Genomic DNA, 41,233 nt, shown 5'->3' on the forward strand with positions numbered 1-41,233 from the left:
GTTACTTACTGGCAAGGTTCTCTGAAATAGCACCTTTTTTGTTACTTATGCCGAGGTGTCGAATACGGGAAGGAGGGTGAAGCTGCTGTCTTCGTTGTCGGGTTCGAGCAGGATTTCGCCGCCATTTTCGGCTTGCAGCCTGGCTTTGAAGCGGGATGGGAACTGGATGCCGAGGGCTTGTTCGGCGGCTTGGATATATTGGGGCTCTACGGGGAAGGGCATGGATTTGCTCCAATGTGGTGACTGGAATATTGAGGTAGGTCGGACATAGATGCCACGTTGTTTTTCAGGTAGCCATTATCTACACTGGGGCTACCTGCAAATCCAGCGGGCTGTCGGATTTGGTAGCCTGAATTATCCTGTATTTCGGCAGGCTTGATGTTTCAGGTAGCCTCAAGCGGGATATAAGGCTACCTGAAACCGCTCAACGCTATTTGCGCCAATAGGCGGGAGTGAAGAGCATGAACACGGTAAAGATTTCCAGGCGGCCGAGCAGCATAACGGCGGCGCACAGCCATTTTTGCACAGCGGCTAGTTCGGCGTAGCTGCCGGCGGGACCGACGCTGCCGAGGCCGGGGCCGGCGTTGGTGATGCAGGCGGTGGCGGCGGTGAGGGCGGTAACGAAGTCGAGGCCGGTGGCCATGAGGGCGAAGGTGGCGAAGATGATGGTGAGGAAATAAACGGCGGTGAACACGAGCACGGTCATGGCGGTGCGCTCGGCGATGTGCATGCCGTTGATTTTTACGGTGTGCACGGCGTTGGGGTGCAGGAGCAGCATCATTTCGCGCAGGCTGAATTTAAACAATACGATGGCACGGATGGTTTTGAGTCCGCCGCCAGCACTGCCGGCGTTGGAGAGGATGTTGGCGAGGAAAAACATCCACAGGGACACGGGCAGCGGCCAGGCGGCGAAGTCGGTGTTGGCGTAGCCGTTGGCCAGGCCGATGGAGATGAAGTTGAAGCCGACAAAGCGCAGGGATTGCGACCAATCAGGGTAGAAATCTTTGTGCCACAAATAGAGGGCGCTCACGATGATGCTGACAATCAGGGCGGTAATCATCACGCGCACTTCGCTGTCGCGGCGGTAGACGTTGAGGCTGCGTTGGCGGAAGGCGTAGTAGTGGTTGGTGAAGCTGATGGCGGCGATGATGCTGCCGACGGACAAAATCATTTCGATGGGCACGGAATCGAAATAGGCGATGTTTTGATCGTGGGTGGAGAAACCGCCCAGGCCGAGGCAGGACATGGCGTGGCACACGGCATCAAGCCAGCTCATGCCGGCCAGGCGCAGGGCGAGGCAGACGGCGAGGGTGAAGAAAACGTAGATCAGCCAAAGGTTTTTGGCGGTTTGGGAAATGCGGGGGGCAAGTTTGCTGTCTTTGTGGATGCCGGGAATTTCGGCTTTGAACAGCTGGGTGCCGCCCACGCCGATCATGGGCAGGATGGCCACAGCTAAAACGATGATGCCCATGCCGCCCACCCAGTTGAGCAGGTGGCGCCAGAAGTTGAGCGAGGGAGGGAAGCTGTCGAGGTTGGTGAAAACGGTGGCGCCGGTGGTGGTGAGGCCGGAGATGGCTTCGAAGAAGGCGTCGGTGTAGCTGATGCCGGGCAGATACCAATAAAACGGCATGGAAGCAACCACGGCAAACCCCACCCACAGCAGGAAGACGAGAGTGAAGCCGTCACGGGTGCGCAGCTCGCGCTGGTGGCGTCGGGTGATGAGCCAGATGATGCCAGACACGCAAATGGTGGCAGCGGCGGTATCGGCAAACACCCAAAAGGCGGCATCTTGGTAGAGATACGACACGAGCGTGGGCGCCAAGAGCAGCAGCGAAAACACGAAGCCGAGGCGGGAGAGGACGTGGATGATGGGGGCGAGTTTGTAATACATGGCGTGTCGGTTTCAGGTAGCCTGTGCGGCGGGTATTTTACCTGTTTTAACGGGATGACGTAGCGGCGGCTGAGGCTACCTGAAAAATAGTGGTTGGGGTATTTCAGCTTATCCTAGGATTTGTTTTTATTCATATTCACGATAAAACGCCAAAGGCTACCTGAAAGCGGATACGGCGGTTTCAGGTAGCCTGCGGCATGGGCAAACGGGCGCGGCTTAAGCGCGTTTCGGATCGTTGGGGCGCAGTTCGGCCGCCAATTTATCCAAAATGCCGTTGACGAATTTGTGGCCGTCGATGCCGCCGAAGGTTTTGGTGACTTCAATCGCTTCGTTGATGATCACGGGGTAGGGCGTTTCCGGCATATCGCGCAGCTCAAAGGCGGCGGCCAGGAGCACGGCGCATTCGATGGGGCTGAGGTCTTTTTCGTCGCGGTCGAGCAGCGGGCGGATAATCTGCATCAGCTCGCGGCGTTTGGCCTGCACGCCGAAGAAAATGGTGGTGAAGAGTTCGTTGTCGGCCTTGGCGAAATGTTCGTTTTCACGGATATTTTTGGCCACTTCGGCATCGGGCAGCCGGTTGAGCGCGGCCTGATACAGTGCCTGCACGGCAAATTCGCGCGCGCGGCGGCGCGGGGTGCGGTTTTTCGGTTTCATTACTTGGCTTTCTGAAATCAAGGGCTACACGATGGCATCGGGCAGGCTGTTGCCGGCCGGATTGAGGCGGCGCAGCAGGTTGGCGCATTCCACCGCCACCACCGCGGCTTCGGCGGCTTTGTTTTGGATGCGCGCGTGGGCTTGTTCGTCGTTTTCGGTGGTGAGGATGGCGTTGGCAATAGGGATGTTGAAATCCAGCCCCACGCGGCTGATGCCGGCAGCGGACTCGTTCGACACCAATTCGAAATGATAAGTTTCGCCGCGAATTACCGCGCCCAAGGCCACCAGCGCATCAAAACTGTGCGACTGCGCCATATTTTGCAGCGCCAGCGGCACTTCCAGCGCGCCGGGCACGGTGGCCACGGTGATGTTGCCGTCGGGCACGCCCATTTCCACCAGTTTTTCGGCGCACACTTCAAGCATGGCGCTGCCGATTTCGTTGGAAAAACGGGCTTGTACAATGCCGATATTCAGGCCTGCGCCTTCGTGGTTGGGGGGGATGATGGTCATGTCCGCTGCTCCGTTGTAGGGAAATAAGCAAAAGCGGCATGCGCCGCAAAGAAAGCGGATTTTACACCAAAGCGCACGTTTTGGGGCTGTGAAGGAAGAAGGCTTGCGTTACAATGGCGGCGTTTTGCCTCTTCCGTTTTCAGGTAGCCTCCCATGCAAACCATCACCCTTATCGCCGCCGTGGCGGATAACCGCTGCATCGGCAGTGGTAACGCCATGCCCTGGCATATTGCCGAAGATTTCGCCTTTTTCAAACGCTACACCTTGGGCAAACCTGTGGTGATGGGGCGCAAAACCTGGGATTCGCTGCCCAAGAAACCCTTGCCCGGCCGCCGCAATATCGTGATTACCCGCCAGCCGCTCTGGCAGGCCGAGGGTGCAGAACGTGCCGATAGCTTAGATGACGCGCTGTCCGTGCTGGCCGACGTGTCCGAAATCATCATCATGGGCGGCGCGCAGATTTACGCCCAAGCCCTGCCGCTGGCTACCGATTTGCGCCTCACCGAAGTGCGTTTGGATATCGACGGCGACGCCTTTTTCCCCGCCTTTGCCCCCGCCGAATGGCAGGAGGTTGAACGCAGCAGCCACACCGCTGCCGCCAACGGCATCCGCTTCGATTTCGTGCACTACCGCCGCACCCGGCAGGCTAGCTGAAAGATGAGGCTACCTGAAAAATGCTGCACCGCCTGATCGAGCGCCATTGGCAAACGCCCAACCCGCTGCTTACGCCGATTTTATGGCCGCTGGCACGGCTGTTCGGCCTATTGGCGGCGCGGCGGCGCGAAGGCTACCTGAAAGGCCGGCGGCATAGTGAAAAACTGCCTGTGCCGGTGGTGGTGGTGGGCAATGTGCAGGCAGGCGGCAGCGGTAAAACCCCCGTGGTGCAGGCCTTGGTGCGCGCCTTGCAGGAGCGCGGCATCCGCCCTGGCATCATTAGCCGGGGCTATGGCCGCAGCGGGCAGGGCGTGCATGTGTTAAACAACCAAAGCACTGTCGCGCAGGCCGGTGATGAACCGCTGCTGTTGCATCGCAGCACCGGCGCTCCTGCCGCCGTGGGCAACTGCCGTGCCGAAGTGGGCAGGGCGCTTTTGGCCGCGCATCCCGAAGTACAAATCATCATTGCCGACGACGGCTTGCAACACTACGCCCTGCAACGCGATTTCGAGCTGGCAGTATTCCCCGCCGCCGATGTAGGGCGGCCGCTGGATTTGCTGCCCAATGGCAATTTGCGCGAGCCTTTGGCGCGCTTGGAAAGCGTAAACGCCGTGCTGCTGGCCAATAGCATGCCCGATAGCCGCGAGCCGGATTGGGCTTTGCCGGATCAGGTTTTGCTCTGCCGCAGCCGCCTGCAATGCGGGCAGATCTACCGCCTGCACCGTCCGCACGAACGCTTGCCGGAAGGCTACCTGAAACAGCGCCGCGTTATCGCCGCCGCCGCCATCGCCAAGCCCGAGCGTTTCTTTGCCGAACTGGCGCGGCTAGGTATCGATACCGAACGGCAAATTGCCTTGCACGACCACGCCGCCTGGCAGATTGCCGATTTGCCCGCCGCCGACAGCTACATCGTCACCGAAAAAGACGCGGTGAAGCTCGCCGCCGACACCGCGCAGGAAGTATGGGTGTTGCCTGTGCGCGCCGAATTGCCGGAAGCTTTAGTGCAGGCCGTGATCCGCCGCTGCCTGCCGGATAAGTAACAGGCTACCTGAAAGCCTAAGCTTCAACCAAACCAACACCGGAGACCCCAAACCATGGATAAAAAATACCTCGACCTCCTCGTTTGCCCGCTCACCAAAGGCGCGCTCGAATACCATGCCGGCCGCCAAGAATTGTGGAGCCGCCAAGCCAAGCTGGCCTTCCCGATCCGCGACGGCATTCCCATCATGCTGGAAAACGAAGCCCGCCCCCTCACCGAAGAAGAGCTGCACGCATGAGCACCCCGTTTACCGTTATCATCCCCGCCCGCCTGGCTTCCAGCAGGCTACCTGAAAAAGCCTTGGCCGATATTGCCGGCAAACCCATGGTGGTGCGCGTGGCCGAGCGCGCCAAGTTGAGCGAAGCGCAGCGCATCGTCGTGGCCACCGACCACACCGCCATTGCCGCTGCCTGCTCCGAATACGGCATCGAAGCCGTGCTCACCGGCAAACAGCACACCAGCGGCACCGCCCGCCTGGCCGAAGCTGCGCTGCTGCTGGGCATGGCCGATAGCGATATTGCCGTGAACGTGCAGGGCGACGAGCCGCTGATTGATCCCGCCCTCATCAACCGTACTGCCGAATTGCTCGGCAGCAGCAGCGCCCAAATGGCCACCGCCGCCCACCCGATTGCCGACGTGGCCGAATTTCTCAATCCCAACTGCGTGAAAGTGGTGCTCGACCAACGGCGCAACGCCCTCTATTTCAGCCGCGCCCCCATCGCCTGGCCGCGCGATGCCTTCGCCGAAACGCAAGCCGTGCTGCCTGAAGGCTTTGCCCCGCTGCGCCACATCGGCCTATATGCCTACCGAGTGGGTTTCCTGCACCAATACGTCGGCCTGCCGCCCTCGCCGCTGGAGAGCATCGAATCGCTCGAGCAGCTGCGCGTGTTGTGGCACGGTGGCAAAATCGCCGTTACCGTGTGCGACAACGCCCCCGCCGCCGGGGTGGACACCGCGGAAGATTTGCAGCGCGTGCGCGATTGGTTTGACCAGCATCCAGAAGAGGCTAGCTGAAACACCATTTTCCAGTGTTGCTACAGTATTGCATTTCCTAATGCATTGCTTTGCCAATAATTTCAGGTAGCCTCCTCGCGCCAAGCAGGCTACCTGAAATCAAAATCTGCCTAACAAAGAAACGAATATGACCACACCCGACAACACTGTCCGCCTTTCCAAACGTATGGCCGAACTCGGTCTCTGTTCGCGCCGCGAAGCCGATGCCTATATTGAGCGCGGCTGGGTGAGAGTGAACGGCGAGAAAGCCGTGCTCGGCCAAAAGGTGGGCACGGGCGACCGCATCGAGCTGCACCGCGCCGCACATGAAGAGCAGGCCGGGCGGGTGACCATCCTGCTGCACAAGCCGGTGGGCTTCGTGAGCGGGCAGGCCGAAAAAGGCTATCGCAGCGTTGCCGAGTTGATTACCGAAACTAACCATTGGCCGGAAGACCGCAGCCCGCAAAAATTTAAAGCGGCACACCGCAACGGCCTCGCTCCTGCGGGCCGGCTGGATATCGATTCGGTCGGGCTGCTCGTGCTCACGCAAGACGGACGCGTGGCCAAAAGCCTGATCGGCGAAAACAGCGGTGTGGAAAAAGAATATCTGGTGCGCGTGAAGGGTAAACTTTCCGAAGAAGGCCTGCGCCTGCTGAACCACGGCCTAAAACTGGACGGCGAGGCGCTGCGGCCGGCCAAGGTATCGTGGCAAAACCAAGATCAGTTGCGCTTTGTGCTGAAACAGGGCAAAAAACGCCAAATCCGCCGCATGTGCGAGCTGGTGGGGCTGCGCGTGGTGGGGCTCAAGCGCATCCGCATCGGCAAGGTGAAACTCGGCGCGCTGCCGCCGGGGCAGTGGCGCTATCTGGCGCCGCACGAGCGGTTTTGATTGAAGATGATTGAATAAGGCTACCTGAAAAGCGTGTGTGGTTTGCGCTGTGTTTCAGGTAGCCTTTTGTTGTAGCCGGGCTGATTCATCAGCTTTTGGCTAATTCAAAATATTTCTGCATCACCAGCAGGCTGGTGATCAACTCTTGCCTGCTGTTGAAGAAGGGCTGCATATAGGCGTTGGCGTTACGGATGATGCGTTCGGCGGCATCGGGGTGTTGTTGATAGAAGGCGAGTTTTTCGTCGAAATCGCTGTAGTCGGGTTGGAGGTGGACGTAGTGGATTTCAGGCTGCAGCCGGCCTTCCAGCAGCCAGGTTTCGTAGACGGGGGTGGTCATGAAACAGAGGGAGCGGGAGGCGAGTATCCATTTGAGGTTGGTGGCGACGTCGTTGCCTTCGATGCTGAGGATGTATTTGTATTGCAGCTGTTGGCCTACACTCATGAAGCTGCGATGGTAGGGCTGGCCGATGGATTGTTTGTGTACGCAGCCGACGTCGCACTGGGGATGGTCGTGGTATTGGCGCAAGAAGCGCAGGCGTTGTTTTTGGAAGGCGGCGCCGCGCCAGACGAGTTGGTTGCGTTTGGTGGCAAAGGGGGTGCGGTCGGGGTAGATATAGAAATGGCGCACGCTGTCGAGCTTGAGCAGAACGGAGTGTTGGTTGTCACTCCGGATGGGGCGGCTTTTCACAAAGGCGGGTTGGGCGGGAATGTGGGTGACGTCGCCGAATTCGTAGGCGAAGCGGGCTTCTGCCGGGAAGTAGCGCAGGAGGGCAGCGAGGTCGTAGTAGTAGGCGGAGGTGTGGCTGCCGCGTTTGAAATTACCGACTTGGTCTACCGGGGTGAGGCTACCTGAAAGGGCAAATGGCTGATTTTGCCGGTTGCAGTAGTCCACTCGCTGCCGGATTTGCTGCTGAGTTTCGCTCGGTAGGCGGGCAAACTCGGCCAATACGGGCTCGATGGATTTGGCGAGCAGGCGGTGTGGCAACAGGCCGAATGGGCTGTGGCGGGCGTAGTAGGCGAGTTTGTGTAGGCGGCGGTGGTAAATGCCGAAGTCGATGGGCATAGCGGTTTAGCGGGGTTGCATCAGTTGTTTGGCTTCCTGGCGTTTGAGCTTCCAGCCGTGGGAGCAAATGGGGCAGGTGAGGTAGTATTTTGATTCCATGCGGAATAGGGGGATGAAGAAGAAGGTGAATTTGGTGTAGGCGTTGGTGATGTGCAAATTAACGCGGTTGTTGCAGTTGCTGCAGATGCAGCTCTCGCCGCTTTCGCCGAGGTCATCGAAATAGCCTTTGCTGCCCCAGATGAAGATCATGGTGTTTCCCCTTTGAGATGGTCAGATGTGAAAGCCGATCCGGCATGCTGCAGCCGGCCCGGCTGGTTTGTTTATACGATTTCGGCTTTGGTGATGACTACGGGCTCAACCGGCACGTCGTCGTGGTAGCCGTGGCGTTTGGTGGCCACGCCTTCGATGGCATCAACAACATCTTGGCCTTCCACCACTTTGCCGAATACGGCGTAGCCCCAGCCGTGCAGGCTTGGGGAGGTGTGGTTGAGGAAGTCGTTGTCTTTGGTGTTGATGAAGAATTGGGAAGAGGCACTGTGCGGAGCTTGGGTGCGCGCCATGGCGAGGGTGTATTTGTTGTTTTTCAGGCCGTTTTGCGCTTCGTTTTTAATCGGGGCGCGGGAGGGCTTTTCCTGCATGTTTTCGTCCATGCCGCCGCCTTGAATCATGAAGCCTTTAATCACACGGTGGAAAATAAGGCCGTCGTAGAAACCGTCTTTCACGTATTGTTCGAAGTTGGCGGTGGTTTCGGGGGCTTTTTCGTGGTCGAGCTCGATGCCGATGGTGCCGAAGTTGGTGTGGAGTTTAATCATGTTTACTGTCCTGTAATTGGGTTGGAGGAAAGGGAAGAGGCTACCTGAAAAACGGTTTGGGGTTTCAGGTAGCCTTTGATACGGGATTATTGTTTAACGGCTTCGATTTGGATGTTCAGCTTCACTTGATTGCTGATCACGCCCTGCAGGAAGTTCATGCCCCACTTGCTGCGGTCGATGGTGGTGCTGAAATCGCCGCCACACACTTGGGCGTTGACGCGCTGGCTGTGGTAGCAGTTGAAGCGGTCGGCGTTGAGGCGCACGGGATGGGTTTGGCCGAGCAGGGTAAGACGACCGTCCACGCTGGCGAGTTTGCCGTTGCGGAAGTTGAAGCGGGTGGATTCAAAGCGCATGCTGGGATATTGGGCGGCGTTGAATAGATCGGCGGAGGCGAGGTGGTGGTCGAACTGTTCGTTGCCGCTGCGCAAGTTGGCCACAGGGATGTCGATTTTCACACTGCCCGTTTTAGCCTGCGGGTTGTATTCCACCGTGCCGCTGAGGTTGTAGAAGCCGCCGGTGTTGGTACTGGTGTTGAAGTGGTCGATAGCAAAGCGGGCGTTAGCGTGGTGGCTGTCGATTTTATAGGTGTCGGCCTGAGCGCTGCCGAAGGCGGCGGCAAGAATAGCAAGGGTAAGGGCTTTTTTCATACGATCACACTCCTAATACGTTGGGATTATTGCGAAAGAATGCGCACTTGGCGGATAACAACGGGCGTGCGCGGCACGTCTTGATACATATCCACCGTGCCGGTGGGCACGCCGGCGATTTTGTCCACCACTTCCTGCCCGGCGGTTACTTTGCCGAACACAGCATAGCCGTAGCCGCGTGCGGTGGGGGCGGTGTGGTTGAGGAATTCGTTGTCTTTCAGGTTGATGAAGAACTGGCTGGTGGCGGAGTGCGGCTGGGCCGTGCGCGCCATGGCGACGGTGTAGCGGTTGTTTTTCAGGCCGTTGGCGGCTTCGTTGTCGAGGGCGCGGCGAATCGGGGCTTTTTCGGCCATTTGGGCGGTGAGGCCGCCGCCTTGGATCATGAAGCCAGGAATCACACGGTGGAAAATAGTGCCGTTATAAAAGCCGCTACGGGCGTAGGCGAGGAAGTTTTCCACGGTTTTCGGCGCACGGGTTTCATCCAAGGAAAGCTCAATATTGCCTTGGCTGGTTTCGAGCATCACGCGGGTTTCGGCGTGGGCGGCGAGGGCGGAGCAGCCGAGTGCGGCGGCCAGGATGAGTGTGCGGAATGGTTTGTTCATGATATTGGTTAAGATATGGAAATGAATAAGGGCGTTAGGGTAAAGGCTACCTGAAAATTTTGCAAGCACGGCTAAAGCACTTCTGCCTGCTGCGTCAGCTGGCGTTGCGGTATTACTCATGTTGTATGCAGCTCCTCGCCTGGCAAGAAGAAAGAACGGCTTCTGCTGCCATAGATGCCGGCTATGGTGAGAAGGGTTGTTTTCAATACAGAAAGCATTGATTGTGTTAAAATCGTCCGCTTTTTATATTCTAATTTTCCGCAAAGGCACACCCATGATTTCCACTTCCGGCATCACCATGCAGTTCGGCGCGAAGCCGCTGTTTGAAAACGTATCCGTCAAATTCGGCGAAGGCAACCGCTACGGCTTGATCGGCGCGAACGGTTCGGGCAAATCCACCTTCATGAAAATCCTCGGCGGCGATTTGGAACAGACTGCGGGCGAAGTCGCGATTGAAAACGGCGTACGCTTGGGTAAATTGCGTCAAGACCAATTTGCCTACGAAGACATGCGCGTGCTGGACGTGGTGATGATGGGGCACACCGAAATGTGGGCGGCGATGACCGAACGCGACGCGATTTACGCCAACCCTGAAGCCACCGAAGAAGACTATATGCACGCCGCCGAACTGGAAGCCAAGTTCGCCGAATACGACGGCTACACCGCCGAAGCGCGCGCTGCCGAATTATTGAGCGGCGTGGGCATTGCCGAAGAACTGCACAACGCCACCATGGCGGAAGTTGCCCCCGGCTTCAAACTGCGCGTGCTGCTGGCGCAAGCCCTGTTTTCCAAACCCGACGTGCTGCTCTTGGATGAGCCGACCAACAACTTGGACATCAACACCATCCGCTGGCTGGAAGGCGTGCTGAACCAATACGACAGCACCATGATTATCATCTCGCACGACCGCCACTTCCTGAACGAAGTCTGCACCCACATGGCCGATTTGGACTACAACACCATCACGGTTTACCCCGGCAATTACGACGGCTACATGCTCGCCTCCGCCCAATCCCGCGAACGCGCGCTGAAAGACAACGCCAAAGCCAAAGAAAAATTGCAGGAACTGCAAGAGTTTGTCGCCCGCTTCTCTGCCAACAAATCCAAAGCCCGCCAAGCCACCAGCCGCTTGAAACAGGCCGACAAAATCAAAGCCGAAATGGTGGAAGTGAAACCGTCCACCCGCCAAAACCCGTATATCCGCTTTGAAACCGACGAGAAAAACAAGCTGCACCGCCAAGCCGTGGAAGTGGAAAACCTGGCCAAATCATTTGATAAAACCCTGTTTGAAAAACTGTCTTACATTCTGGAAGCCGGACAACGCCTCGCCATCATCGGCCCAAACGGCGCAGGCAAATCCACCCTGCTGAAACTTCTGGCCGGCGCGTTTGACGAAAAACTTTCCGACATCAAACCCGATGCAGGCTGCATTAAATGGGCGGAAAAAGCCACCATCGGCTACTACCCGCAAGACCACGAAAACGATTTCGACGTGGATATGGACCTGACCGAATGGATGCGCCAATGGGGGCAGGAAGGCGACGACGAACAAGTGATCCGCGGCACGCTCGGCCGCCTGCTGTTCGGTAGCAACGACGTGGTGAAAAAAGTGAAAGTGCTCTCCGGCGGTGAAAAAGGCCGTATGCTCTACGGCAAACTGCTGCTGCTGAAACCCAACGTGTTGATTATGGACGAACCGACCAACCACATGGACATGGAAAGCATCGAATCGCTGAACATGGCGCTGGAAAAATACAAAGGCACGCTGATTTTCGTGTCGCACGACCGCCAGTTTGTGTCTTCACTTGCCACGCAGATTATCGAGCTGGATGGCAAAGGCGGATATGAATATTATCTGGGCGATTACGAGAGCTATTTGGCGAAAAAAGGGATTGAGTAAGACAAGTGCAGGCTGCCTGAAAAAAGCAGCCTGCACTTTTTCAAAACACATGGAGACCGATTGGATGGCATATTTGGAATACCGCGATGAACAATCCGAAAAATTCTGGCAAATCAACATAGAAGGATGCAGCCACACGGTTACCTTCGGACGCATAGGCACGAGAGGGCAAAGCAAAACCAAAACCTTTGCCAGCACGGAAGAATGCGAAAAAGATGCCGCCAAGCTCATCCAATCCAAAAAAGCCAAAGGCTATGCCGCGCCGGGTGAAACGCCGCAGCCCAAAGCCCCTGCGGAAAGCCTGCTGCAACAACGCTTTGCCTTGTCAGACGGATATGACGGTCTGGTTGCCGAGGCAACACTCTGGGGCAACGCCGTCCCTGTCGTGCTGGATGCCGATGAATTGTTAGACGAATACGACGGCGACGAAGACGCGCTTTACGAGCCCACCGCCGTGGAAAAGCTGTTCAAAAACAAAATTCCGTATAAAAAGATTGAAGCGGTACTGAAATGGATTGAAAAGAAACGCAAAAAGATTATCGATTTTGCACTGGATTACGAAAATTTTGTTGATGCATTCAACGATTGGGTCGCACAAGAAATCGCACAGAAAGGCAAAGCCGTCCTATATGACGGCACGGTTTTGACTGTCGAAACGGACAGGCAGGCCGTCATCGACAGCATCTGCCTATCTGGCATATCCCTATGGGTGGATTTTGACGACAAAACCGTCAGTGATTTCAGCATCGATTTATCCACCAAACAGCCCGATTATTTCGGTGGCCACACACTCACCATCGAAGTGGACGAAGACAAAGAAATGTCCTTCGGCGGCATGAACGGATGAGGCGGTAACGATATTTGAGGCTACCTGAAAATTGGCAAAGCGGTTTTCAGGTAGCCCATGGGTTAATCATTTAAACGCAAGAAAGAGAAAGTATGTTCACACTCAATGGGTTTGGCACCACGTTTGTCGGCGAATTCGATTACGAACCAGACGGCACGTACGTCACCACGGCGTGGATTGTGGCTTTATGGATACCGCTGATTCCGCTGTATAGCGCACGGGTTTTGTCGGTGGAGCCGACCATGCTCTCCGGCACGAATTATCAAATCATCAAGCAGCCGGCGCATTGGGGTCAGGCTCGGCGGATATGGGCATACACACTCGGCATACCCGCTCTGCTTGCCTTGTTTGTTTGGATGGTGGGCGTGTTAGATTCATTGTCACCGCTGGCAGGGCAAATCCTATCTTGGCTGGCGGTAGGCGCGATGTTTGCCTACGCCTTTTTGCCATTTTTCCTGCGTTACCGAGCCTGCAAGGCAATCGGTTTGCACTACAAAGAGCTGAAAATCTCGCCGATTACTTGGCTGGCAATCGTGTTGCTGTTGCTTGCCATCGGTTATGTGGCGTTTTTTGGAAACCAACTATAGCGCAGGCCTGGAATCGGCTCAAGCTTGAGGCTACCTGAAAATCGGTAAGGCGGTTTTCAGGTAGCCTTTAGCATTTGTCGTAGACAGCTTAAACCAAGTAAAAACGGTTTAATTTGAGTTAAACCATCTTTCTTATTTCGGCAGTAATTCTGGTGTCATTCGGCATCTCTGATCTGCTACTTCCTGATTACACTGTCAATACCTGGCTAAAGGACAAATATCCATAAACGAAAGGGTTGCCCGAACATTTTCAGGCAACCCTTTATCAAACCGTTTTTCAAAACGCCATCAATACCAACCGCGCAGCTTCATTGCTTTTTCAACACGGCGGATACTCATCATGTAAGACGCGGTACGCAGGTCCACATCATACTCTTGCGCCAAATTCCAAATATCGCGGAACGCACGGCGCAGGACAACGGTTTCTTTTTCCTGAACTTCGTCAAATTCCCAATAATAGCCTTGCAGGTTTTGCACCCATTCGAAATAGGAAACGACCACGCCGCCGCAGTTCGCCAGAATATCGGGCACGACCAATACGCCGTTTTGTCGCAGGATGGCATCGGCTTCGGGCGTAGTCGGGCCGTTTGCGCCTTCGACCACGATTTTGGCGCGGACTTTGCCGGCGTTTTCGGAAGTTAGTTGGTTTTCCAAAGCACATGGGGCAAGTACGTCCACATCCAGCGCCAAGAGTTCGGCATTGCTAATTTCCTTGCCGTAACCCGCTTGGTTGGTAATAAAGCCGTTGGCCTGATATTCTTTGAACAGGGCTTCCATATCCAAGCCGTTTTCATTGTAGATGGCGACATCGACAGTGGAAACGGCAACGACTTTCGCACCGGCTTTGTGCGCATAATAGCCCGTATGATAGCCCACATTGCCGAAACCTTGAATGGCGTAGGTCGCGCCTTTCACATCTTTGCCAAGCTTTTCCAAAGCTTGGACGGCGGCGAAATTCACGCCGTAACCCGTTGCTTCGGTGCGCGCCAAAGAGCCGCCGAATTCGACCGGTTTGCCGGTGAACACGCCCGGCGCGGATTTTTTAACGATATTTTCGTAAGCATCGACCATCCACGACATGATTTTGCCATTGGTGTTCACATCGGGGGCGGGAATATCGATTTTTTCGCCGATGAGCGGGGAAATGGCTTCGGCGTAAGCGCGGGAAATGCGTTCCAACTCTGCTTCTGAATAATCGCGCGGATCTAAAGTAATGCCGCCTTTGCCGCCGCCGTAAGGAATGCCTGCGACACAGCATTTGATGGTCATCCAAATCGACAGAGCTTTGACTTCGTCAAAATTTACATTGGGATGGAAACGCACGCCGCCTTTGTAGGGGCCGACGGCGTTGTTGTGTTGCGAACGGTAGCCGGTGAAGGTTTTGACGGTGCCGTTGTCGAGTTTGACGGGGAAGCTGACTTCCAAGGCGCGTTGCGGATTTTTCAGGATTTCATACACCGTAGGGTCGGCATTGAGCCGGTCGCAGGCGGTTTTTACCTGTTTGCGGGCGATTTCGAACGGATTCAGGGTTTCTTTTGCAGAAGATTGGGACATTTTTCCTCCTTCTCATGTTTGGTTGAGGTAAAAGGGCTTGCAGTTGTAACTATAACCAATTTCCAAACAAAATATAATAGAGTGTGGCCAATAATTGAAAAATATATTCATTTGTATAGGGTTTTATTTTCCCCAGTTTTTCAATATTTGTTTTCGGCGTCCAATGGGTATGTCGGAATGAGCGGATTTAATAGGGATGTTGATGGTACGAATCAGCGAAAATTTCAAACAAGCTATTTTTCAATGGCTGTATATGAAATGATAAATAGATAGTTGATAATGCTTAAAAATGGATGGTTCGCGGCGGTGGTAAGGCGGTGTGGCGATGTCGGCACATTACAAAACATGGAGCGTTGAAGAAAACTGCCCGTACGGAATGGGAGGTGGGTAGGGAGGGCTGAGGCGGTTATCAGGGTAGCGATACAAATCAAAACGGGACGGTTGTTCAAAACCGTCCTGCCATTTTTTGGCTGCCTGCCTGTTGTAGCTGCCTTTGCCTTTCTTTTTGCGTTCCGTTTTGTGCCGGAACAGATTGGAATGCACCAGCGCTTTGAGTGCGTTATCGCGGATTTTGCCTTTATTGAGTTGGTGTGTCATAGGGCTTTCCTTTTGTTTTGTATTAAAACGGGCGCGGATTGTAGCCTGCCGGTTAGGATGGGGCAAGAGGGGGCAGGCTACCTGAAAATTGATGTTGTTAAGCAGAGGGGATATGATGCTGCAAGGTTTTGCATTATTGCTTTACGGTACTTTCAGATAGCTTTATTGAGGAAATAACACAATGGAAAATCATGATTATCTTTCCTGTCGTAAAGAGATACGGGAGTGGGAGTTTGGCAGAGGCTTGTTGAACGGGTGGGCTACTGTGTTTGGTGCCGCGGCGTTGCTCACTATTCTTGGACGGATAGTTTTGCTATCTGGGCAATATCGAATAACGGTATTGCACTTGGGTATCTTGCTGCTTGCCTTAGCGGTATGCAGGCTGGTGTGGTGGCGGTGGCATGGCAAACGTACCGGACCACGCGAGTTTGTGCGTTTGGAGGAAGAGGGTATCCGTTATTGTTTATCGGGTGCGGGCGAAGGTTTTGTGGCTTATGAATGGTTGCAATTTGTGAATTTGCGGGGCGGAAACTTTCCCAGCAAATTGTTATTGCAATACCGTATGCCGGAACAGGCCGGCGTAGTGCCGCAAACGCTCAGTTTGAATTTGAATCGGATTAAGCCGTCGTCTGCAGCCGGAAACCAGGTGTGGCTTAACAGCGCGGGGAATGCTTTGGAATTGGCGGAGGAAATCAGAAATCGCTGCCGGCCGGGGCAGCTGTATGGCAAATTAGTGTATTGATTGCCGGTTTGGCGTGGTGCTGTGTTTTTCAGGTAGCCTTTACATGGAACAGGCTACCTGAAACTTAAATGCTTAAGCGCTTTCTTGCTCCAGCACAAATCTTGCACCTCCGTCTTGCGCCAAGAGTTCGGCGAGGGCAGGCAGGTTGGCGGCGAGCTGTTCGGCCAGTAGATAGGGCGGATTGATAACGAACATGCCGCTGCCGTGCATGCCGAAGCCGTCGCTGCGCGGGGCATGGGCATGCAGTTCGGTTTGCAGCCAATGGGTAACGGGCAGTTTGCACAGTTCGGCAGGCAGTTGGCGGCTTTCTTCGCGTGAAAGGCAGGGATACCACAGCAAATAGCAGCCGGTGGCGAAGCGGCGCAGGGCGGCCTGCAGGGTTTTGACTACTTGGCGGTAGTCTTGTTTTTGTTCGTAGGGTGGGTCGATGAGGATTAGGGCGCGGCGCGTCGGGGGCGGCAGGAGGGAAATCAGGCCTTGATAGCCGTCGCTTTGTTTGGCGATGATGCGGCGGTCGGCGCGGGTGTTTTCCTGCAGCAGGGCGAAGTCGGCGGAGTGCAGCTCAAACAGGCGAATTTTGTCGCTGTCGCGCAGCAGGCTTTGGGCGAGGCGGGGCGAGCCGCAATAGAAATCGGGCGCGGGCAGGATGTGGCGCAGGTGTTGGCGGAATTGTTCCAACTCGGCAGGCAGGGCGGGCGCGGCGAGCAGGCGGCCGATGCCTTGTTGGTGTTCGCCGGTTTTTTGCGCGGTATCGTCTGTCAGACGATATAAGCCGGCACCGCTATGGGTGTCGATATACCAATAGGGCTTGTCTTTACGGTTGAAGTAGCTGAGGGTGAGAAACAGGATAAAATGTTTGAGCATGTCGGCATGGTTACCGGCATGGAAGGCGTGGCGGTAGCTGAGCATAGGCGGCGGAGTGTGGGGAAAGGCGGCATTTTATAGCGGGTTGGGCGGCTTCCGCTACTTTGGCTGAATATTGCAGATAAAAAAAGGTGTGGCAGTCGGCCACACCTAAACACACACACATCAAGAGGAAAATGAATCCAATGTTGCAAGAAACAGGAGCATCTCTATTTCAACCAACCGGCTTTGCTTGCCAGCCGGGCACTAAGTCCTTTCAACTTGGAGGGAATTATAAAGATAATAGTTGGGAGAAATATTGACCAAAATCAAATGAACGACAATTCATAGCCCGAAAGTTTGGCAATTTATGCGTAAAAGAGGCTCTGTTAGCAAATTATCGGTGTGTTCCGGCTTTTCAGGTAGCCTCAAATAGCTTAAACGGGCTGCCACAGGGTATGCCGGCATGCTAAAATGTCTGTATATTAACAAGATGCCGTGCAACAGAACAGTTAGCGGGCAAGGGAAAACCCTTGCCAACCGGCCTGAACTAGGGAGGGGTGGCATGCAGCCTAGCCGCAATAGCCGCCGAAAGAAAGATTTAAATACGGTTGGAACGAATGATTAAATTTGCACTCGGGCGCAAAGCCGTTAAGCTGGTGAAAACAAATCGGATGGAGCAGGATAATCTGCCCGATGCCGAAGCCTACTACCGCCGCGCCCAACAGCTGCTGGAAGCAGAAGACACCCGCGAAAAAGCCGCGGCCGATATGCTCCAAGCCGCCGAAATGGGGCATCAGCAGGCACAATACGAGCTGGGCGAATGGAACCGCCAAGGCCAAAATGTGCCGCAAAACTATGCCACCGCACTATATTGGCTGGAGCGTGCCGCTGCTTCAGGCTACCTGAAAGCCGCCTACAGCCTGGCTTTGATGCAGGCCAACGGCGAAGGCATGCAGCAAGACGTATTGGCCGCCAGCCAGGTGATGCAACATCTGGCCGCGCAAAAATTCCCGCCGGCCATCGTGTGGCTGATGGAAAACGCGGCCGCCCACGGCCAGCACCAAAAAGCCTTCGCCTGGGCCTCCCATGCTGCCGCGTTGGGCGAGCCGCAGGCGCAATACCATATGGCCTATGCCCTCCTGCACGGTTTGGGCACCAAAACCGACGTGCGCCAAGGCATCAGCTGGCTCAAACGCGCCGCCGAACACGACTATGGCGATGCGCAATGGCAGCTCGCCCGTCTGTATGAAACCGGCCGCTTCGGCGGCATGGACAAAGCCAAAGCCCTGCATTGGTATGAGCGCGTGGCCGCCAAAGGCGTGGTGGCTGCCCAAAGCAAGGCCGGCCATATGCGGCTCAACGGCATCGGCTGCGCGGCCGACCCCAAGGCCGCCGTGCAATGGATTATCCAGGCGGCCAATGCCAACGATTCCGAAGCGCTGAACCTGCTGGCCAAACAACTGCTCACCGGGCAGGGTATCCAGCAAAACTTCGATGCCGCCGTGCGCTGCTTGGAGCAGGCCGTACGCTTGGGTAATGCCGATGCCATGTATCAAATGGGCGATGTGTACCGCTACGGCTTGGGTGTATCCAAAGACGACAAACTGGCGCGGCAATGGTATGAACAAGCCGTGCTCAACGGGCACGAAGAAGCCAAAGAAAAGCTGGCCGAGCCGGTGAAACCCCAGCGCCGTGAGTCCGACCCGGTGTGCCACCTGCCCGACCCAGAAGAGCAACTGGCTGAAGAACACTACCGCCAAGCCTTCGTTTGTCATTTCGGCCTCAACGGCGCCACCCAAGACATCGGCCAAGCCTTCGCGCTCTATAAAGCCGCCGCCGAATACGGCCTGCCTCGTGCGCAAACCAACCTCGGCATGATGTTTTTCCTTGGCGAATTTGTGGGCAAAGACTACGAAAAAGCCGCCGCTTGGTTTAAAAAAGCCGCCCTCCGGCACGACCCCGTGGCGCATTACAACCTCGCCTGCCTCTACTACCACGGCTGGGGCGTACGTGCCAACGCCGGCGAAGCGATTTCCCACCTCAAAGCCGCGATCGCGCAAGGTCATAAAAACGAAGGCGAGTGGCAGAAGCTCTTGGAGCAATGGCAGGAAGAATTGGCTTAGGGACTGTCGACATTCAATAGTTTCCGTGTCTTTTTATCCCCAAAGCGGCATCTTCTGCGTTGGAAATCCTCACAAGGTGTCCAACCTTGTTGCGGTTTCCGCTTTGAATCTTCCGCTTTGTGAACAAAAATCCACTTGGAAAATTAAATGTCGACAGCCCCTAGGGCTGCCTGAAATCAAAAGGCTACCTGAAAAATAGCAAACGGTTTTTCAGGTAGCCCTTATATGCAGTGATGGCGAAACGCAATGCCTGCCTTAAAATATTTCGCCGCAGGCACCGCCTGCCTGCACTTTAAACCCGACGCTTCCGCCCTTATTTGCCGCTTAGAATTTACTCAAGGCCGACTTGCCCGCAAACCCCGCTTTGCGCCACAATAAGCCCATCCCGCATAACACAGAAAAAGGAATAAATCATGTCTGACATTGATCACAGCGATCCCATTATCTTCACCGAAAGCTGCTGCAATAAGGTAGCCGAGCTGATTGCCGAAGAAAACAACCCCGATTTGAAACTGCGCGTGTTCGTGAACGGCGGCGGCTGTTCCGGCTTCCAATACGGCTTCACTTTCGACGAAATCGTGAACGACGACGACTTCCAAATCGAAAAAAGCGGCCTCGTTTTCCTAATCGACCCGATGAGCTACCAATACCTGCTCGGTGCGGAAATCGACTACACCGAAGGCCTGCAAGGCTCGCAATTTGTTATCCGCAGCAACCCGAATGCCGTAACTACTTGCGGCTGCGGTTCTTCGTTCTCGGTTTGATTGCTTCAATCGCATGAATGAAAGGCTACCTGAAATTTTCAGGTAGCCTTTTAAATAAGAATGCACGGTACTGGCTCGCCGCCTTATCTAATCCGCTATATATTAAATGGTATAAAAAAGCCGGCTGTTTCCAGCCGGCTGGTTTTATTTCAAGTGAAGGTATTCAAGCTATCTGCTTATGCGCCGTATACCGGGAATTGGTCGCACAAGGCTTTCACTTCGCCGGCCACGCGAGCCAGGTTGGCTTCGTCTTCGGGTTTGTCCAGCACATCGGCCACCAGATTCGCCAGTTTGCGGGCGGCAGCTTCGTCGAAGCCGCGGGTGGTGATGGCGGCAGTACCTACGCGGATGCCGGAAGTAACGAAGGGTTTTTCCGGGTCGTTCGGGATGGCGTTTTTGTTGATGGTAATCAATGCTTTGCCCAGCGCGGATTCAGCAGCTTTGCCGGTGATGTGTTTCGGGCGCAGATCCACCAGGAAAACGTGGCTTTCGGTGCGGCCGGAAATGATGCGCAGGCCACGGTTTACCAGCTCTTCGGCCATGGCGGCAGCATTGATCTTCACCTGTTTGGCGTATTGCTTGAATTCGGGCGACAAGGCTTCTTTGAAGGCCACGGCTTTAGCGGCAATCACGTGCATCAGCGGGCCGCCTTGCAGGCTGGGGAAAATAGCGGAGTTGAGCGCTTTTTCGTGGGTGTTGTCGCGGCACAGAATCACGCCGCCGCGCGGGCCGCGCAGGGTTTTGTGGGTGGTGGTGGTAACGAAGTCGGCGTGTGGCACGGGGTTGGGGTATTCGCCGGCGGCAATCAGGCCGGCATAGTGTGCCATATCCACAAACAGATAGGCGCCCACTTTATCGGCGATTTGGCGGAAGCGTGTCCAGTCGATTTCCAAGGCGTAGGCGGAGGCGCCGGCCACAATCATTTTGGGTTTATGCTCAAGCGCGAGGCGTTCCACTTCGGCATAGTCGAGCACTTCGTTTTCGTCCAGGCCGTAGGTGATGGCGTTGTAGAGCTTGCCGGAAATATTTACTGATGCACCGTGGGTGAGGTGGCCGCCGTGGGCAAGGCTCATGCCGAGGATGGTGTCGCCGGGTTTCAATACGGAGGCATACACGGCTTGGTTGGCTTGCGAGCCGGAGTGGGGTTGTACGTTGGCATAAGTGGCACCGAATAGTTTTTTCACGCGTTCGAGGGCAAGCTCTTCGGCCACATCTACGTGTTCGCAGCCGCCGTAGTAACGCTTGCCGGGGTAGCCTTCGGCGTATTTGTTGGTGAGCTGGCTGCCCTGGGCTTCCATCACGGCGCAGCTGACGTAGTTCTCGGAGGCAATCAGTTCAACGTGATCTTGCTGGCGCTTGTCTTCGGCGGCAATGGCGGCGGCGAGGTCGGGATCGTATTTGGCGATGGTGATGCTGCGGGAAAACATATTTGAGTCTCCTTTGACAGACAATAGGTGGATGCTGGCGGGCAGCGGGGGATGATAAGCTAAACAAACCCGCTCTCGCCCCAATCGTGCCGTTTGTACTGCCGATGGTTGGCGGGGGAAGGGGAGTTTGTTTAACTTATGCTAGGCGGTATTGTAGCCGAATTCGGTGCCGATAGCTAAAGCCCTTTGCTTCCTGCGGCGGCGGGCCTAACCGTATAGCCCAGTCTGTTTTCGGCTTGTTGCTTGGCATGTAGCAAAGCACTTCAGCTGTATTTCGGCTGGCAAAGAAGGCTACCTGAAAACGGGCGCTGCGGGTTTCTGCGGAGCTAATATTTCAGGTAGCCTTTGATGTACGGCAATATTTTTGAAGATTGTCGGCCGAATTATGGTACGAGATTGTCTTGCAGCCATTTCAGGTAGCCTTCTGAGCCGACGGATACGGGCAGCAGCAGGATTTGCGGGCAATCGTAGCTGTGCTGCTCGAGAATCAGGCGCTCAACGGCGGGGTAGTGCCGTTCGGCGGTTTTGATGGTGAGGCGGATTTCGCTGTCGCAACAGAGCTCGCCTTGCCAGAGGTATTGGCTTTGAATGGTCTCGTATTGTACGCAGGCGGCAAGGCGCTGTTGCAGCAGGAGTTTGCCGATGCGTTCGGCTTCGGCTTGGCTGGGGCAGGTGGTGAGGACGATGGCGGGTTGGCAGGTGGGCATGGTCTAGTGAAAAGATTATTTTGCTAGGGATTAGGGGTAGATTCAGCAAAATGATTACTACATGATTTGAATTGGAAAATCCTCAAATAAATTTTTATCAGCATAGTTTAGAATAATATTAAATAATTTATTTAAATTAGATACAAATCCTTCTGTATGAATAAATTTCATTATAAAGTTTGAGAGTTCTTCTGATGCGATTCCACGTATCAGATCGTTTCCAGTGCCGCTGCTTATGATTTGTGCAGAAAGAATAGTTTTTTCTCCATTCCAATTAAAAAATAGAGTAACTTTATGGCTAGTAGGATGATAGATAATCTTATCCAAATATAGAGGAGGGTTAGACATTTGAGGTGTTTTATCATAATGAAAAGTTTAAGTGATTATTATTTGGATATGATTCAACTGTCAAATGGCGGATAGTTTTTCAGGTAGCCTTTCTACATCTAAAGGCTACCTGAAACTGATCAGCTTATTTTCCCAACACGCCGGGCACGAAGCGCAGCAGGGTGTCGCGCAGGGGGATGAGTTTGCCGTGGAAGAAGTGGGAGGATTGGGGCAGCACAACCACGGGGATGTCTTGCGGGGCGGCCCAGCTGAGGGCGTTGGACAGTGGGACGACTTCATCAATTTCGCCGTGGATTACCAAAGTATGCGCCGGATCGGCGGCTTGGGCGGCGGGCACTTCATACATGCCCACGGCGGGGCCGAGCAGTACGAGGGCATCGGGTTGGCGCTGTTGGGCGGCAAACAGGCTCACGTAGCCGCCGAAGGAGAAGCCGGAAATGATGAGTTGGGCGGCATGCGGGTGTTGGTTTTGGGCGTAGTCGATGACGGCGAGGCAGTCGTCGGTTTCGCCGCGCCCGTAGTCGTGTTCGCCTTCGCTTTCGCCCACGCCGCGCAGGTTGGGCAGGTAGCAGTGGAAGCCGAGGCGGGCATAAACTTTGGCGGCGGTTTGGATCACTTTGTTGGTAAACGTGCCGCCGTGCAGGGGGTTGGGGTGGTTGATGACGGCTACGCCGCGCTCGGGGGCTTCGGGCGGCAGGTAGATGGTGTGCAGGCGGCCGGCGGGGCCGTCTATCCAGAGGAGGTGTTGGGGAGCGAGCATTTGGGTTCTCTTGGTTTATAAATGGATTTTGGTTTGAACTACGCTAGAGCTTATGTTTTCAGGTAGCCTGAACGGGCTGATGAGGCTACCTGAAAAGATTTAGGCCTGGCCGAGGAATAGGCGGTAGGCGGCGTTGCCGGTTTGCTCGGTGTGCACATAGCCCAGCTCTTGCAGGAAGGTGGCGAAGGCTTGGTTGTCGGCGGGCGGCACGTCGATGCCCACCAGCACGCGGCCGTAATCCGAGCCGTGGTTGCGGTAGTGGAATAGGGTGATGTTCCAGCTGCTCTGCATCCGGCTGAGGAAGTAGGCCAGCGCGCCGGGGCGTTCGGGGAACTCGAAGCTGAACAGGCGCTCGTGTGCCACTTTGCCGGTGCGGCCGCCCACCATGTAGCGGATGTGGATTTTGGCGGTTTCGTCGTCGGTGAGGTCGGTGTTGGGCAGGCCGGCGGCGGTGAGCTCGGCGCTGATGGCAGCCAGGTCGGACGCGCCTTTGCTTTGGATGCCCACGAAAATGTGCGCGGTGGCGTCGTCGCCGTAACGGTAGTTGAATTCGGTGATGTTGCGGCTGCCCAAAATATTGATGAACTTGAGGAAGCTGCCGGGCTGCTCGGGAATCGACACGGCAAAAATACCTTCGTTGCCTTCGCCCAGCTCGCTGCGCTCGGAAACGTGGCGCAGGCGGTGGAAATTGATGTTGGCACCGCTGGTGACGGCAATCAGGGTTTGGCCATGCGCCTGCTCGCGGGCGACATAGGTTTTGAGGCCGGCCAAGGCCAGCGCGCCGGCGGGCTCGCAGATGCTGCGGGTGTCGTCGAAAATATCTTTGAGCGCGCCGCAGATGGCGTCGGTGTCTACTGTGATGATTTCATCTAGAAATTCGTGGCACAGGCGGAAGGTTTCTTCGCCCACCAGCTTTACTGCCGTGCCGTCTGAAAACAGACCGACGTCTTTGAGCTCAACCAGGCGACCGTGTTCGATGGAGGTTTTCATGGCACAAGAATCATGGGTTTGCACGCCGATTACTTTGATTTCGGGGCGCACCTGCTTAATGAACACAGCCACGCCGGCCGCCAGTCCGCCGCCGCCGATGGGCACGAACACGGCATCAATCGGCTTGGAATGCTGGCGCACGATTTCCAGCCCGATGGTGCCTTGGCCGGCAATCACGTCGGGATCGTCAAACGGCGGGATATAGGTCTGGCCGCTGCTTTTGGCCAGCTCTACGGCGTGGTCGTAGGCATCGTTGAACGACACGCCTTTGAGCACCACTTTGCCGCCGCGCGAGCGCACGGCGTCCACTTTAATCTGCGGCGTGGTCTCGGGCATCACGATGGTGGCTTCGCAGCCGAGCTTTTGCGCGGAAAGCGCCACGCCCTGGGCGTGGTTGCCGGCGCTGGCAGTAATCACGCCTTTCTGCAGCAGCTCGGGCGGCAGCTTGGCCATTTTGTTGTATGCGCCCCTGATTTTGAAGGAGAACACGGGCTGGAGGTCTTCGCGTTTGAGCAGGATGCGGTTGCCGCTGCGCGCGGAAAGGTTGCGGGCAAAATCCAGCGGCGTTTCGGCGGCCACGTCGTAAACGGAGGCGGTGAGGATGCGGGTGAGGTAGTCGGTGTGGGGCAAAGGCATGATGGCGGTGTCTGAAATCGTTTTGAAAAGCGGCAAGATACTCCGTTTGCGCCGCCGCTGGCAAGAAAAATCAGGTTAAACGCTTAGCAATACAAGCTTGAGCAGCTATAATCGGCGCAATTTTGCCGCATGATTGGCTTTTGGCGGCAGGCTACCTGAAAAATTTCTGCTTTGCAGAACCTCCGCTGCGCTTTAACTTCCTTGCAGTTCCGCTTTCAGGTAGCCTCAATCCCAAGCCTGCCGGCGGCAAGCCATTCAATCCAATTCAACAGACAACGCAATGAAACAAAAACTCACCCTCCTCACCCTATCTCTTTTAGTGGCCGGCTGGCAGGTGCAGGCCGCGCCGCAAGCCGCTTCCGCCCCCCGCCAAGCCTCTGCCCCTGCCGCTTCCGCTCCGGCTGCCGCTGCCAATTCCGCCGCCACCCAGCCCGTAACCGCCGTGGGTTTGCCCGAAATCAAAGCCTCGGCCTATGCCGTGTATGACGCGCAAAGTGGCCAGATGCTTGCCTCGCACAAATTAAACGAACACATCGAGCCCGCCTCGCTCACCAAGCTGATGACCGCCTATTTGGTGTTTAAAGCGCTGGAAGAAGGTAAACTCAAACCAGATCAAACCTTTACCGTTTCCGAGCAGGGCTGGAAAGCGGAAGGTTCGCGTATGTTCCTCGACCCGAAAACCCCCGCCCGCGTGGACGATTTGCTCAAAGGCCTGATTGTGCAGTCCGGCAACGATGCCTCCATCACCCTGGCCGAAGCCGTGGCCGGCAGCGAGGCGCAGTTTGTGCAGCTGATGAACGCCGAAGCCAAACGGCTCGGCATGAAAGACACCCATTTTGAAAACAGCACCGGCTTGCCCGGCGCGCAGCACTACACCTCGGTGCAAGACCTCATCACCCTTTCCGCCGCCATCATCCACGACTATCCGCAATACTATCCGCTTTATTCCATCCAGTCTTACAGCTACAACAACATCACCCAGCCCAACCGCAACCTGCTGCTCTACCGCGACCCCGACGTGGACGGCATGAAAACCGGCCACACCGACAGCGCAGGCTACAACCTGGTGGCCTCCAGCAAACGCAACGGCCGCCGCGTGATTTCCGTGGTGGTGGGCACCGAAAGTATGCAGGCGCGTGCCGCCGAGAGCAGCAAACTGCTCAACTGGGCGCTGCAATCCTACGACACGCCTAAGCTGTATGATGCCGAAACCGCCATTTCGCAGGTGAAAGTGTACAAAGGCGCGGATAACGCTGTGAACGTGGGCTTTATCGACGCCACCTACATCACCGTGCCGCACGGCCAGGCCGCGCAGCTGCAGCCCGTGCTGGAAACCGTGCAGCCCGTGCTCGCGCCGATTAGCAAAGGCCAAGTGCTCGGCACCGTAAAATTTATGGACGCGCAAAACCGCGTGGTGGCGCAGAAAGACGTGGTGGCGCTCAACGACGTGGCCGAAGCCGGCTTCTTTGGCCGCCTGTGGGACAGCATCGTGCTGTGGTTTAAGAGCCTGTTTAGCGGGTCTTGATACAGTTTGATTGATGCGATAAAGGCTACCTGAAAACTCGGAACGGGGTTTCAGGTAGCCTTTGTGTGTCCGGGCGGTTTATTTCGCGTCTTCGGTGCAGCTGTTTTTGGCAACGGTGGCTTCGAAGGTTTCGGATTGGCCGGGGAGGGTGAAGTGGTGGGTGGTGGGGTAGTAGCGGTTGCTTTGGGCGAGCAGGGGGTCGTCGCACACGAGGGTGCGGGCTTCGGCCTGCAGTTTGGCGCGGATTTGTGTGGCGGGCTGTTTGGCGAGCTCGGGGTCGTTGAGGGTGAGGTGTTTGTGCATGGTGCACGCGGTGTGGTCGAAGCGGACGCGTTGCAGGGTGAGCTTGTCTTCGGTGAGGGGAAGGCGCTGGTTCATGCCGGGAATGAGGAGGATGAGGGCGGCGATTTGGCCGTTTTCTTCCTGCTGCGCCGGGCTTTGGCTGCTTTGGATTTGGGCGCAGCGGCCGGCAGGGATGGTGAGGTTGATGGGGACGGTTTCGCCGCTGATGGTGTAGCGGGTGGTGAGGCTGCGAGTTTGGTTGAGGGCGGGGAATTGGGGATGTTCGCACCAGGAGGCTTCGGTAAGGGTTTGCAGGGCTTGGATGGTGTGCTCGCGTTCGGCAGCAGGTGGCAGGGGCAGCAGTTGGCTGTCGATGGCGGCATCAATCAGGATGTTGCCGCCTTGTGCGGCAGCGCGGCGGATGGTGAAGGGGCCGGATTTGATGGGCGCGTCCCGGTTGATGCTGCGGATGAATTGGGGCAGGCCGGCGGCTTGTCTGGCAGGCTGCTTGGCTTGGGCGGTAAGGGGCAGGGTGGCGGCGGATAGGATGAGGGCTAGTTTGATGGCTTGCATGGCGGTTTCCTTTTATGCGGGTTGGAGGCTACCTGAAAACTGCGGTTTGGTTTTTCAGGTAGCCTTTTTCTATTTTACGCTTTCTTGCAGCACAAGAGGCTGTGGCCGAGGCCGAGGTTGTCGTGGATTTTGGCTATTTGCAGGCCGGCGGCTTCGATGCAGCGGCTGAGGTCGGCGCTGTGGAAGATTTTGCTGTTGCCGTTGGCCAGGGCGGTGAAGTAGAGGCTGGTTTGGGTGAGACAGTAGGCGGCGGTTTCGTATTTTTGCCTGTCCCACAGGGGCTCGAGGATATAGAGGGTGCTGTTTTCGCTCATGCTGGCAGCAGCGCGGCTGAGGATGGAGGTAACTTGCTGTTCGGTAAAACAGTCGAGGAATTGGCTCATCCAGATGGCGTCGAAGCCTTCGGGGAAGGGGGTGGTGGGGTCGAGCAGGTTGGCGGGGTGGCCGTGGATGCGGTCGGCGCCGGGCAGGCGGGCGGTATGCTCTTTCATCAGTTGGATTTGTTGGGGCAAATCCATGATGGTAACCTGCACTGCCGGGTTGTGCGCTACGCATTGCAGCGCCCAGCGGCCGGTGTTGCCGCCCACGTCGAGCAGGCGGCGGACGGGTTGGGAAAAGACGATTTCCAGTGCGGCGGGGAAGGATTGGTCGGAATAGAAGTGGTCGAAGGCGAGCCATTTCTCGAGGGCGCGCGGGGGAAGGCTGGAGAGGCCTTCGTAGATGGTGGGCCAGTTGCCGAATACTTTGAGCCCGGCGGGTCGGCCTTCGAGCAGGGCGGCTTCGAGGTCGAATGCGGCTTGGTAGCAGACGTCGTGCACGAAATCCATGTTGATGGGGGATAGGGGGTCTTTGATTAAAAACCAGCCGGCTTTGCTGATGCGGTAGCGTTCGTTTTCGCAGAGGACGGTGCCGATGGAGAGGGAGGCTTCGAGCAGCACTTGGGCGGCGTAGCGGCTGAGCTTGGCTTCTCGGGCGATTTCTTCCAGGGTTTGGCCTTCGGCAGCGCGGTTGAGCCGTTCGAGGATGCCGAATTTCACCATCAGGCGGGAGGCTTGGAAGGCGATGGGGCCGAAGATGATTTGCTGGGCAAGGCGCTGGGCTTCTTGGGCGGTGTGTTGTTCTTGGTTGTATCGTTCGAGGGTGTGTTTGGTCATAAGTAGATCGTCCGGTAAGGGTTTGGGTTTCAGGTAGCTTTAAAAAGGCTTGAGGCTACCTGAAAACGGATTGTAAATAAAGGGGCTCAGCCTGCCCACTGTTCGCTGATGCGGGTGGCTTCCTGCAGGCGTTCGGGCGTGCCCACATCCAGCCACAGGCCGGTGTGCATTTCGCCGCACACTTGGCCTTGCTGCATGGCTTGGCGCAGCAGGGGAGCGAGTTTGGCGCGTTGGTGGGCGGCGGTGTGGGCGAACAGCTCGGGACGGTAGAGGCCGATGCCGCTGAAGGTGTGGGCAGGCTGCGGGATTTCGGCGTCGCTAACTTGGCCGCCGGTTTGTAGGCGGAAGTCGCCTTGCGGGTGGTGCGGGGGGTTGGGCACGAGCCAGAGGTAGGCGAGGGTGTGCGCGCTCATTTGGGCGGCACGCTCGACGGCGGCGCGGCAGTCGAAATCGGTGAGGATGTCACCGTTGATTACCAGGAAAGGCTCGCTGCCCAAGAGCGGCAGGGCGGTAGCGATGCCGCCGGCGGTTTCCAGCCCGCCGGGTGCTTCGGGCGAATATTGGATAGACACGCCATAACGGCTGCCGTTGCCGAGGCCTTGTTCAATTTTTTCGCCGAGCCAGGCGTGGTTAATAACGATTTCTCTGATACCGGCGGCGGCCAGGCGGCGCAAATGCCAGCCGATGAGCGGCTCGCGGCCGCAGGGGAGCATGGGTTTGGGCAGGGCGTCGGTAAGCGGGCGCATCCGCTCGCCGCGCCCGGCGGCCAGGATCATGGCTTTCATGGTTTCAGGTAGCCTTAAGAGTGAGAAAACCGGGCGATTATATAGCGGAATGGGTTTTCAGGTAGCCTTTTGGTGGGGCAGGGGATATTTGCGGGTTTGGTGGATGCCTAATAAATAGCGAAGATTGATGTCGGCTGCTTGCTTGGTGAGGCTACCTGAAAATTTCAGCTTCGCCGGAATATGGTGGTATGGCATGTTCAGCTAATCCCTTCTGCCGCTGGCTTCCACCCAAACGCTTGCTATACAATGCCGCCTTCGCGCAGCGTTTCGCACACACTATGGAACAACTCGAATTTTTCAGCATTCCCAGCCCCTGCATCGGTGTTTGTCAGGCCAATAGCAAGGGCTATTGCAAAGGCTGTTTGCGCAGCCGTGAGGAGCGGCTGTATTGGCTGAAGCTTACGGATACGCAGAAGCAGAATGTGCTGCGCCTGTGCCGTTTGCGCAAGCGCAAGCTGTTGCAGTTGGCGGCTGAGCAGCAGGTTGTTTCTATTGAGCTGCCGGAGCAGATGGATTTCGATTTTTTCTAAGCTGCCATCCTGCCCTTTCTTTTTTCTCTTTTATCGTTAAATATCAATTATGCCGGTTTTATCTGCTTTATCTTTTCTTCCTGCCTCCTGGACATGGCAGTTTCTCGCCTTGGCGGTGTTGTGCAGTGTGGCGGTTTCTGTGTTGCTGAAAATAGCGCGCAAACAAGGAATTCATATTGAACACGCAATTGCGGTGAACTATATTGTGGCTACGGCCTGCTGCTGGCTGCTGCTTGCGCCGCCGCTGGATAGCCTGCGCGGGGCGGATATTGGCGGCCTGTGGCCGTTTTTGGCTTTGGGCGTGCTGTTGCCGAGCATTTTTGTGGTGATGGCGCGGGCGGTGGAACAGGCTGGGATTGTGCGCTCGGATGCGGCGCAGCGTCTGTCGCTGGTGTTACCGGTGTTGGCGGCTTTCTTGCTGTTTGGCGAACGGCTAAACAGCAATAAAATCGTGAGCATCGTGCTGGCTTTCAGCGCGCTGGCGGCTTTGCTCTACAAGCCGGGTAAGGGCAAGCAGGATGGCGGGATGTTTTGGCTGGCGGGGGTATGGTTGGGCTTTGGGGTAATCGATATTCTGTTCAAGCAATTATCCAAAACCGGGCAGGCGATGTCGTTGAATCTGTTTGTGGCCTTCGCGCTGGCTTGCGTGCTGATGTGGGGTTATGTGTGGCGGCAGGGCAAACCGCTCAAGGCAGCGGATTTTGCCGGCGGGCTGCTGCTGGGATTATTGAATTTTGGCAATATCCTGTTTTATATCAAGGCACACCATGCGTTTTCCGGCGACCCGACCTTGGTATTTGCCGGCATGAACTTGGGCGTGATTGCGTTGGGCACGCTCACCGGCGCGCTGGCGTTCAAGGAAAAGATTTCGGCAGTGAATCAAGCCGGCATTGTGTTGGCACTCGCGGCGATTTACAGCCTGTTTTATTTAGATTGGCTGCTGGCGAAGCTGGGCGTTGCAATATAAGTTTCAGGTAGCCTCTTGCTTTACCCGCGCCGCAAATATTCTGCCAGCGGCTTGGGCAAACCGTATTCCGCCGCATTAGCCCACAGGCTGCCGTGTGCCGCAGCCGCCACTCCGTTTGCCTGTAAAGGCGTAATCTGCAACAGGCGGTGCGTGAGGCGGTGGCTCACCAAATCTCCTTCGGCCAAATCTTCCGCGGCCACGCCGAAAGCGGCTGCGCGCTCATACAAATCATCCAACCGCTCAAAGCAGGGCACGCAGTAGAGCCCGCCCCAAATGCCGCCGGCTGGGCGTTTTTCCAGCAGCACCCGGCCCTGTTTGTCGCGCAACACCAGCCAATACAGCGCCACCTCCTTCACCGCTACCACGGTTTTTTTGCGCGGCAGCTCGGCAATCCGCCCTTGCTGCTTGGCCAGGCAGATTTCCGCCATCGGGCAGGCATCGCAGCGCGGTTTGCTGCGTTTGCACACCAGCGCGCCCAAGTCCATCAGCCCTTGCGTGTAGGGGGGCATTTCCTCGGCTGCGGGCAGCAGGCTTTCGGCTAAATCCCACAAAGCAGTTTCAAATTTTTTGTCACCGATTGCCCCGTCTTGCGCAAACACGCGGCACAAAACGCGCTTCACATTGCCGTCTAAAATTGCTTCGCGCCGGCCGAAGGCAAAGGCGGCAATCGCCGCCGCTGTGCTGCGCCCCACGCCCTTGAGCGTTTCCAGGTCTTGGCGCGTATCGGGAAAGCGGCCGCCGAAATCGTGCACCACCTGTTTGGCCGCCGCATGCAGATTGCGGGCGCGGCTGTAGTAGCCCAGCCCGGCCCACAGCGCGAGCACTTCGTCTTCATCCGCCGCAGCCAGCGCGGCCACGTTTGGAAATGCCGCCAGAAAACGCGGGTAGTATGCCAACACGGTGGCCACCTGCGTTTGCTGTAGCATAATCTCCGAAAGCCACACCGCATACGGCTCGCGCACCTGCCAAGGCAGGCCGTGCCGCCCGTGTTGCTTTTGCCAGCATACCAGCTGGGCCGAGAAATCTGTGTTCATATATTAAGGCTACCTGAAACCGAAAATCCCGTATTGTATAGCGGATTAAAATGGCAATGATACTGCCCAAGCTGCCGCCGGATGCTTTTCAGGTAGCCTCCCGCCGCAATCCGTCCGTTTCCCGCTATAATCCCAGCCCCAACTAACCCGATTGCCAGCCATGACCATCCACACCCTCTTCGCCACCTGCCCACGCGGCCTCGAAACCATCCTCGCCCAAGAGCTTGCCGCCCAAGGCTGCACCCATATCGCCCCCACCGATGGCGGCGTATCCTGCCAAGGCAGCCTCGAAGCCACCTACCGCGCCAACCTTCATTCCCGCACCGCCAGCCGTATCCTGCTGCAACTGGCCAAACAGCCCTATCGCAGCGAAGACGACATTTATCGCGCCGCCAAAAGCATTCGTTGGGAAGACTGGTTCCATGCCGGGCAAACCTTCAAAATCAAAGTGGAAGGCAAACGCGCCCGCGTGAAAAGCCTCGACTTTACCGCCCTCAAAATCAAAGACGGCCTGTGCGACCGCTTCCGCAGCAGCCAAGGCCAACGCCCCAGCGTGGACAAAGCCAATCCGCACATCCGCATCCACGCCTTCATCAGCGAGCAGCACGCCGCCATCTTCATCGATACCAGCGGCGAAGCCCTGTTCAAACGCGGCTACCGCCAAGACACCGGTGCCGCCCCCTTGCGCGAAAACCTCGCCGCCGGCCTGCTCCTGCTCGCCGGCTACAACGGCAACCAGCCTTTCCAAGACCCTTTCTGCGGCAGCGGCACCCTCCCCATTGAAGCCGCCCTTATCGCCATCCGGCGCGCGCCCGGCCTCGACCGCCGTTTCGGTTTTGAGCAGCTGGACAACTTTGATGCCGCCCTCTGGCAGCGCTTGCGCCAAGAAGCCCAAGCCGCCGTGTTGCCGCAAGCTCCCGCGCCCATCGCCGGCAGCGACACCGACCGCCGCCTGATTCAAACTGCCGCCATCAACGCCCGCGAAGCCCAAGTGGCCGAGCACATCGTTTTTCAGGTAGCCGACGTGCGCGACACCCGCTCCAACGGCGAAAACGGCATCCTTCTCTCCAATCCGCCCTACGGCGTGCGCCTCGAAGAAATCCACACTCTGCACGCGCTCTACCCCCAGCTCGGCTCCTGGCTCAAACAGTACTACCCCGGCTGGCTCTGCGGCCTGCTCACCGCCGACCGCGACCTGCCCAAACTCATGCGCCTGTCGCCCAAGCGCAAAATTCCCCTGTATAACGGCAACCTCGACTGCCGCCTGTTCCTGCTCGACATGGTGCGCGGCTCCCACCGCACGCCCAAGGTGGAATAGCTGTATTTAAGCATTAAACAAAAGGCTACCTGAAAACCAGTAATCGGTTTTCAGGTAGCCTTTATTTTGTTTCAACTCAAGCTTACAAATGCGGATCGGCCAGGTTTTGTGGCGACAGGATGCGGTCTAGCTCCGCTTCGCTCAAGAGCTGGCGCTCCAGCACTACTTCGCGCACGGTTTTGCCGGTTTGGGCGCAGATTTTGCCTACCAAGTCGCCGTTTTCGTGGCCGATATAGGGGTTGAGATAGGTTACCAGGCCGATGGAGTTGAAGACGTAGCGTTCGCAGATTTCGCGGTTTACCGTGATGCCGTGCACGCATTTGTCGGCCAGGGTAACGGCGGCGTTGCCTAAGAGCGAGATGCTTTCAAACATGGATTGCGCGATAACCGGTTCCATCACGTTGAGTTGGAGCTGGCCGGCTTCAGCGGCAAAGGTGATGGTGGTGTCGTTGCCGATTACTTTGAAGCAAACTTGGTTTACCACTTCGGGAATCACGGGATTCACCTTGGCGGGCATAATCGATGAGCCGGCCTGCATTTCCGGCAGGTTGATTTCTTTCAGGCCGGCACGCGGGCCAGAGGAGAGCAGGCGCAGGTCGTTGCAGATTTTGGAGAGCTTCACTGCGGTGCGCTTCAGGGCGCCGTGCACCATCACATAGGCGCCACAGTCGGAAGTGGCTTCAATCAGGTTTTCGGTGAGCTTGCAGGGCAGACCGCTGATTTCGGAGAGTTTTTGCACGGCCAGCGGCGCGTAGCCTTGCGGCGTGTTGATGCCTGTGCCGATGGCGGTGGCGCCGAGGTTCACTTCCAACAGCAGTTGGCGGGTGCGTTCGAGGTTGGTTTCTTCTTCTGCCAGCAGCACTTGGAAGGATTGGAATTCCTGGCCGGCAGTCATGGGCACGGCATCTTGCAGCTGGGTGCGGCCCATTTTTAGTATATCTTTGAATTCATCGGCTTTGGCAGCAAAGGTATCTTTCAGGTGTGCCAGTTTGCCCAATAGTTCGCCAATGCTGGTGTATACAGCCAGCCGGAAGCCGGTGGGGTAGGCGTCGTTGGTGGATTGGCTGGCGTTCACATGATCCATGGGGTTGACGATGTCGTAGCGGCCTTTGGCGTGGCCTAAGGCTTCCAATGCGAGGTTGGCGATGACTTCGTTGGTGTTCATATTCACCGAAGTGCCGGCGCCGCCTTGGAATACGTCGGATGGGAACTGGTCGAGGCAACGGCCGTTGAGCAGCACTTCGTCGCAGGCTTGGGCAATGGCGGCGGCGATTTCGGGCTTGAGTGCGCCCAGCTCGCCGTTGGCCTGGGCTGCAGCTTTCTTCACCATCATCATGCTGCGCACAAACTGGGGCACGTCGGAGATTTTCTGCCCGGAGATTTGGAAGTTTTCCACTGCGCGCAGGGTGTGGATGCCCCAGTAGGCGGCAGCAGGGATTTCGCGTTCGCCTAGGAGGTCGTGTTCGGTGCGGGTTGTCATGTTTGGATATCCTTTGAGTGGAGTAGGGTGATTAACGAAGGAATGCTGCAGCGTTAGTCTGTATATTGCTGATGGCTCGCTGCATGGTGGTAAGAGTGTGTCTGTGGACTTTCATTACCAACAAAATGATAGCAGTTCATTGCCGGGCATGATTGGCATTAAATCAAAAAGGCTACTTATGGTTAATCTAATACTATCTGCAGCTTGCCGCCTGGTTTCATTCCTATTTGGAACGACTATATAACGGCTCCAGGCATATCGTAAGAATAATCATACACCATTTTGTTTATTTTTTAAATTTCCGTAAAGATTTGTTTTTATTTAAATGGTTTAATAGAGTAATGGTTGGGCTGAAATACGCAATAGGTGCGGTTTATCAGGTAGGGATTATGTGTGGCTAAATAGCTTCATTTACATATGGTGGAGCGCCAGCACCAGACCGTTAACCTACATAGAAAGCTGCTTCAGCAACATGGGGAAACAAACTAAAAGGCTACTTGAAAATTTAGCTTTGCAGGAGCTTTGCTGCATTACATTTTCAGGTGGCCTTCTTCTCGGCCTATGATGCCATATCGTCTTGCCTTGAGCAGAAAATCATTCTTTTTTTAGGTAACGCAATAATTTACTTAATAGACCTCTTGCGAAAATATTCATCCCATCGCATTAACCAGTCCTGCAATCAGATTTGCCCTTAACCCGAACCGTTTCCGCCTGTTGCGGTAAGGCAGCGACAAGATTTTGAATATCTTCAGCTTCCTGTTGATGTGCTCGATGACAGTTCTGAGTTTGCCTAACCGCCTGTTCGCCTCTTTATCCTGTTTGTCCGGCGGATGATGTTTGGATTTCTTTTTCGGGGTCTGTAATCCGGTTTTAGCCAATCCTTGATAACCCTTATCCGCAATGACTATTTTGTAGGGATAAAGCTCTGCAAGGTGCTTCTTGGCTAAACGCATGTCATGCTGGGCAGCCATCCCCGTCCGGATACTGATGATTTTTTCAGTTTCTCTGCCGTATATGACCTGGATTTTAACCGTATGTCGCTTTTTCTTGCCGCTGTAATACTGCCGCTGTTTTTTTGGGACGTTCAATCGGGCTTTCGGTAACGTCAATGATGACCGTTTGATCGCCCGGATTCTTGTGTTTTGGCAGGGAAAAGCGTTTGCAACGGATGAGGGCGTCCTCGGTTTTACGGATGGTGCGGCAGACATTACTTTCAGAAAGACCGTAGATAGCGGCCAATTCGAGTTGGGTATGGTAATGGCGCAGATAACTTAGGGCAAGCAGCAGTTGGTCTGCCAAACCGAGCGTATGCGGCCTGCCCGACTTGACCTTCCGGCTTTCTGCTTCTGTGGTGACTTGCAGCATCTCATGAAAAAGGACGGGCGTTACACCTGTGAGCCGTTTGAATTCCCTGTCGCTTTTTTTGGATGCGGTTTTCGTATTTCATTTGGAAATTGTAAATCTTCAGGATACTTTCGCAAGAGGTCTAATAAAGCTAAAATGATTGCGGTTTTCAGTTTGAGTTCTACGTTAATAAGATTTATTATCATAGTAACTTTGGCAAGAAAAAATAATCAAAACCATTTTTGCCGTGAAACTACCAACTTCGTTCTAGAGAGCCCAACTATGTCCACCATCCCACTCTCCCAGCTGCGCAAAGGCGTGGTTGCGCATATCGATTCCATTGTCCCCAATCCCGTGTTCGGCGAACTCGATGCCTTGGTATCGCGCCGTTTGGCGGATTTGGGTTTTTCCGGCGGCATGCCTTTGCAGGTGATTGCCGTGGGCGGCTTCGGACGCGGACCGTTTGCGGTGCGCTTGGGCAACCAGTCGCAGTTTTCGCTGCGGCGCGATGAGGCGGGGAAGATTATGTGCCATTTGGTCGATGAGGAACAAAAGCAGCCTGCACCTTAAAGGCTACCTGAAAGCGTCAGCTTCAACGAAGTTAAAATGAAAAAGCAGCCTGCAACCCTGCCGACCAAAGTGCAGGCTGCCTGAAACCCGTTCCGTGCCGCCCGAAAGCAGCCTGCATGCGGAAAACCGAAAAAAATCAAAAAGGAAATACGATGGAACTGAGCTATTTCGCCCTCATCGGCGCGCCGAACTGCGGCAAAACCGTGTTGTTCAACGGGCTGACCGGCGCACACGCCAAAGTGGCCAACTATCCGGGCGTAACGGTGGACAAGCGCGAAGGCGCGTTTTTGGACGACGAAGCCGTGCGCATTGTCGATTTGCCCGGCACATACAGCCTGCGCACCACCAGCCCCGACGAAGCGGTGGCGAAAGACGTGGCGGTGGGCAAACTCGGCATTCCGCCCGATGCGATTATCGCCGTGGCCGACGCGACCAACCTGCGCATGACGCTGCGCATGATTTTGGAACTGAAAACGTTGAAACTGCCGATGGTGGTGTCGCTGAACATGAGCGATGTGGCGCAGCGGCGCGGGTTGAATATCGACGCGGCCAAATTGAGTGAACTGTTGGGCGTGCCCGTGCTGGAAACCGTGGCCGTGAGCGCGTCGGGCGTGCAGGCGGTGCGCGAAGCGGTGGCGCAGTTGCCGCGCAAACGCTCGTTCCCCGCCAACCCCGCTTCCGCCGAACGCACGTTGGACGAATTGGACAGCGATGCGCTTTATCACGAAGTCGAATCCATTTTGGCGCAAGTCGTGCGCACGGAAATGACTTTGCCCGCCTGGCACAAAAAATTGGACGAAATCGTGCTGCACCCCGTGTGGGGCGTGGTTTTGCTGATGGTGATTCTGTTTATGGTGTTCCAAGCGGTGTACACTTGGGCCGCGCCGATTATGGAAGCCATCGAAGGCGGCTTCGGTTGGCTGGGCGAATGGGTGGCCGCCAATATGCAGCCCGGTATTTTGAACGATTTAATCGTGAACGGAGTGATTGCCGGCACGGGCAGCGTGCTGGTGTTCCTGCCGCAGATTACCATCCTGTTCGCCTTCATCCTGCTGCTGGAAGACTCGGGCTACCTGCCGCGCGCCGCGTTTTTGCTGGATAACGTGATGGCGAAAAGCGGATTGTCCGGCCGTTCGTTCATTCCGCTGCTGTCCAGCTTCGCCTGCGCCGTGCCCGCCGTGATGTCCGCCCGCACCATCCACGACCCGCGCGAACGGCTGGTTACCATCGCCGTCGCCCCGCTGCTGACCTGCTCCGCGCGGCTGCCCGTGTACGCGTTGATTATCGCCGCCGTCATCCCCAATCAAACCGTGTTCGGCATATTCAATCTGCAAGGGCTGACGCTGTTTGTGCTCTATATCGCAGGCATCCTGTCCGCCGCACTCGCCGCCTACCTCATGAAACGGCTGGCGCGGATTAAAGGCAACGTGCAGCAGTTTCCGCTGTTGATGGAGCTGCCCACCTTCCGTACGCCCAACTTCAAACACATCATGACCAGCCTGTGGGACAGGGTGAAGGCCTTCCTGAAACGCGCCGGCACGATTATTTTCGCGCTGACCGTGATTCTGTGGGGCTTGGTCAGCTGGCCTGCGCCGCCCGAAGGTGCAACCGGCGCAGCGATTGATTACAGCCTGGCCGGTATGATCGGCCACGCCATCCAGCCGCTGTTCGCCCCGCTGGGCTTCACTTGGGAAATGTGTATCGCCATGATTCCGGGCATTGCCGCACGCGAAGTGGTCGTGGCCGCACTGGGCACGGTGTATGCCGTGGGCGCGTCGTCCGAAGATGCGGTGCAAAACGCGCTGATTCCCATCGTCCACAGCAACTGGGGCCTGCCCACCGCCTTCGCCTTCCTGGCTTGGTATGTCTATGCCCCCATGTGCGCCGCCACTTTGGCCGTGATTCGGCGCGAAACCAAATCGCTGAAACAAACGGCTATAATTACAGGCTATATGTTCGCACTCGCCTACCTTGCGGCTTTTATCGTGTATCAAATTACTTCAAGGATATTATGATGATTCAAATGCAATTTATTATAGTCGCCATCATCATGCTCGCCTGCGTGGTGTTCTTGCTGCGGAAGTTTGTGTTCAAACCCAAAAAAACGAAACACGATTGCAGCAGCGGCTGCGGCAAATGCGGCGGCTGCGGTTAGGCCTGCCGAACAGAAAAGCAGCCTGCACCCCGTTTGAGGGAAGGTGCAGGCTGCTTTTGCATTTTAACTTCGTTGAAGCTGACGCTTTCAGGTAGCCTTTCGGAAGTTTGAGGCTACCTGAAAATTTTACTGCGCCAACAGTCAGGCACGGATTTGCGTGAAGGATAGGGGTAGCTTGAAAGATAATATTCTTTGATTTGAAACAACAGCATCGACTTCAACAAGGATTTCGGCATAGTTATCAGGTACGCCGAATAGCATATCCGTTCCCATCGGCGTAGAACCCAGCCACATTTTATTGTTTTTAATCAGCGGAAAAATTTCTTTGTAGGTAATGGCGTTTTTATTGCCGATGATGATGAAGTGTTTGCCGTATTCCACTAATTGCGCCACATATTCCCGAAACAGCGAAAACGGCGGATTGGTTACGACTATATCAGCCTGTTTCAACAGTTTGATACATTCCTCACTGCGGAAATCGCCGTCGCCTTTCAGCGGTTTGACGGCGATTTCGTCGGGCGTGGGAATGCCGTTGCCGTCTTTATCGCCCGTGTATTCCAAATAAACCGCCTGTTCGCTGTCGTTTTGGCTGAACAGGTCGCTGTTTTGGTTTTTGTAGCAGGTGGCAATCAGCTTTCTCAGGCTGAGATGCTCGAAATTGTAAGAAAAATAATGGAAGAAATTGCTGACGCGCGGGTCGTCGCAGTTGCAATAGACAGTTTTGTCTTTGAAATGATGTTTGTAGTGCCGCAGCTCGTTTTCGATGTCGGAAAGCTGGGTGTAGAACTCGTCGTTTTTGGCGCGGTTTGCCGCGTGAAGGGATTTGTTGCCTGCCATATCAAACCCCTCCACAACAGAAGGAGTTGTTTGATACAGTATTGATTTTTATGTTATAATTTGCTTGCTTGCTTGCTTGCTTGCGCCGTATTGCGTCTGCCGTGCTCATGCAATGCTCCTAAATAAATAACGGATTTTGTTTAACAGGCTGCCTGAAAACCACTTTCAGGCAGCCTGCACTTTTCTAATTACAGCTTCTCTCTAACCCAACCTTCTGCCGAATCCAGCATCGCCCCAACTTGGGAAGCATCCGTTCCACCGGCCTGTGCCAAATCCGGTCTACCGCCGCCTTTGCCGCCGACTTGTTCGGCTGCAAATTTGACCAAGTCGCCGGCTTTTACTTTTCCGGTCAGGGCTTTGGATACGCCGGCGCACAGGGAGACTTTGCCGTCGTTCACTGCCGCCAAAAGAATCACGGCGTTGTCGGATTTGCCGGTTAAGTCGGTCACGATTTCGCGCAGGGCTGCGGCATCGGCTTCGATTTGTGCGGCAACGAGTTTGGCTGAACCCAAGTCTTTTGCATCATCCAAGAGTTTGGCGCCTGCGTGGACGGCGAGTTCGGCTTTGGCGCGGGCGAGTTCTTTTTCCAATGCTTTGGCGTGTGCCGCACCTGCTTGGATTTTCGCCAGTACGTCTTTTTCGGTTTGGGCTTTGGTTTCGGCAATAATATCTTTAACTAAACGCTCTTGCTCTTGCGCCCATTTGAGTGCGTTCAGGCCGGTAATGGCTTCGATACGGCGTACGCCTGCGGCAATACCGCCTTCGCTGATGATTTTGAAGAGGCCGATGTCGCCGGTGCGTGAAACGTGTGTACCGCCGCACAATTCGGTAGAGAAACCGCCCATTTGCAGTACGCGGACTTCGTCGCCGTATTTTTCGCCGAAGAGCATCATGGCGCCGGTTTTTTGGGCATCTTCCATGCTCATAATGGCGGCGTTAACGGCAACGTTGGCCAAAATGGCTTCGTTGACGCGGCGTTCGACTTCGGCGATTTCTTCGGCAGTTACCGCTTGAGGATGGGAAATGTCGAAACGGGTGGATTCGGCGGTAACCAAAGAGCCTTTTTGTTCAACGTGCTCGCCCAATACATCGCGCAGGGCTTTGTGCATCAAGTGGGTCGCGCTGTGGTTGCGCATATTGGCATTGCGGATTTCGTCATCCACTTTGGCGGTAACGCTGTCGCCGACTTTCAGACGGCCTGAAGTTTGTACGCCGAATTGGCCGAATACGGCCGCTTTGATTTTTTGGGTATCGAGTACTTCAAAGCGGTTTTCGCCTGCGAAGATATAGCCGACGTCGCCGACTTGACCGCCGGATTCTGCATAGAACGGGGTAAAGTCGATAACGACGGCACCTTCGTCGCCTTCGTTCAATTCGTTGACTTGCTCGCCGTCTTTGTAGAGGGCGAGAACTTTGGATTCGGTTTGGCGTTCGCTATAACCTTTAAACTCGGTGTCTTGACCGTCGTAAGGCAGTTGGGCGTTGGCTTTGAAGCTTTGTGCGGCGCGGGCGCGGGCGCGTTGGGCTTCCATTTCTCGGTTGAAGCCTGCTTCGTCCAGTTCGATATTGCGTTCGCGGCAGATGTCGGCAGTCAAGTCGTATGGGAAACCGTAGGTATCGTAGAGTTTGAAGATGATTTCGCCATCGAGTTTTTTGCTGCCTTTGGCCAATGCGTTTTCCAACAAAGCCATACCGGTTTCCAGAGTTTGGGCAAAACGGCTTTCTTCGTTTTTCAACGCTTCTTCGATTTGAGCTTGTTTTTCTTTCAATTCAGGGTAGGCGTCGCCCATCTCTTTGACCAAATCGGCCACCAGTTTGTGGAAGAATGGTTTGCTTTGACCCAGTTTGTAACCGTGGCGTACGGCGCGGCGGATAATGCGGCGCAGTACATAGCCGCGGCCTTCGTTGGAAGGCAATACGCCGTCTGCAATCAGGAACGAGCAGGAGCGGATGTGGTCGGCGATGACTTTCAGGCTTGGTTCTTCCATGCTGAACGGCGCGCCGGTTTCGCGGGCAACGGCTTTGAGCAGGTCTTGGAACAGGTCGATTTCGTAGTTGCTGTGAACATGCTGCATGACGGCGGCCATGCGCTCCAAG

The 41,233-nt window shown here is 55.8% G+C and carries 43 protein-coding genes and 1 pseudogene; 18 read left to right on the plus strand and 26 right to left on the minus strand.

Translation table 11 applies throughout. The annotated features are described in order from the left end of the window. Positions 1 to 45 precede the first annotated feature (45 nt). The 4 genes from ACO6EE_RS03980 to ribH all read right to left on the minus strand — a co-directional run bounded on the left by ACO6EE_RS03980 (position 46) and on the right by ribH (position 3,055). A complete protein-coding gene (locus tag ACO6EE_RS03980) occupies positions 46 to 222 on the minus strand; it encodes an SMI1/KNR4 family protein (RefSeq protein WP_485959394.1) in 177 nt (58 codons plus the stop codon). A gap of 208 nt (positions 223 to 430) precedes the next feature. Further along, entirely contained in the window at positions 431 to 1,891 is a 1,461-nt protein-coding gene (locus tag ACO6EE_RS03985; RefSeq protein WP_485959396.1) for a TrkH family potassium uptake protein, read from the minus strand. Positions 1,892 to 2,107: 216 nt separating this feature from the next. Then, complete coding sequence (gene nusB / locus ACO6EE_RS03990; protein WP_485959398.1) at positions 2,108 to 2,545, minus strand: transcription antitermination factor NusB; 438 nt, start codon at positions 2,543 to 2,545, stop codon at positions 2,108 to 2,110. 24 nt (positions 2,546 to 2,569) lie between these two features. Then, entirely contained in the window at positions 2,570 to 3,055 is a 486-nt protein-coding gene (gene ribH, locus ACO6EE_RS03995; protein WP_485959400.1) for a 6,7-dimethyl-8-ribityllumazine synthase, read from the minus strand. Positions 3,056 to 3,208: 153 nt separating this feature from the next. On the opposite strand from ribH, the gene ACO6EE_RS04000 reads away from it, so the two are divergent. The 5 genes from ACO6EE_RS04000 (at position 3,209) to ACO6EE_RS04020 (ending at position 6,630) form a co-directional block, all read left to right on the plus strand. Then, positions 3,209 to 3,709: a dihydrofolate reductase gene (locus ACO6EE_RS04000; RefSeq protein ID WP_485959401.1), complete on the plus strand. Its 501-nt coding sequence runs from the start codon at positions 3,209 to 3,211 to the stop codon at positions 3,707 to 3,709. A gap of 20 nt (positions 3,710 to 3,729) precedes the next feature. After that, complete coding sequence (gene lpxK, locus ACO6EE_RS04005) at positions 3,730 to 4,749, plus strand: tetraacyldisaccharide 4'-kinase (protein WP_485959403.1); 1,020 nt, start codon at positions 3,730 to 3,732, stop codon at positions 4,747 to 4,749. Between the two features lie 54 nt (positions 4,750 to 4,803). After that, a complete protein-coding gene (locus tag ACO6EE_RS04010) occupies positions 4,804 to 4,986 on the plus strand; it encodes a Trm112 family protein (protein ID WP_049258544.1) in 183 nt (60 codons plus the stop codon). Next, positions 4,983 to 5,762 (plus strand): 3-deoxy-manno-octulosonate cytidylyltransferase, encoded by a 780-nt coding sequence (gene kdsB, locus ACO6EE_RS04015; RefSeq protein WP_485959406.1) that lies wholly within the window; start codon positions 4,983 to 4,985, stop codon positions 5,760 to 5,762. Before ACO6EE_RS04010 ends, kdsB begins: the two co-directional genes overlap by 4 nt. A 127-nt stretch (positions 5,763 to 5,889) precedes the next feature. Further along, on the plus strand, positions 5,890 to 6,630 hold the full coding sequence (locus ACO6EE_RS04020; RefSeq protein ID WP_485959408.1) for a pseudouridine synthase: 741 nt from the start codon (positions 5,890 to 5,892) through the stop codon (positions 6,628 to 6,630). Positions 6,631 to 6,718: 88 nt separating this feature from the next. Here the strand turns inward: ACO6EE_RS04020 and ACO6EE_RS04025 are convergent, their stop codons facing one another. From ACO6EE_RS04025 to ACO6EE_RS04045, 5 genes are all read right to left on the minus strand, one after another. Beyond that, complete coding sequence (locus ACO6EE_RS04025; protein WP_485959409.1) at positions 6,719 to 7,693, minus strand: glycosyl transferase family 90; 975 nt, start codon at positions 7,691 to 7,693, stop codon at positions 6,719 to 6,721. A gap of 6 nt (positions 7,694 to 7,699) precedes the next feature. Then, a complete protein-coding gene (locus ACO6EE_RS04030) occupies positions 7,700 to 7,942 on the minus strand; it encodes a zinc-ribbon domain-containing protein (RefSeq protein WP_485959410.1) in 243 nt (80 codons plus the stop codon). 71 nt (positions 7,943 to 8,013) lie between these two features. Continuing rightward, complete coding sequence (locus ACO6EE_RS04035) at positions 8,014 to 8,505, minus strand: peptidylprolyl isomerase (protein ID WP_485959411.1); 492 nt, start codon at positions 8,503 to 8,505, stop codon at positions 8,014 to 8,016. Between the two features lie 86 nt (positions 8,506 to 8,591). Beyond that, complete coding sequence (locus ACO6EE_RS04040) at positions 8,592 to 9,152, minus strand: YceI family protein (protein WP_485959412.1); 561 nt, start codon at positions 9,150 to 9,152, stop codon at positions 8,592 to 8,594. Positions 9,153 to 9,178: 26 nt separating this feature from the next. After that, positions 9,179 to 9,754 (minus strand): peptidylprolyl isomerase, encoded by a 576-nt coding sequence (locus tag ACO6EE_RS04045; RefSeq protein WP_485959414.1) that lies wholly within the window; start codon positions 9,752 to 9,754, stop codon positions 9,179 to 9,181. Between the two features lie 274 nt (positions 9,755 to 10,028). Here ACO6EE_RS04045 and ACO6EE_RS04050 point away from each other — a divergent pair, with 274 nt between their 5' ends. The 3 genes from ACO6EE_RS04050 (at position 10,029) to ACO6EE_RS04060 (ending at position 13,088) form a co-directional block, all read left to right on the plus strand. Further along, positions 10,029 to 11,654, plus strand: coding sequence for an ABC-F family ATPase (locus tag ACO6EE_RS04050; protein WP_485959415.1), 1,626 nt, complete (start codon positions 10,029 to 10,031; stop codon positions 11,652 to 11,654). A gap of 64 nt (positions 11,655 to 11,718) precedes the next feature. After that, entirely contained in the window at positions 11,719 to 12,501 is a 783-nt protein-coding gene (locus tag ACO6EE_RS04055) for a WGR domain-containing protein (protein WP_485959416.1), read from the plus strand. A 92-nt stretch (positions 12,502 to 12,593) separates the two neighbouring features. Beyond that, a complete protein-coding gene (locus tag ACO6EE_RS04060) occupies positions 12,594 to 13,088 on the plus strand; it encodes a hypothetical protein (protein ID WP_485959418.1) in 495 nt (164 codons plus the stop codon). Positions 13,089 to 13,376: 288 nt separating this feature from the next. On the opposite strand, the gene ACO6EE_RS04065 is transcribed toward ACO6EE_RS04060, so the two are convergent. Both ACO6EE_RS04065 and ACO6EE_RS04070 read right to left on the minus strand, forming a co-directional pair. Then, entirely contained in the window at positions 13,377 to 14,642 is a 1,266-nt protein-coding gene (locus ACO6EE_RS04065; protein ID WP_485959419.1) for a Glu/Leu/Phe/Val family dehydrogenase, read from the minus strand. A 336-nt stretch (positions 14,643 to 14,978) separates the two neighbouring features. After that, positions 14,979 to 15,239: an alternative ribosome-rescue factor A gene (locus tag ACO6EE_RS04070; RefSeq protein ID WP_485959453.1), complete on the minus strand. Its 261-nt coding sequence runs from the start codon at positions 15,237 to 15,239 to the stop codon at positions 14,979 to 14,981. Positions 15,240 to 15,420: 181 nt separating this feature from the next. Here ACO6EE_RS04070 and ACO6EE_RS04075 point away from each other — a divergent pair, with 181 nt between their 5' ends. Further along, positions 15,421 to 15,981: a hypothetical protein gene (locus ACO6EE_RS04075; RefSeq protein ID WP_485959421.1), complete on the plus strand. Its 561-nt coding sequence runs from the start codon at positions 15,421 to 15,423 to the stop codon at positions 15,979 to 15,981. A 72-nt stretch (positions 15,982 to 16,053) separates the two neighbouring features. Here the strand turns inward: ACO6EE_RS04075 and ACO6EE_RS04080 are convergent, their stop codons facing one another. Beyond that, positions 16,054 to 16,890 (minus strand): 23S rRNA (adenine(2030)-N(6))-methyltransferase RlmJ, encoded by an 837-nt coding sequence (locus tag ACO6EE_RS04080; RefSeq protein WP_485959422.1) that lies wholly within the window; start codon positions 16,888 to 16,890, stop codon positions 16,054 to 16,056. Positions 16,891 to 17,444: 554 nt separating this feature from the next. Between ACO6EE_RS04080 and ACO6EE_RS04085 the strand changes: the two genes are divergently transcribed. Together ACO6EE_RS04085 and erpA are read left to right on the plus strand one after the other, a co-directional pair. After that, positions 17,445 to 18,950, plus strand: a complete 1,506-nt coding sequence (locus ACO6EE_RS04085; RefSeq protein WP_485959424.1) for an SEL1-like repeat protein — start codon at positions 17,445 to 17,447, stop codon at positions 18,948 to 18,950. A gap of 413 nt (positions 18,951 to 19,363) precedes the next feature. After that, positions 19,364 to 19,714, plus strand: coding sequence for an iron-sulfur cluster insertion protein ErpA (erpA, locus tag ACO6EE_RS04090; RefSeq protein WP_003821808.1), 351 nt, complete (start codon positions 19,364 to 19,366; stop codon positions 19,712 to 19,714). Between the two features lie 176 nt (positions 19,715 to 19,890). Here erpA and glyA read toward each other — a convergent pair whose 3' ends face one another. The 5 genes from glyA to ilvA all read right to left on the minus strand — a co-directional run bounded on the left by glyA (position 19,891) and on the right by ilvA (position 24,582). Continuing rightward, entirely contained in the window at positions 19,891 to 21,141 is a 1,251-nt protein-coding gene (gene glyA, locus ACO6EE_RS04095) for a serine hydroxymethyltransferase (protein ID WP_485959425.1), read from the minus strand. 383 nt (positions 21,142 to 21,524) lie between these two features. Continuing rightward, positions 21,525 to 21,848: a divalent-cation tolerance protein CutA gene (gene cutA / locus ACO6EE_RS04100; RefSeq protein ID WP_485959426.1), complete on the minus strand. Its 324-nt coding sequence runs from the start codon at positions 21,846 to 21,848 to the stop codon at positions 21,525 to 21,527. A 57-nt stretch (positions 21,849 to 21,905) separates the two neighbouring features. Then, on the minus strand, positions 21,906 to 22,196 hold the full coding sequence (locus tag ACO6EE_RS04105) for a hypothetical protein (protein ID WP_485959427.1): 291 nt from the start codon (positions 22,194 to 22,196) through the stop codon (positions 21,906 to 21,908). Between the two features lie 124 nt (positions 22,197 to 22,320). After that, complete coding sequence (locus ACO6EE_RS04110; RefSeq protein WP_485959428.1) at positions 22,321 to 22,956, minus strand: alpha/beta hydrolase; 636 nt, start codon at positions 22,954 to 22,956, stop codon at positions 22,321 to 22,323. Positions 22,957 to 23,055: 99 nt separating this feature from the next. Then, on the minus strand, positions 23,056 to 24,582 hold the full coding sequence (gene ilvA / locus ACO6EE_RS04115; protein WP_485959454.1) for a threonine ammonia-lyase, biosynthetic: 1,527 nt from the start codon (positions 24,580 to 24,582) through the stop codon (positions 23,056 to 23,058). A 280-nt stretch (positions 24,583 to 24,862) separates the two neighbouring features. On the opposite strand from ilvA, the gene ACO6EE_RS04120 reads away from it, so the two are divergent. Then, complete coding sequence (locus ACO6EE_RS04120) at positions 24,863 to 26,107, plus strand: D-alanyl-D-alanine carboxypeptidase family protein (protein WP_485959430.1); 1,245 nt, start codon at positions 24,863 to 24,865, stop codon at positions 26,105 to 26,107. Positions 26,108 to 26,185: 78 nt separating this feature from the next. On the opposite strand, the gene ACO6EE_RS04125 is transcribed toward ACO6EE_RS04120, so the two are convergent. The 4 genes from ACO6EE_RS04125 to ACO6EE_RS04140 form a co-directional block, all read right to left on the minus strand. Further along, the gene (locus tag ACO6EE_RS04125) at positions 26,186 to 26,962 is read right to left on the minus strand and encodes a hypothetical protein (protein WP_485959432.1); all 777 of its coding nucleotides are present in this window, start codon (positions 26,960 to 26,962) and stop codon (positions 26,186 to 26,188) included. A 74-nt stretch (positions 26,963 to 27,036) separates the two neighbouring features. Beyond that, a complete protein-coding gene (locus ACO6EE_RS04130; RefSeq protein ID WP_485959433.1) occupies positions 27,037 to 28,116 on the minus strand; it encodes a FlxJ family methyltransferase in 1,080 nt (359 codons plus the stop codon). Positions 28,117 to 28,202: 86 nt separating this feature from the next. Beyond that, positions 28,203 to 28,901 carry an N-acetylmuramate alpha-1-phosphate uridylyltransferase MurU gene (gene murU / locus ACO6EE_RS04135; protein WP_485959435.1) on the minus strand — a complete coding sequence of 233 codons (699 nt, stop codon included), beginning with the start codon at positions 28,899 to 28,901 and terminating at the stop codon, positions 28,203 to 28,205. A 57-nt stretch (positions 28,902 to 28,958) separates the two neighbouring features. Further along, positions 28,959 to 29,096, minus strand: coding sequence for a hypothetical protein (locus ACO6EE_RS04140; protein ID WP_485959437.1), 138 nt, complete (start codon positions 29,094 to 29,096; stop codon positions 28,959 to 28,961). 83 nt (positions 29,097 to 29,179) lie between these two features. Between ACO6EE_RS04140 and ACO6EE_RS04145 the strand changes: the two genes are divergently transcribed. Both ACO6EE_RS04145 and ACO6EE_RS04150 read left to right on the plus strand, forming a co-directional pair. Continuing rightward, positions 29,180 to 29,431 carry a DUF1289 domain-containing protein gene (locus ACO6EE_RS04145; RefSeq protein ID WP_064085009.1) on the plus strand — a complete coding sequence of 84 codons (252 nt, stop codon included), beginning with the start codon at positions 29,180 to 29,182 and terminating at the stop codon, positions 29,429 to 29,431. Positions 29,432 to 29,480: 49 nt separating this feature from the next. After that, positions 29,481 to 30,398, plus strand: coding sequence for an EamA family transporter (locus ACO6EE_RS04150; protein ID WP_485959439.1), 918 nt, complete (start codon positions 29,481 to 29,483; stop codon positions 30,396 to 30,398). A 20-nt stretch (positions 30,399 to 30,418) separates the two neighbouring features. Here ACO6EE_RS04150 and mutY read toward each other — a convergent pair whose 3' ends face one another. After that, positions 30,419 to 31,432 carry an A/G-specific adenine glycosylase gene (mutY, locus tag ACO6EE_RS04155; RefSeq protein ID WP_485959441.1) on the minus strand — a complete coding sequence of 338 codons (1,014 nt, stop codon included), beginning with the start codon at positions 31,430 to 31,432 and terminating at the stop codon, positions 30,419 to 30,421. 160 nt (positions 31,433 to 31,592) lie between these two features. Here mutY and ACO6EE_RS04160 point away from each other — a divergent pair, with 160 nt between their 5' ends. Next, entirely contained in the window at positions 31,593 to 32,750 is a 1,158-nt protein-coding gene (locus ACO6EE_RS04160) for a THUMP domain-containing class I SAM-dependent RNA methyltransferase (RefSeq protein ID WP_485959443.1), read from the plus strand. An 82-nt stretch (positions 32,751 to 32,832) separates the two neighbouring features. Here the strand turns inward: ACO6EE_RS04160 and aspA are convergent, their stop codons facing one another. Further along, positions 32,833 to 34,230 carry an aspartate ammonia-lyase gene (aspA, locus tag ACO6EE_RS04165; protein WP_485959445.1) on the minus strand — a complete coding sequence of 466 codons (1,398 nt, stop codon included), beginning with the start codon at positions 34,228 to 34,230 and terminating at the stop codon, positions 32,833 to 32,835. Positions 34,231 to 34,880: 650 nt separating this feature from the next. Next, a pseudogene (locus ACO6EE_RS04170) lies at positions 34,881 to 35,677 on the minus strand (IS5 family transposase). A 179-nt stretch (positions 35,678 to 35,856) separates the two neighbouring features. Here ACO6EE_RS04170 and ACO6EE_RS04175 point away from each other — a divergent pair. From ACO6EE_RS04175 to ACO6EE_RS04185, 3 genes are all read left to right on the plus strand, one after another. After that, a complete protein-coding gene (locus tag ACO6EE_RS04175; protein ID WP_485959447.1) occupies positions 35,857 to 36,144 on the plus strand; it encodes a FeoA family protein in 288 nt (95 codons plus the stop codon). A gap of 152 nt (positions 36,145 to 36,296) precedes the next feature. After that, positions 36,297 to 38,159 (plus strand): ferrous iron transporter B, encoded by a 1,863-nt coding sequence (gene feoB, locus ACO6EE_RS04180; RefSeq protein ID WP_485959449.1) that lies wholly within the window; start codon positions 36,297 to 36,299, stop codon positions 38,157 to 38,159. Further along, positions 38,159 to 38,299 (plus strand): FeoB-associated Cys-rich membrane protein, encoded by a 141-nt coding sequence (locus ACO6EE_RS04185; RefSeq protein WP_485959455.1) that lies wholly within the window; start codon positions 38,159 to 38,161, stop codon positions 38,297 to 38,299. The genes feoB and ACO6EE_RS04185 overlap by 1 nt, the downstream gene beginning before the upstream one ends. Positions 38,300 to 38,440: 141 nt before the next feature. Here ACO6EE_RS04185 and ACO6EE_RS04190 read toward each other — a convergent pair whose 3' ends face one another. Continuing rightward, positions 38,441 to 39,136: an adenine-specific methyltransferase EcoRI family protein gene (locus tag ACO6EE_RS04190; protein WP_485959451.1), complete on the minus strand. Its 696-nt coding sequence runs from the start codon at positions 39,134 to 39,136 to the stop codon at positions 38,441 to 38,443. Positions 39,137 to 39,324: 188 nt separating this feature from the next. Further along, positions 39,325 to 41,233: alanine--tRNA ligase (gene alaS / locus ACO6EE_RS04195; RefSeq protein WP_485959452.1), on the minus strand; the 1,909-nt coding region annotated here is incomplete at its 5' end.

The sequence above is a fragment of the Eikenella sp. genome (assembly GCF_057315495.1).

Bases quoted from the DNA above. Each gene is read 5' to 3' on its own strand.
- ACO6EE_RS04160 (WP_485959443.1), top strand. From the start codon at position 31,593: ATGACCATCCACACCCTCTTCGCCACCTGCCCACGCGGCCTCGAAACC.
- lpxK (WP_485959403.1), top strand. From the start codon at position 3,730: ATGCTGCACCGCCTGATCGAGCGCCATTGGCAAACGCCCAACCCGCTG.
- ACO6EE_RS04060 (WP_485959418.1), top strand. From the start codon at position 12,594: ATGTTCACACTCAATGGGTTTGGCACCACGTTTGTCGGCGAATTCGAT.
- cutA (WP_485959426.1), bottom strand. From the start codon at position 21,848: ATGCCCACCTGCCAACCCGCCATCGTCCTCACCACCTGCCCCAGCCAA.
- ACO6EE_RS04085 (WP_485959424.1), top strand. From the start codon at position 17,445: ATGATTAAATTTGCACTCGGGCGCAAAGCCGTTAAGCTGGTGAAAACA.
- erpA (WP_003821808.1), top strand. From the start codon at position 19,364: ATGTCTGACATTGATCACAGCGATCCCATTATCTTCACCGAAAGCTGC.
- ACO6EE_RS04070 (WP_485959453.1), bottom strand. From the start codon at position 15,239: ATGACACACCAACTCAATAAAGGCAAAATCCGCGATAACGCACTCAAA.
- ACO6EE_RS04030 (WP_485959410.1), bottom strand. From the start codon at position 7,942: ATGATCTTCATCTGGGGCAGCAAAGGCTATTTCGATGACCTCGGCGAA.
- ACO6EE_RS04150 (WP_485959439.1), top strand. From the start codon at position 29,481: ATGCCGGTTTTATCTGCTTTATCTTTTCTTCCTGCCTCCTGGACATGG.
- mutY (WP_485959441.1), bottom strand. From the start codon at position 31,432: ATGAACACAGATTTCTCGGCCCAGCTGGTATGCTGGCAAAAGCAACAC.
- ACO6EE_RS04020 (WP_485959408.1), top strand. From the start codon at position 5,890: ATGACCACACCCGACAACACTGTCCGCCTTTCCAAACGTATGGCCGAA.
- ACO6EE_RS04075 (WP_485959421.1), top strand. From the start codon at position 15,421: ATGGAAAATCATGATTATCTTTCCTGTCGTAAAGAGATACGGGAGTGG.
- ACO6EE_RS04025 (WP_485959409.1), bottom strand. From the start codon at position 7,693: ATGCCCATCGACTTCGGCATTTACCACCGCCGCCTACACAAACTCGCC.
- ACO6EE_RS04105 (WP_485959427.1), bottom strand. From the start codon at position 22,196: ATGTCTAACCCTCCTCTATATTTGGATAAGATTATCTATCATCCTACT.
- ACO6EE_RS04050 (WP_485959415.1), top strand. From the start codon at position 10,029: ATGATTTCCACTTCCGGCATCACCATGCAGTTCGGCGCGAAGCCGCTG.
- ACO6EE_RS04110 (WP_485959428.1), bottom strand. From the start codon at position 22,956: ATGCTCGCTCCCCAACACCTCCTCTGGATAGACGGCCCCGCCGGCCGC.
- ACO6EE_RS04055 (WP_485959416.1), top strand. From the start codon at position 11,719: ATGGCATATTTGGAATACCGCGATGAACAATCCGAAAAATTCTGGCAA.
- ACO6EE_RS04175 (WP_485959447.1), top strand. From the start codon at position 35,857: ATGTCCACCATCCCACTCTCCCAGCTGCGCAAAGGCGTGGTTGCGCAT.
- ACO6EE_RS04045 (WP_485959414.1), bottom strand. From the start codon at position 9,754: ATGAACAAACCATTCCGCACACTCATCCTGGCCGCCGCACTCGGCTGC.
- ACO6EE_RS04010 (WP_049258544.1), top strand. From the start codon at position 4,804: ATGGATAAAAAATACCTCGACCTCCTCGTTTGCCCGCTCACCAAAGGC.
- ACO6EE_RS04035 (WP_485959411.1), bottom strand. From the start codon at position 8,505: ATGATTAAACTCCACACCAACTTCGGCACCATCGGCATCGAGCTCGAC.
- ACO6EE_RS04080 (WP_485959422.1), bottom strand. From the start codon at position 16,890: ATGCTCAGCTACCGCCACGCCTTCCATGCCGGTAACCATGCCGACATG.
- nusB (WP_485959398.1), bottom strand. From the start codon at position 2,545: ATGAAACCGAAAAACCGCACCCCGCGCCGCCGCGCGCGCGAATTTGCC.
- kdsB (WP_485959406.1), top strand. From the start codon at position 4,983: ATGAGCACCCCGTTTACCGTTATCATCCCCGCCCGCCTGGCTTCCAGC.
- ACO6EE_RS04040 (WP_485959412.1), bottom strand. From the start codon at position 9,152: ATGAAAAAAGCCCTTACCCTTGCTATTCTTGCCGCCGCCTTCGGCAGC.
- feoB (WP_485959449.1), top strand. From the start codon at position 36,297: ATGGAACTGAGCTATTTCGCCCTCATCGGCGCGCCGAACTGCGGCAAA.
- ACO6EE_RS04185 (WP_485959455.1), top strand. From the start codon at position 38,159: ATGATTCAAATGCAATTTATTATAGTCGCCATCATCATGCTCGCCTGC.
- ACO6EE_RS04000 (WP_485959401.1), top strand. From the start codon at position 3,209: ATGCAAACCATCACCCTTATCGCCGCCGTGGCGGATAACCGCTGCATC.
- ACO6EE_RS04065 (WP_485959419.1), bottom strand. From the start codon at position 14,642: ATGTCCCAATCTTCTGCAAAAGAAACCCTGAATCCGTTCGAAATCGCC.
- ACO6EE_RS03980 (WP_485959394.1), bottom strand. From the start codon at position 222: ATGCCCTTCCCCGTAGAGCCCCAATATATCCAAGCCGCCGAACAAGCC.
- aspA (WP_485959445.1), bottom strand. From the start codon at position 34,230: ATGACAACCCGCACCGAACACGACCTCCTAGGCGAACGCGAAATCCCT.
- ACO6EE_RS03985 (WP_485959396.1), bottom strand. From the start codon at position 1,891: ATGTATTACAAACTCGCCCCCATCATCCACGTCCTCTCCCGCCTCGGC.
- ACO6EE_RS04120 (WP_485959430.1), top strand. From the start codon at position 24,863: ATGAAACAAAAACTCACCCTCCTCACCCTATCTCTTTTAGTGGCCGGC.
- ribH (WP_485959400.1), bottom strand. From the start codon at position 3,055: ATGACCATCATCCCCCCCAACCACGAAGGCGCAGGCCTGAATATCGGC.
- ilvA (WP_485959454.1), bottom strand. From the start codon at position 24,582: ATGCCTTTGCCCCACACCGACTACCTCACCCGCATCCTCACCGCCTCC.
- ACO6EE_RS04145 (WP_064085009.1), top strand. From the start codon at position 29,180: ATGGAACAACTCGAATTTTTCAGCATTCCCAGCCCCTGCATCGGTGTT.
- ACO6EE_RS04130 (WP_485959433.1), bottom strand. From the start codon at position 28,116: ATGACCAAACACACCCTCGAACGATACAACCAAGAACAACACACCGCC.
- ACO6EE_RS04125 (WP_485959432.1), bottom strand. From the start codon at position 26,962: ATGCAAGCCATCAAACTAGCCCTCATCCTATCCGCCGCCACCCTGCCC.
- murU (WP_485959435.1), bottom strand. From the start codon at position 28,901: ATGAAAGCCATGATCCTGGCCGCCGGGCGCGGCGAGCGGATGCGCCCG.
- ACO6EE_RS04140 (WP_485959437.1), bottom strand. From the start codon at position 29,096: ATGCCATACCACCATATTCCGGCGAAGCTGAAATTTTCAGGTAGCCTC.
- glyA (WP_485959425.1), bottom strand. From the start codon at position 21,141: ATGTTTTCCCGCAGCATCACCATCGCCAAATACGATCCCGACCTCGCC.
- ACO6EE_RS04190 (WP_485959451.1), bottom strand. From the start codon at position 39,136: ATGGCAGGCAACAAATCCCTTCACGCGGCAAACCGCGCCAAAAACGAC.